Raw genomic sequence first — 40,991 nt, forward strand, 5'->3', positions numbered from 1 at the left:
AGACGGCAAGACGGCACATGAGATTTTCGAGCGCACCGTGCTTTCGGGCCATGTGGGCACCAGGGAACGCTCGGCCATCCAGATCACGACGGCGGCGGGCATCCTGACGGTGCTCGACATGCTGGCGGCGGGCGATCTGGCGCAACAGGGGTTCGTGGCGCAGGAAGAGATCGAGCTTGATGCGTTTCTGGGCAACCGGTTCGGGCGGGCGTTTGGTGCGGATCAGGCGGCGCGCAAGGTGGCGGAGATCAGGCGTAGCACACCCAGCCGCGGAAGCTCAGGCCGGCGTAGAACAGGGTAATATCGGTAAATCCGGCCTCTTTGAGCATCGCTTCTTCCTCCTCGGGGGCGAGGATGGTGAGGTTTGTGGCGATGGCGGTGCGGGCGGCCTGGTTTTGTGGATCGCCGCCGCCGAAGGCGATGTGGCGGGCGATCGATTGGCTGCGTTCGGGCTCGGTCTGGGCAAAGCTGATATGGGCGAGGACAAAGGGCGCGCCGGGGGCAAGGCGGCGGCGGATGTGGCGGAGCGTTTCGAGCCGGTGTTCGCGCGCGATGAAATGGAACGTCAAAAGGCACACCGCGCCATCGAAGGGGCCATCGGGGGCGTCCGCGATATATCCGTGATGGAGGCGGATGCGGGCGGCGTGGGGGCCGATGGTCTCTTTGGCCGCCGCGAGCATATCGGCTGAGGGATCGACGCCGTCAAAAGTCCAGCCGGGATGTTTTTCGGCCAGCGATTTGAGCTCGAGTCCGCCACCGGCCCCAAGCACCAGGATTTTCCCATTCCCCCGCACGCGCTCGGCCAGAAGCTGGGACGTCATGGCGTGCAGACCATCGAATCCGGGCACCTTGCGCGGCGTACCGGCGGCATAAGTGCTGGCGTGGCCGGCGCCGAAAGCGGAGGCTGTGGGGTTGGGGGTTTTCATGTAACTTTATGTGTGGCGGTTTGGTGGGGGTGTCAAAGTGGGCAGGCGATTCCGACATGACCAGCGGCTTGGCGTGAACTTGCGACCCCATTTCGGTCGTTACAACGTTCATCACCGTTGCCTGAAAGCAGACGCACTGTTGCGCCAACCTATTGACAGGTTGGCGCGTCGATCTAGACCATGCGACGTGTGATCATCGCGCCCAAAGCCACCGCCTGTTCATACGTTCTTTGATCCGTTTTAGTCCCTCTGGGGCCAGCGCTTGCGTCTTTCCTTCTCGCGGTTCTTTTATCGCTACGCTCGGAGCGAATGATTGCACTTATGAATTAGTAACCGTCTACCGCTTTACGCCCAATTTGCCGAGAGACGATATCGGAACCAGTTGACACGGGAATATTTCTGCTATTTACGTACGTTCAGGCGAAGCGGGCTTAACGTCCCAGCGTGAAGTGGGCCTATCTCTGATAAGAGCCCTTTCCGAGAGTACGCTGGTACGGGACGCCTTTACTGTAGTTCTTGTTTCGAATGGTACCAAAGATTCAAGGATGAAAGCGCACAGAAGCCACGCTTCTGATATCGCCATTTAAACGCTCTCATATGAATGCCCAGAAGGCCTCTCTGCGAAAACGCGGGAGGCCTTCTATCATTCCTACCTGATGCAATCGTCCACTAGCATGTTGATGCGCTCGCTCTTGGGCTGGAATTGGCCTCGTTGGCGGCATGTGATCGTTACGTCTGAAAGCTTCTTCCCGTTGCCTTCTCTGGTGAGATCGAAATGAAAGTCGTCAGCATAGGGACAGCCCAGCCGATAGAACCTAGTCAATGCTATGGCGGGGTCAGAATATGCATCTGAACTACCATGCCTGCCGCCTGACGCCTCCGCAGGCTGAAAACGTAAGCCCTTCGGCGAAATGTAAGCATTACGGGAGCGTGAGAAGTTCGTGCGCTTAAACTGGGTAACGTCGCCTTTATTGAACTCAGTGGCGGCGTTTCTGAGAAGGTCCATCAGCGGCCGCGCATTGTAGTTGATAGGCGGCAGAAAAAGCGGGGACCGATACGAGCTCATTGTCTCACGCAAAATTCCAAGAGAAAGCCGTGCATCTTCAATCTTCGCAAGAATTTCTGCGACCGTTTTATTCCTATTGTTATAGGTGGATATCGATAGTCCCATAGCCAGTGCGGAGTGGTGAAAGCGATTCAGAAGATCACTGACACACTGACCATTTTGGTGGATTAGTATTAGAAAATCAGGCTTGGTTAAGGTGCACGAGTGGCCGTTGGTTTTGCGACAGCTCACCCCCTTTCCATGAGCTAAACCGCACCCACGGGAAGCGTTCTGGCAAAAACCATTGGGCCGTTTAGTCGTACCAAATACGGCATCTAACGCCGCGTTCAGAGCATCATCAACATCCGATCGGCGGTAAAGCATGCCCTTGGATGATCTAAGACGAGCACCGGTGCCTCTAAATACGTAATTATCAGGATATCGCTTCCTGAGATCTGCAAGCACTCCATTTACGATTGTTCCTGGAATGCCAGCCAATACGATCGCGTACCGCATCTACCACCTTCTACGACAAAAGGCGCCCTAGTAGGTCGAGCGGTAACGAATATCCGTGTCGCTCGTTCGCTGGTATCTCGTCTATGAGATTCCGCAGAGCTCTGATGCCGGAACTATCTTTGCCGGAAGGGGCCCCCGCCTTTCGGCTACCGGCCTCGCTGCGCGCAAAATCGATCGGCTTTAGTCCATTCTCGATACACCACTGGTTGATCGAATTCGATATCTCTTCATCTCGAATATTTTTGGGGAGATGCGAGTCGGGAACAAATGCAGGCTCAATCTCAATTCCCTTCGAGGTTTCCTGCTGCTCGCCTTGAACATCTACGAAGTTATAAGGGCTATCCGTTTGTATGAACCGTCTGAAGCCTTCACGAATGGGTTTGGAGAAGGCTGTCCAAAACACTTTATCGAACCGAATAGCTTGTGGCTTGGACAGTTCAATGCTGTTGAGCCCGACCGCTAGAGTTGCTCCGCTTCCCGTAAAGGTAACCTGCTCCGCGAGGTGCTCTCGGATGATCTCGCTGAGACGCTTTCCCTCTGTTATCTCCTTGACCGGTTCACCCAGCTTGCGAGCTAGCTTCCCGCCAATTTGAGAGAGATAAATTGGCGCGCCGTCAGCTTCACGTAGAATCTCCACAATAGCATCGGTGAGCGACGAAGAATCCCACACCGGTGAGTCCCCTTTCTTCTTTCCAGCCATTTACTTCCCCCAAATGCTCACTTCAGCATCCTGCCGTTTGACTAACGCACATAGGCGAGCCAAGCCCGAAGTGAGCATACAACGACCATTCTTCATATTGCTCATGACATTTCAGCGCCGCCAGTTCAAGCCGTAAACCCGGCCATGCATAGTCGGACTTAAATTGACACGCGCAGTAGTTGCGGGCTGGGAGCTCACGAGTATTGAGCGAACGACGAGAGATCGGGCTTGTCGAAGGGCAGCGACCACTTGAATGGCCGCTTTTCCAACTCCGCCGCCGTTCCGCTGGTCACCTGATATTGGCGCGACCGGGTACTGGTTCCGGACTCGGGGCCAGGATCACGATCGGGAAGCGCTGCTCCCACCCCCACAGTTGCCACGGCCGGGCGGATAGGCTAGATCGGCGCCCCTTTTTGTTTTTGCCTCGGCGGCGCGGGTTTGCGGGCGGGGGTGGTTTGGGTCGGGTTTTCTCATGGCATCGCTTTATTGTGGGGTCGATTTCGGCACCACCAATTCCACCATCGGGGTCGTGGGCCCCGATGGCGCGCCGGTGTTGATTCCGGTCGAGGGGGACGCGGTGACGTTGCCTTCGGCGCTGTTTTTCAGTTTCGAGGATCAGAGCACCCATTTCGGGCGGTCGGCGGTGCATGAATATATGGACGGGGCCGAGGGGCGGTTCATGCGGGCGCTCAAATCGGTGCTGGGGACGGCCCTGATGGAGGAGACGACCCAGATCGGGCGCGAGCGGATCGGGTTTGAGGGGTTGATCGGGCGGTTTTTGAGCCATTTGCGCGACAGGCTGACCGCGCACACCGGGGCGATGCCCGAGCATGTGGTTTTGGGGCGGCCGGTTTATTTCGTCGACGGGGACCAAGGCGCCGACAGGACGGCGCAAAACCAGCTGGAAGCGGCGGCGCGCAGCGTTGGATTTTCCCATGTCGAATTTCAGTTCGAGCCGGTGGCGGCGGCGCTGCATTTCGAGCGCACGCTGGAGGCCGAAGCGCTGGCGCTGGTTGTCGATATCGGGGGCGGCACATCGGATTTTTCGGTGCTGAAACTTTCGCCGCAACGCCGGGCCAGCACCGACCGGCGGCGCGACATTTTGAGCACGACGGGCGTGCATGTGGGCGGGACCGATTTCGACCGGCAGCTCAACATTTTCAAGGTGATGCCCGAAATGGGGCTGGGCACCTTAACGCGCGATGGCAAGCGGGAGATGCCGCGCTGGTATTTTCACGATATGGCGACCTGGCACAGGATCAACCAGCTCTATCGCCCCGAAATCTTGCGCGACATGCGCGAATTGCAGCGCGAGGCGGCCGAACCGGACAAGCTCGAGCGGTTTCGGCACCTTCTCGCCCACCGCTCGGGACACCGGCTGGCCGGGCAGGTGGAGGCGGCAAAGATCGCTTTGACCGATACGCCGATGGTCGCCATCACGCTCGAAGAGCCGGGGCTGTCGCTGGCCATTCCCACAACGCGGGCCGAGTTCGAGGCGGCGAGCGCGGGGCTGACCGGCAAGATCGGGGCGGCGCTCGACGATGCGCTGGCTGCAGCGGGGGTGAGCGCTTCGGCGATCGAAACGGTGATCCTGACCGGGGGCGGCGCGCAGGTGCGGCAGGTGCGGGCGCTGGTCGATGCGCGCTTTGCCCATGCGCGGATCGCCCAATCGGACCGGTTCGGGGCCGTGGGGCTGGGGCTGGCGGTGGACGCGGCGCGGCGGTTTGCGTGAGCGGTGCTGAGCGGGGTCAGCTCGCCAGCTTTTTGACCCTTTCGATCAGCGCCATGGCGGCGGCGGGGTTTTTTTCCTTAAAACCGGAAATGACGAAGGCGAAGACGTCGCGGGGGGTTTCGGCGGGGGCGGGGGCAAAGCTGGGGAGATCGGCAGGGACGCCGCCTTTGGCGTAGGTCACGATGCGGTCGGCCCAGGCGTCGAGGTCTTTTTCCGAATAGCCTTTTTCGTTGTCCTCGGAGGTGCCCTGGAGGCGCAGATAGACGAAATCGGCGGTGGGGTCGGCGATGACGGAATATTGGGCGTCGGCGCCGGTAATCAGCGCCACGCCGTTCTCGCGGGCCAGGGCGACGGCTTCGGCGTTGGCAAAGCTTTCATGGCGGGCTTCGAGGGCGTGGCGGAGGGTTTTGTTGTCCTGGGTGGCGGGGAGGAGTTTGAGGAAGGCCGCGAAATCGGCGGGATCGAATTTCTTGGTGGCGGCGAGCTGCCAGTTGATGGGGCCGAGCTTGTCTTTGAGTTCAACGATGCCCGAGGAAGTGAAGCGGAGAACCGATTCGGAGGCGTCGGCCAGCACCTTCTTGTTGGTGGCGTAGCGGGTGCCCTTCAATGTGAACATGAAATCGGCCGGCACTTCGTCGTGCCATTTTCTGAAGCTTTCGGGCTTTTGGGAGCCGTAGAAGGTGCCGTTGACCTCGACCCCGGTCATGGTTGTGCCCATGTGTTCGAGCTCGCGCTTTTGCGTGAGTTTTTGCGGGTAATAGGTGCCGCGCCAGGGCTCGAAGGTCCAGCCGCCCACGCCGATGAAAATCCTGCCCATTGCCATTATCGCCTCCATCCGGTGTTGGCGGCGACATTATCATTGCGCCGGTTTGGCGACAGCCCGGATTTGCCCACGGGAGGAAAAAATCTGCGCCCGGGGGCAACCGAATGGGCGGCGGGGGGTTCAATCGGAGCGCCAAGGCGGGTAGCCTGCGGCGCATATTTCATCAGCCCATCTGCAGGTCCATGCCGCTTTCCATCCTCTCCCGCCTTTTTCAGTTTTTCGCCATACTCGTTGTTTGCGCCGGGCTGGCCGTGCCAGCCATGGCGCAATCGGAAAGCGGCGATGCCGCGAGCGAAGACCCGCAACAGGCGCTGAGCCAGTTGATCGAGGTGCTGCGCGACGATGCGGCGCGCGATGCGTTGATCGCCGAGCTTGAAGCGGGGCTTGAGGGCAGCGCGCAGACCGAGGGCACGGCCGAGGAACCGGCGGCAAGCGGCGAGGGCGATGAGTTGCGCTCGATCGGCGCGCAGATTTCGGAGGTGACGCGGTCGGCGGTGGACAGTACAATGGCCTCGCTGGGCCAGCTGGGGCGGCAACTGGCCGCGACGCCGGAAATCTTTTCGGCGCTCTCGATCTCCGAGCTCAACGCGCTGGGCGCCATTCTGGCCAATGTCGCCATTCTGGTGGTTGTGACCTATGGCGGGCTGTTTTTGATGCGGCGCATCGTGCGCGTTCCGCGCGAGCGGTTGCGGGCGGTGTTCGATTCAGGGGGCTGGGTCGCCAAGCCGGTGGCGCTGGTGCTCGAATTCATTCTCGACGTGCTGGCCGCGGCCATTCCCTATGCGGTGGGCTATGGCATCGCGGCGGCCCTTCTGGGCGAGGCCGGGGTGATCCAGCTCGAGCACGCGCTCTATCTCAACGCGTTCGTGATGGTCGAGATCGTCATGGCGATCATCTTGAGTATCGTGTCGCCAAACCTGCCCGAGCAGCGGCTTGTGCATTTGTCCGACAGCGAAGCGAAATCGGTGATGGGGTGGTCGCGTTTCATCATCTCGCTGTTTGTCTTCGGGCAGATGATGGTGCTGCCGCTGATCACCGCAAGCGTTTCGTTTGCGGCGGGGCGGGCCATCTCGGTCGTTCTCCTGCTGCTGACGCTGATTGCCATGGCGGTGGCCGTGCTGGTGGCGCGCCAGCCGGTCAAGCAAAAGCTGATGGCGATGATCGAGACCAGGGAGGCGCAGCGCGGGCTGGGCCTGCCGATCCGCAACTGGCACGTCTTTGCGCTGATCTACCTCGCCGTTCTGGCGGTGATCGCTCTCACGCGCACCAGCGTCCAGTTTCAGGCCTATGTGTGGGACAATGTGCAGGTGGTGATCGCCATCATGATCGGGGTGGTGATCCTCAATCTCATCAAGCGCAGCGCCCGCAACGGGTTCAACCTGCCCGAACGCCTGCGCCAGCGCTCGCCCGAGTTGCAGCGCCAGTTGCACAAGATCGTGCCCGCCGTGCTCAAGGTGGTGCGGTTCATCGTGATTGGCGCCATACTGGTGTTCTGCCTGCACAAACTGGGGTTCTTCAACTTCGTCGATTTCGTCGAAAGCGAGTTCGGGGCGCGGGTGGCCGGATCGGCGGTGACGATCCTTGTCATCCTCGGCGTTGCGATCCTTGCCTGGGTGGGGCTCAACACCTGGATGGACAGCCAGGTCAATCCGGACCTCGCTCCGGGCGCCACGGCGCGCAAGCGGACGCTGTTCGCGCTGTTGCGCAATGCGCTGACCATCGCGCTGATCGTCATCACGCTGATGTTCGTGCTGTCTGAAATCGGCATCAATATCGCCCCGCTGCTGGCCTCGGCCGGTGTTCTGGGCCTGGCCATCGGGTTCGGGGCGCAAAAACTTGTCCAGGACATCATCACCGGCATCTTCATCCAGCTCGAAGGGGCGATCGATGTGGGGGACGTGGTGTCGTTGGCCGGGATTTCGGGGGTGGTCGAGCGGCTGACCATCCGCTCGGTCTCGCTGCGCGACCTCGAGGGCTCCTTTCACATCATCCCGTTTTCCTCGGTCGATACGGTCACCAATTTCATGCGCGGCTTTTCCTATGCCGTCATCGACATGGGGGTGGGCTATCGCGAAAATGTCGAGGAGGCCCGGCAGGCCATGCTCGAGGCGTTCGAGCAATTGCGGGCCGATCCCGAACACCAGAGCGCGATCATCGACGATTTCGAATGGATGGGCGTCAATGCGTTCGGGGCGAGCGAAGTGGTGCTGCGGGCCCGCATCAAGACGCTGCCCGGCAAGCAATGGGGCATCAAGCGGGCCTACAATGCCATCGTCAAACGCATTTTCGACGAGCGCGACATCGAAATCCCCTTCCCCCACCAGACGCTCTATTTCGGGGTGGGCAAGGACGGCAAGGCCCCGCCCATGCATATGGTGCGCGAGGACGACGCTGCGGGCGGGGACACCCCGGACGCGCCGACTCGAACGCTGGAGGCCAAGCCCAGGCGCCGGCGGCAACGCAAGGGCGAAACCGAAATCGCGGGCAAGGACATGCCCGATGTGGACGAAGGGCCCGAAGACGAGACCTGAGGGCACAAGGAGACCATGATGACTACTTTTATCGCCGTGATGATCGTGTTAGGGGGCTATGCTTTCGGAAAGAAGCCAAAAGCCTGACATGTCCCCACTCGCCCATCCCTTCGACGCCGTCATTTTCGATATGGACGGAACGCTGCTCGATACCGAAGCGGTGTTCAAGGTCATCGTCTATGAAGTGTGCACGGAGATGGGGTTTGAAATGACCGATCTCGTACATGGACGGATGGTCGGCTCGTCGCACGAAGCGACCGCGGCGCTGCTGGTGGACAGTTTCGGCACCCATTTCCCCTATGAAATGTTCGACGACAAATGCCGGGCCTCCATGAAGATCCGCATGGCCGATGCCGTGCCGGTCAAGCCGGGCGCCGTGGAACTGGTCACGGCGCTGCGCGAACTCGATATTCCGCTGGCGGTGGCGACATCCTCGCGGGCCAATCACGCGCTGGGCCATCTCGAAGCGGCGGGTGTTATCGGGTTTTTCGATACCATCGTCACCCGCGACGACGTCATCAATCCAAAACCCCATCCCGAGCCGTATCTGACGGCGGCGCGGCGGCTGAACGTCGATCCGGTCCATTGCGTGGCGTTCGAGGATTCGGTTTCCGGGGTCAGGGCGGCCCATGCGGCAGGAATGCGCACCGTGATGGTGCCCGATCTGGTTGCGCCGTCCGACGATATCGCGGCGCTGTGCGTGGCGGTGCTCGAAAGCATGGCCCATGCTCATGAGCATCTGGTCTCCGCACCGCGGTCTGCAAATGGGTTGCAAGAGCATTTGCAAGTAAAATCAAGGGGATAGACACGACGCTCAGGTTGAGCTAGAGCCGTTCAGGATTTGATTGAATCAAATCCTTGGCTCTAAGCCCTTGTTTGTCGCGTGTCCGAACCGCAAAACCGGTTCCACTTTTGCCGGACACGCGCCAGGGGCATTGCCAACCGCGCTCCCCACCACCCGGATGTCCGCCATGACCCAGGTCCTCAAACTCGCCATCGGCAGTATCATTGTCGCTCTCGGCGTTCTGGCGCTGAAATTGTGGGCGGCGCAGATTACCGGATCGGTGGCTCTGCTCTCGGATGCCCTGGAATCGATCGTCAATCTGGCGACGGCGGTGGCGGCGCTGATCGCCGTGCAACTGGCGGCCCGGCCCGCCGATTCCAAGATGCCGTTCGGCTATTACAAGGCCGAGTATTTTTCGGCGGTGCTGGAGGGCGTATTCATCGTCGTTGCGGCGCTCTTGATCTTTTATCAGGCCTGGCAGGGGTTTTCGGCCCCCTCCCCGCTCGACGCGCCGTTCGAGGGCATTGCCATTTCCATGGTGGCGACGGCGATCAACTGGGTGTGGAGCGTGGTCCTGGTGCGCCAGGGGCGCAGATTGCAATCTCCGGCGCTCGAAGCGGACGGGCATCATCTGTGGACGGACGTGTTTTCCTCGCTGGGCGTGGCCGCGGGGCTGGTGCTTGTGGTCGTAACCGGTCAGCCCATGCTCGATGCGGCGCTGGCCGTGCTTGTCGGGCTCAACATCTTGTGGTCGGGATCAAGGCTTCTGGCGGCCAGCGTGGGCGGGCTGATGGATATTTCGGTGGGAACAGAGCGGCTCGACGCCATTCGCCAGACCATCGCCGACAATGCCGAGGGGGCCATCGAGGCCCATGACGTGCGGGCGCGCGAGGCGGGCAAGGCGGTGTTCATCGACTTCCATCTGGTGGTGCCGGCCGCCATGAGCGTCAAGGACGCGCACGACATCTGCGACAGGATCGAAATGGCGCTGCAGGATCGCGATTCCGGCGCCATCATCACCATCCACGTCGAGCCCGAGCACAAGGCCAAGCATTCGGGAATAGTCGTGTTGTGATTCAGGTGAGAGCTGGCTGCAAACGGGAGGAAGCTGCGCTTCCGGCCACGCCTTGCTGACCGATCCCCTGTCACCCCGGCCCCCGAGCCGGGGTCTGGTACACTCGGCGCTTGAGACAGTACCGCCAGCGCCGCCGGTTACTGGATCCCGGGTCTTCGCCCGGGATGACGGCGGTTAATATGAGGACCACGATCCTCCAATGCCGCTTCAGGCCAGGGCGGTCTCCGGGAAAAGCGGTGACGTTCGGCCAAGCGAATTTGCCTAAAATCCAACGGGCTTGAAGCACTCCCCGTTCAGTCCCCTTGTTTAGGGCTCTTTGCAATACGAGCCAAACACGATACAAATTAACCATTGATTAAGCTTAACATCGCGTTAATGGCTGGATCGGGTTAAAGGTCAGGGCAACGAGATAACGGCATCACTGTGAGGTGCCGAACCGGACAAGGGGACACATGGCGGGGCATTTGGCGCGGGGCAGACACGCCATCTTGAAGTGGGTGACAGGGGCCGTTCTCGGTCTCGTGAGCCTTTTTCCGGCGTATGGGCAAGAGGCGGTTCTGACCGCCGATCTGCTCAGCGACTACGTTTCCGAAGGCTATGTGAGCACCGCCGAGCGCAAGCAGGTCGCCGCCTCGGAAATTCACTGCCTTGCCCAGGCCATCTATCATGAATCGCGCGGCGAACCCGACCGGGGACAATGGGCCGTGGCCTCGGTGATCCTCAATCGCGTCGACAGCCGCACCTATCCCGACACCGTATGCGGCGTGGTGTTCCAGAACGCGCATATGGTCAATCGCTGCCAGTTTTCCTTTGCCTGCGACGGGCGCCCCGACGATGGCGGGCATGGCAACATCATCGACCGGGAAAGCTGGGTTCAGTCCAACATCATGGCGATGATCGCCTATCGCAAATCGCTTGAAGGCGGGCGCCCCGAGGATGGGCTGACCACCGCCATGCATTTCCACACAACCACGGTTTCGCCCTCCTGGGCCTCGGCCTATACGCAGGTCGCCGCGATCGGGAACCACATCTTTTACTGATTGATGGCGAGGTGCGGGCGCGCGCTGACGCTGGTATCCCAACTCCGCGTCATCCCGGGCGAAGACCCGGGATCCAGTAGCCGGCAGCGCCGGCGATTCTGTCTCACGCGCTGAGTGTACTGGACCGCGGCTCAAGGCCGGGGTGACAGGGTGGAGACTTTGGCACGTATAGAGCTTGCACAAAAGAAAACCCGCACCGGACGTATCCGGCGCGGGCCTTCCTCACTGTGAGACTGCGGGTGTCTTGAAGCCTTATTCGGCAGCCACCGCGAGGCGGGGGCCGGCTTCGGCGATCTGGGCGTCGGCGGCGGCAAATTTTTCGAAATTGGCTTCGAACAACCCGACAAGCCTGGCCGACTGGCGGTCATAGGCGGCCTTGTCCTGCCAGGTTTCGCGCGGGGTGAGCAGCTTTGAATCCACACCCTCGACGGCAAGGGGTACGGCAAAGCCGAACACCGGATCGATGCGGGCGGGCACATTGATCAATTCGCCCGAGAGCGCCGCGTTGAGCAGGCGGCGGGTGTCCTTGATGGAAATGCGCTTGCCAACGCCAAAAGCGCCGCCGGTCCAGCCGGTGTTGATCAGCCAGCATTCGGCAAGGCTCTCACGGATGCGCTTTTTGAGCATGCGGCCATAGACCGTTGGGTGCAGGCTCATGAACGGGGCGCCGAAACAGGCCGAGAACGTGGCCTGGGGTTCGGTGACGCCGCGCTCGGTGCCGGCCACCTTGGCGGTGTAGCCCGAGAGGAAATGATAGATGGCCTGTTCGGGCGAAAGCCTTGCAATGGGGGGCAGGACGCCGAAGGCATCGGCGGTCAAAAGCACGACATTGGTCGGCGTGGGGCCGGTGCCGGTGCGCGAGACATTGTCGAGCACATAAAGCGGGTACGCGGCGCGGGTGTTTTCGGTTTTCGAGCCGTCGTCGAAATCGGGCTCGCGGCTGTTTTCGTCGAGCACGACGTTTTCGAGCACGGTGCCGAAGCGCTTTGTGGCGGCAAAGATTTCCGGCTCGGCCCTGGGCGAGAGATTGATGGTTTTGGCGTAGCACCCGCCTTCGAGATTGAAGACGCCATCGTTGGACCAGCCATGCTCGTCATCGCCGATCAGGATGCGTTCGGGATCGGTCGAGAGCGTGGTCTTGCCGGTGCCCGAGAGACCGAAGAACAGGGCCGTATCGCCCCCTTTGCCGGTGTTGGCCGAGCAGTGCATGGGCAGAACGCCATCCGAGGGCGCATGGAAATTGAACAGCGAAAACACCGATTTCTTGATTTCGCCGGCATAGGCCGTGCCGCCGATCACGACGATGTTGCGCTTGAGATCGAGCGCGATCACCGTTTCGGAGCGGGTGCCGTGGCGGGCCGGATCGGCCTTGAAGGCGGGATTGTGCAGGATGGTCACATCGGGCGCGAACCCATCGAGCCCGGCGCGGGCCGGCCGGATCAAGAGATTGCGGATGAAGAGCGCATGCCAGACCGAAGGGGTGAGCACCTCGACATTGAGCTGGTGCTTGAGATCGGCGCCGGCGAAAAGCTGCTGGCCGAACAGATCGGCGCCCTTAAGCGATGCGGTGAAATCGGCGAGCAGGGTTTCGAACTGGGCCGGATCGAGCGCCGCGGTGTTGTCCCACCACACAAGATTGTCGGTCAAATCGTCGCGCACGATGAATTTGTCGGACGGGGAACGGCCGGTGAACCTGCCCGTATCGGCGACAAAGGCGCCGTCGGCGCTGAGCCGCCCCTGCCTGTTGGCAATGGCGGTTTCAACAAGGATCGGTGCGGTGTCGTTGAACCGGACCGAAGCGGCGTTTGCGGCGACGGATCTGGCAAGGCTCTGGCACGTCGTGGTCATCTGGGGCACTCATTAATGCTATGATATATCGAGCGCTACCTTAGGGCCGCACCCGTCCCCGCTTCCATCTGGCAATGGGTCGTAAGACGTTCGTCTAGAGGGGCTTTGCGTCCCTGGCCCGCGCGGCCCTTTGCGTGTTGGGGCGGCGCAATGAGGGCCGGCGGCGGCGGGACAAAGCCGCGCAGGGCGGAACCGGTGCGCGCGGCAGGCGTTGGTCTTGCCATAATTTACGCGTATTGTGCACGGCAAAAGTCAGCATAAAGAGTTCATTCAGGCGACATTGCAAAGTGCCGGGGGCCTTCTTACCTGCCGGGCGCTCGCAACAGATAAAGGGAAATTCATGCCCAAGATCGCTCTTGTCGATGACGACCGCAATATTTTGACGTCGGTCTCGATGACGCTGGAAGCCGAAGGTTATCAGGTCGCCACCTATACCGATGGCGCGTCAGGACTTGACGGGTTGACCTCGGAGCGGCCCGATCTCGCCATTCTCGACATCAAGATGCCGCGCATGGATGGCATGGAACTGTTGCGCAGGCTGCGGCAGAAATCGGACGTGCCGGTGATCTTTCTCACCTCCAAGGACGAGGAGATCGACGAATTGTTCGGGCTCAAGATGGGCGCCGACGATTTCATCACCAAGCCGTTTTCCCAGCGCCTTCTGGTCGAGCGCGTCAAGGCCGTGCTGCGCCGCGCCGCCGCGCCCAAGGAAGCGGGATCGACGGTGATCAATGGCGAGGAGGGCGCGCCCAAGACCTCGCTCGAACGCGGCTCGCTGGTCATGGACCAGGAGCGCCATACCTGCACCTGGAAGGGTCAGCGGGTGACGCTGACGGTGACCGAGTTTCTGATCCTTCTGGCGCTGGCCCAGCGGCCGGGCGTGGTCAAGAGCCGCAATGCGCTCATGGACGCGGCCTATGACGACCAGGTCTATGTCGACGACCGGACCATCGACAGCCACATCAAGCGGCTGCGCAAGAAGTTCAAGAGCACCGACGACAGTTTTGACATGATCGAAACGCTCTATGGGGTGGGCTACCGCTTCAAGGAGCAATAAAACAATGCCTTGGGCATTTGTTTGAAGGCGCTCCAGTTGGACGCAGGCGAGACCATTTCAGGATCGGCTCCCCCTTCGAAGGGAGAGGAAAAGGCCAAGGCCGCCCGGGAACGCCAGGCGGCCCGCCAGCCGTTCATGCGCCCGCTGTTCGCATTTTTCCGCGGATTGGGGCATCTGATCAACTTCACGTTCTTTTCCTCCCTCACCCGGCGGATCGTGATCCTCAACCTTGCAGCGCTGGCCGTTCTGGTGGCGGGGATCATGTATCTCAACACCTTCCGGGCCGGGCTGATCGACGTGCGCGTTTCCGCGCTGCGGGTGCAGGGGGAGATCATTTCGGCGGCGGTCGCGGCGTCGGCCACCGCGGATTCCGATTCCATCACCGTCAATCCCGACCGGCTGCTCGAGCTCTACATGGGGGATTTCCCCTCCTCCTACACACTGTTCGATCCGGCACTGGAATTTCCCATCAGTCCCGAGCGGGTCGCCCCGCTTTTGCGCAACCTCGTGACCCCAACCCGCACGCGGGCCCGGATCTACGACCGGGACGGGCTGATGATCCTCGATTCGAACAATATCTATGCCAGCGGGGAAATCCTGCGCTCTTCGAGCACGGAGGAGAGCGCACAGTCCCAGCCGTTCTTTTTTGCCGTCTGGAACTGGTTCAGCCGGCTTTTGCGCGGTGGAGACTATCCGGTCTATCAGGATTATCCGGCCCATGAGGGGCTGCGCTACCCCGAAGTGGCTTCGGCGCTCAGCGGTTCGCCCGCCGATATCGTGCGGGTCGATGAGCGCGGGCAGTTGGTGGTGTCGGTTGCGGTGCCCGTACAGCGCCAGCGCTCGGTGGTGGGCGCGTTGCTTTTGTCGACGAGCCCCGGGGAAATCGACGCCATCGTGGCCCAGGAGCGCTGGTCGATCCTGCGGCTGGCGCTGGTGGCGGCGCTGGTGACGGGCACGCTTTCGGCGCTGATGGCGGGCACGATCGCCGGGCCGATGCGGCGGCTTTCGGCGGCGGCCGAGCGGGTGCAAAGCTCGATGAAGGCGCGGGCGGAAATACCCGATTATACCGACCGGTCCGACGAAATCGGGCACCTTTCGGGGTCGCTGCGGGCCATGACCAACGCGCTTTACAACCGCATAGAAGCCATCGAGCGGTTCGCGGCCGATGTGGCCCATGAGCTCAAAAACCCGCTGACCTCGTTGCGCAGCGCCGTGGAAACCCTGCCGCTGGCCAGGACCGAAAAGGACCGCAAGCGGCTCGCCGACATCATCCAGCACGACGTGCGCCGTCTCGACCGGCTGATTTCCGACATCTCCAACGCCAGCCGCGTCGATGCGGAACTGGCGCGCGAAAACACCGAAATCGTCAATCTGGGCGAACTGGCAGAAGCCATCGTTTCGATCCAGGCCGATCTGGCGGCCAGCCGCGATGTGTCGGTGGTGCTCGAAATCGAGGACAGCAAATATGGGCCGCTGGTCAAGGGTCACGATACGCGGCTGGCGCAGGTCTTTACCAATCTGATCGACAACGCCGTCTCGTTTTCGCCCGACGGGGGCACGGTGACGGTGAGGATTTCGACCAGGGCCGAGAGCGTGATTGCCCGGGTGGAGGACCAGGGGCCGGGGCTGGGCGACACGGAAAAAGTGTTCCAGCGCTTTTACACCGACCGGCCCGAAGCCGAGAGCTTTGGCGACCATTCGGGGCTGGGGCTGTCGATTTCCCGCCAGATCGCGCAGGCCCATCAGGGCACGCTTGACGCAGGCAACCAAAGCAATGCAACTGGAGCGGTGTTTACCCTCACCCTACCCAGAGCGAAAACTTGAGCGCACAAAAGCACAACGCCCACGGCACCGGCATCCTGATCGGCCATCACGGCATCCTTCTCACCGGAGTTTCGGGGGCCGGCAAATCGCTTCTGGCGCTCGATCTGCTCGAACAGGCACGGCTACGGGGGGAAACGGCGCTGCTGATTTCCGATGACCGGGTGGTGCTGTCGAGCGATGAGGACGGGCTGATCATGGAAGCGCCCGAGACCATCGAGGGCATGATCGAATTGCGCGGGCGCGGTATCATCACGCTGCCTTTTGCCAAGAAGGCCCATGTCCATCTGGTCGTCGACCTTGTCGAAGACGAAGAGCGCCTGCTCGAGGAATCGGCGCTGACCACCAAAATCGAAGGCATCTGGGTGCCGCGCTGCCCGGTTCCGCGGCGCGGGCGGATCGACGGGCTGCACCAGCGGTTTTTAGTTCATGCTGCATTAAGAGCGCTTGGCGCCATATAGGCATGTCGGGTCCGATTTCGCGGGATGGCGGGCCGAAAAGACTTGAAACCTTTACCGTCCCGATCAAGACTCCGCCCCGGTTGCGCGGACAGAAAAAGGTAGCGAAGCGATCATGATGGGCTTGGTCCTCGTGACCCATGGCAGGCTTGCCGAGGAATTCCGATCGGCACTCGAACACGTCGTGGGGCCCCAAGACGGCATCGCTTCGGTCTCCATCGGTCCGGAAGACGATATGGAAGGCCGGCGGCAGGACATCATTGCCGCGGTGGAATCGGTCGATAGCGGGGATGGGGTTGTGATCCTGACCGACATGTTCGGCGGCACGCCCTCCAACCTGGCCATTTCGGTGATGCAGGATCGCGATATCGAGGTGCTCGCGGGGCTGAACCTGCCCATGCTGGTCAAGCTGGCGCGTATCCGGCCTGAAATGGCAATGCGCGACGCGGTGCGCCTTGCAGCGGAGGCCGGGCGTAAATACATTAACGTCGCCAACGACGTCTTAGGAAAATGAGCACAACCGTTACCGAGCCGGGCAAAGCCGTCTGCCAGCGGCTGACCATCTGCAACAAGCGCGGCCTGCATGCGCGCGCTTCGGCGCGTTTCGTGCGCACGGCCGATCATTTCGACGCGCAGGTCAGTGTGACCCGCGATGGCGTGACCGTGGGCGGGACCTCGATCATGGGGCTCATGATGCTTGCGGCGGGGCCGGGATCGACGATTTTGGTCCAGGCGACGGGCAATCAGGCTCGCGAGGCCGTCGAAGCGCTGACCGAGTTGGTCAGTTGCGGGTTCGACGAGGACCAGGACGGCGAACCGGGGGCCTGAGGGTACTTTCAGCGCCGGCGAAAGGACGCCCCAAAAGATGCTCAAGCGCATTGTCTGCCTGATCGGTGCCGCGCTCGGCGGCATAACACTGTCCCAAGCCCCGGAATATTCCCAGCAATACACCCAGCGCCTTGCCGGTGCCGTCGATGAATTGACGGCGATCATCGCGCAGTTCGATGCCGACGCCGCCCGGTTCGGGCTCACCCGGCAAGAGGGGCTGGAGCGCTATCAGGCCAGCGCCGACGGGTTTCTGACCGAACGCGGGATTTCCATGGAAACGGTGTTCAACCGCCACGAACGGCTTTCCACCCAATTGGCCGATCTGCGCCAGGCGCCGGCCGGAACCCAGCTTTTCGAGATCGCGCAGTATTTCGACACCGAAGTGGGCGCAGCCGCACTCGAGGATTTCGAGCCGGCCGTGCCGCTGACGATTGCGGGGCTGGCCTATGTGATTTTCGGGCTGGCTTTGGGGTTCGTGGTTTTCTGGGTGCTGGCCAGCCTGCTCGGCGCACCGTTCCGCAGGCGGCGGAGCCGGGTCAGGATCAGCCGGGCCGAGCGGATGTAGTGGCCCCACCCTCCATAGCAACATTGCTCAGTCTACCAGAAAGCCCTTTGGAGGAAGCATTTCAGCAGCGAGAAGCGCCCCGCGCTCGATCTCCGCGTCAGACAACTCAGGAGAAAGACTCGCTTCTATTGACGTAATCTCATCGAGCAGCCGAATAACGGTTTCATCATCAAACTGCGCCGCGGATGTACCCTCTTTCTCTTCAATCGCCTTGATTAGCTGCAGGGTCATTTCATGCACCAGAGCGGACGGGAGGTTGTGCTCCTCGTCCTCGAAGATATCTTTCTCATATCTATCAAAATTCTCCGCCTGCTTAATATAACGTGCTGTATAATAGAGGCAGGACCTAGCATCTTCCCGAGATTTTCCCTCGATTGCCTTCGCAATGATCATTTCTATCCGATCCTTATTACGTCAAACGCCGATTGCGGTAGGTCGGCCACGATATATTCATGAGACAGAGGATTAGCGCGATCCTTGACCTCGACTTTTTGATAATAAGGAACAGCTTCAACCCTTGAGATTACACATAGCAAGGGCCGGAACTGTTGAGGAGGGGCCATTTTGCAGATCGTATGAATTTCGCGCTTCTGATCATCAGTGATCTGTCCACGACTTGCCATTATATCTGCGCCCCGCCGAATTCCCATTTTATTAAGTTTAATCTTGGTGCCGTGTAAGTCGGCCCCATCAATCTCCTTCTTTATCGTCTGATATATTTCTAAAGGCGACGAGCTCGGCGGAACAGTAAAATGCGGGGACAAGAAGTCAGACCCAAAATAAGGCGTGCACCACATATAGTGGCGACCGCTATAATATTTCATATTAACATTGTAAGCGAGCGTCGTCATCGCGGAGTACAAGATAGGATGGGTAATCGTATTTAGACTCATTCCGTCTCGTATCCTGCAAATGTTCATTTCTTTCCGTAGATTATGTCGCGCTTTTCAACCTCGCAAGCATATATCAGCGCCTCAGTGAGCGTCTGAGGTAGATCTCGATGAGACCAAGGGTCTCCTTCGAGGGATATAAAACTTTCTTTATATCCCGGTTGCGGGAGCGGCCCTCTGTCTTGTATAAGCGGCCCACGCTTTTTTCAGTTATCAGACGTGGAGATCGGGCCGATGAGCGCCGCATCCAATTACGCCGTCAAGGACATCTCGCTGGCCCCCTATGGCCGCAAGGAAATCGAGATGGCCGAGATCGAAATGCCGGGCCTGATGGCCATAAGGGCCGAATATGCCGCCAGCCAGCCCCTAAAGGGGGCGCGCATTGCCGGATCGCTCCATATGACCATCCAGACAGCGGTGCTGATCGAAACGCTCGTCGCCCTGGGCGCAGACGTGCGCTGGGCGTCGTGCAACATCTTTTCGACCCAGGACCATGCGGCCGCCGCGATTGCCGAGGCGGGCATTCCGGTGTTTGCCCACAAGGGCGAAACGCTGGCCGAATACTGGGACTTTGCCGACCGCATTCTCGATTGGGGCAATGGCGAGGTCGCCAACATGATCCTCGACGATGGCGGGGACGCAACCATGCTGGTGCTAATCGGCGCGCGCGCCGAGACCGATCCTTCGGTTCTGGCCAATCCTTCCAACGAGGAAGAAGAAGAGCTTTTCCGGGTCATCAAGGCGCGGCTGGCGAAAGAGCCGGGCTTTTATTCCAAATGCCGCGCATCGATCAAAGGCGTTTCCGAAGAAACCACGACCGGCGTGATGCGGCTTTACCAGCTGCAGGAAAAGGGCGACCTGCCCTTCCCGGCCATCAACGTCAACGACAGCGTGACGAAATCGAAATTCGACAACAAATATGGCTGCCGGGAATCCCTTGTGGACGCCATCCGCCGGGGCACCGACGTGATGATGGCGGGCAAGGTGGCGATTGTTTGCGGTTATGGCGATGTGGGCAAGGGTTCGGCCGAATCCCTGCGCGGCGCCGGGGCGCGCGTGCTGGTGACCGAAGTGGACCCGATCTGCGCGCTGCAGGCGGCCATGGACGGCTATGAGGTGGTGACGCTCGAAGACGCGATTGAACGCGCCGATATCGTTGTGACCGCGACCGGCAACAAGGATGTTCTGACCATCGAGCATATGCGCCGGGTCAAGAACATGGCGATCGTTTGCAATATCGGGCATTTCGACAACGAGATCCAGGTTGCCGCGTTGCGCAACCTGAAATGGACCAACGTCAAGCCGCAGGTCGATATCGTCGAGTTTCCCGGCGACAAGAAGATGATCCTTTTGTCCGAAGGGCGGCTGGTGAATCTGGGCAATGCGACCGGGCACCCCTCGTTTGTGATGAGCGCATCGTTTTCCAACCAGACGCTGGCCCAGATCGAATTGTGGACCAAGGGCGAGGACTACGAAAACCAGGTCTATGTGCTGCCCAAGCATCTCGACGAGAAGGTCGCGAGCCTGCATCTGGCAAAGCTGGGGGCCAAGCTGACGACGCTGTCGGCGGCGCAGGCCGATTATATCGGGGTGCCGGCAACCGGGCCGTTCAAGGCCGATCACTACCGCTATTGAGGCACTGCAGCCGAAACCCTTGACGCTGCCGGTTACTAGATCCCGGCTCAGGGCCGGGATGACGGCAGAGGGTTTGAGGGCCGGCGCGTTAACCTTTATGAACGGATCTGGGGCGCTTCGGCGCCCCTTTTGTTAACCTTTTGAGGAACAAATCAGGATCAGAAAGGCTGCTCGGGACTGTGCAAGCCCTAAGTTATCCACGGGCCGTCAGTTTGACTCTTTTTCGCGATTCGCGGCGCGGTTATGGTTAACTGATTCGGGGGGCTTTCCGGCCACCTCAGGGGCAGTCAAGGCAAATCATTGAGCAAGAGGGCATCAGGAATGCAGCCGGCAGGATTCCGGAAATTTACGGGATTCATGGCCATTGGCGTTGCGGGCGCAGCTCTTTTTGCCGCCTCCCCGGCCCTTGCCGCTCCCTTTGCAGCCACCGCCATATCGGGCGCCGCCCCCTACACGATGGCGCTGGGCGCCGCCGGGTTCGGGCTGGTCGCAACGCTTTTGGCGCTCAAATGGCGGCGCGAGGCGGAAGTGGCACAGCTCGATGCCAGCGAAAAGCTGGGCGCGATGCGCGCCGCGCTCGATGAATTCGAGGGGCTTTTGGCCGGGATGCCCGAAGTCACCATCATCTGGCGCGACACGGGGATCGAGCCTTCGGTGATCGGGCCGATCACGGCGCTCTTGCCGGGGGAAAACCGGCCCCATGCGGTGCTCGAATTCCGCTCATGGCTCGAAGACGAAGCGGCGCGTGCGCTGGCGGGACGGCTGACCGATCTGCGGATCGAGGGGCGGGTTTTCGAAACATCGGTGACCGCGCGCGACGGGCGGATCATCCGGGCCACAGGGCGACTGGTGGGCGGCGCGGCGGTCGTGCGGCTGCGGCCCTCGGGCGCCAATGTGGAACCCCCGCTCAAGGGTGCGGATCTGACCCGCCTGCCCTCTCCGGGCGAAGCGCAGGCGATCCTTGCGAACCTGACCATCCCGGCCTGGTTGCGCGACAAGGACGGGCTGCTGATCTACACAAATGCGGCCTATCTTCATTTTACCCGCACGCTGGGGCTCAAGGGCGAGCGCGGCACGGCGCCCGACATTTTCGACGTGGCAACACGCGAGCGGCATTTGAAGGCCATCGAGGATGCGGCCGATACGATTGCCTTTACCGAGGAGCACGCCATTGCCGGGGGGCTCGAACTTGTGCTGTTTCCGCTTTCGGGCGGCAGCGCGGGCTATTGCTACTTGCCCGTGGCGCGGGCCAAGCCGGCCGAGACCGAGGATCCCGAGCCCGATCTGGGGCATCTGACCACGGTGATCGATGCGTTGGCGACGCCCATTGCCGTGTTCGACAAGCGCCAGCAACTGACCCATTACAACACCGCTTACGCCAATTTCTGGGGACTGGACACGGGCTGGCTCAACACAGAACCCAATGAAAAGGCGATCCTGGACAAATTGCGCACGCAAGGGGCGCTGCCGGCGGAGACCGATTATCGCGACTGGCGCGGCAAGCATTTGATGAGCTATGCGCTGACCGCGCCGCGCGAGGTGCCCTGGTATCTGCCCGACGGGCGCTGCGCCAATGTGATCGCCGCCCCCGCGACAGGCACGGGCGGGGTGATCTATGTCTTTGAAGACATGACCGAACGGCTGGCGCTGGAAACACGGCACAATGCGCTGATGCATGTGCAGCGCGAAACGCTCAATGCGCTGACCGAGGGCGTTGCGGTGTTTGGCACCAACGGGCGGCTCAAACTGCACAACCCGCGGCTCTCGATGCTGTGGAAGCTGCCCATGAACACGCTGGGCAACCATCCCCATATCGACGAGGTCGCAAGGGTCTGCGCCGAAGCGTTCCCCGAGGACGGGCGGCGCATCTGGGGGGATTTGAAACAGCGGATCATCGATCTCAACCCGACCCGATCCGACACCAAGGGGCGGATCACCCGCGCCGACGGGCGGTTGCTCGATTATGCGGTGGTGCGGCTGCCCGACGGGCAGACCATGATGACCTTCGTCGATGTTTCGGAAAGCGCCAATTACGAGCGGGTGCTCAAGGAACGCAACGAGGCGCTGATCGCGGCGGATCGGTTGAAAGATACCTTCGTTCAGAACGTTTCCTACGAGTTGCGCTCGCCGCTGACCAATATCATCGGCTTTGCCGATCTTCTGGCCTCGGGCGAAGTGGGGCCGCTGACCGACAGGCAGCGCGCCTATACCGATTATATCCGGTCTTCGAGCGCCAATCTGGGGCTGCTGATCGACAACATTCTGGACCTGGCGACCGTGGATGCGGGAATTGCCCAGCTCAATCCCGAAATGCTCGACATTTCCACGCTGATCGAAAAGGCGCGGGCCGGGCTCGATGCGACGTTTTCGGGCGGGGACGAAAAAGTCGATCTGGCGGTCGAGATCGAGGACGATCTGCCGACATTCGTCGCCGATGGCACGCGGATCGTGCAGGTGCTTTACAATCTCTTGTCCAACGCGGCGCGGTTTTCCGATCCCGGGTCGCAGGTGCGGCTCAAGGTCTCGGCGCGGGGACATGAGCGGATCGCCTTTGCGGTCGAGGACGACGGGGTGGGCATACCCGAGGATGTGCGCAACGCGATGTTCCAGCGCTTCGAGGGGCAATCGGTCGAGGGGCGCCAGCGGGGCGCCGGGCTGGGACTGGCGATCGTCAAGACCTTCGTCAATCTGCATGGCGGCTCGGTTCTGATCGAGGGCCGCCAGCCGCGCGGCACGCGGGTGACGGTGATCATCCCGTCCAACACCGCGCTGGCCCAGAACGCGGGCGAATAGGGTCATGATCGCGCTGTTCGCGCCCGATGCGGCAGCAACCGACGCCATCGGGGCGGCGATTGCCGGCCATCTTCGCGCGGGCGATATCGTAACGCTCGAGGGCGATCTGGGGGCGGGGAAGACGGCGCTGGCGCGGGCCATCATCAGGGCGCGGCTCAATGAACCCAACCTCGAAGTCCCCTCGCCCACTTTCGCCATCGTCCAACCTTATCGTGGCATCGTCCATGCCGATCTTTACCGGCTGGCCGATGAATCGGAAATCGACGAGTTGGGGTTGATCGAGGACGAGAACGACATCGTGCTTGTCGAATGGCCCGAGCGCGCGCCCTCGCTTATGCGGCGGCCGGGGCTGGGGATTGCCATCGGCATGGGGGCTGCGGGCAACGGGCGCGTGTTGAGCGTTATCGCAAGAGGCCGCGAACCTAAGGGGCTGGCCGATGCGCTTGCGCCGTGGCGGGTCGAGGAGACACAATAGGTCATGAGCGATTCCTTTCCCGTGCCACCCATTTCCGTGCCCGACGTGATGCTGCTTGCCGCAGGGCTGGGCACGCGCATGCGGCCCCTGACCTTCGAGCGGCCCAAGGCGCTGATCGAGGTGGCGGGCAAGCCGCTGATCGATCACGCGATCGATGCGGCGCTGGCCGAGGGGTGCATGCGGTTCGTGGTCAATGCCCATCACAAGGCGGAAATGATCGCCACCCATTTTGCGCGGCTCGAAAGCGCCCTGCCCGATCTGGGATTTGCGGTGAGCCATGAAAAAGAGAGGCTGCTCGATACGGGCGGCGGGCTGCGCAAGGGGCTTGAGCTTTTGAGGTCCGATCCGGTGCTGGCGCTCAACACCGATACGTTCTGGCTGGCTGGCAGCGACACCCCGATTGCGCGGATGCAGGCATGTTTCGAGGCGGGCGAGGCCGATATCGTGCTGTTGTGCGTGGCGCCCGACAAGGCTTCAGGGTTTCGCAAGGGCGCCGATTATCTGATGGACGCAGACGGGCGGTTGAGCAAGACCCATGGGCGGCCGATGGTCTATGCGGGCGCAGCGCTGATTTCGCGGGCGCTGGCCGCGACGGGACCGGATGTGCCGTTTTCGCTTTATCGGCATTTTGAAACCGCGCGCGAGGCGGGGCGGCTCCGGGGCGTTGAAATCGGCGCTCCATGGTTTCATGTCGGCGACCGGCAGGCGCTCAAGCGCACCGAGCAGGATATCGGCGCGCTGGTGTGATGGCGCGCTCGGGCACCATTTTTTCCATCGCGCCGCACGCGCCGTTTCTCCCTACGCTGGCGGACGCGATCATCGAGGGGCGGGTTGCGCCGGGCTGGCGGCGCGACGGGCCGTTCTGGCTCTCTGACTTCACGATCTATCTGCCGACGCGCAGGGCGGCCAACACGCTGTCGCGCATCCTTGCCGACCGGCTGGGCGACACCCCGATGCTGCTCCCCGACATACGGCCGCTGGGCGGGGACGATCCGAGCCAGGAACCGTTCATTCCGCCCTATGAGCCGGTGGAGTTGCCCGGTGCGATCAACAGGTTCAAGCGGCGGCTGCTGCTGGCTGAAATCATCGAGCGCTGGCTGGCGGTGACGGGCGAGGGTGCGTTTTCGGCGCCGGGTTTAGGCGGGGTTTCAGGGGCGCCCAATGGGGCGGAAATTTTCGCGCTGGCCGATTCGCTGGGCACGCTGATCGACGATTTCACCATTGCGCGGCGCGATCCGCGTTCGCTGAAAAGCATCGAGAGCGATCAATTGCCCGCCCAATGGCAAGAGCACCTCGATTTCGTGACCTTCGTTCTGGACGCCTGGCCGCAGATCCTGGCCGGTGAAGGTGAAATGGAGGCGGCCGAACGCACCAATATCCTGCTTGAGCGCAAGGCGGCATCACTTGCGCTGGTGCATGGGGACAGACCCGTGGTGGTGGCCGGTTCGACCGGGTCGATCCCGGCGACGGCGGACCTGATCGCTTCGGTGGCAAAGCTGGCCAATGGGGCCGTGGTTCTGGCCGGGCTCGATACGCGGATCGATGGAGGCACCCTTGCCGCACTGGACGATCCGAAGCGCAATCCGCATGGGCATCCGCAATACGGGCTGGCGCGTCTGCTCAAGCGGGTCGGCACGCTGCCCGAGGCGGTGACCGAGCTGGCGCCTGAGGAGGCGCCGCGCACCAAAATTTTGAATGCGGCGCTGGGGCTGCCGGACGCCACCGCGCAATGGCAGACGGTTGCGCAGGATCTGGGCGCAGAGCTGCAGGCAGGCACACAAGGGCTGTCGCTGGTCGTGGCGCGCACGCCGGAGGAAGAAGCCCGGGCCATTGCCGTGTGCGTGCATGACGCGCTGGAATACGGCAAATCGGTGGCGATCATTGCGCCCGACCAGACGCTGGCGCGGCGGATTTGCGCGGAACTGGCGCGGTTTGGCGTGCCGCTCGACGATGCGGCGGGGACGCCATTGCTGCTCTCGCGCGCCGGGCGGCTGGTGCGGCAAGCGGTGAGCGTTCTGGCCAATGGGCTGAACGCCGTCGATATCATGGCGCTGCTGCGCAACCGGCATGTGGCGCTGGGACTGGGGCGGGGGGCGGTGGCGCCGGCGAGCGAATGGCTCGATCTGGGGATCCTGCGCGGACAAAGGCCCCTGCCCGGCTTTGACGGTTTGCGGCGCGCCGTCAGCGACAATCGCGACGGTATCACCAGGCGTCCGGCGCTCAAGCTCGATGCGGACAAGGCGCAGGCGGTTCTTGGATTGATCGATGCGCTGGAGGCGGGATTGGCGCCATTGGCCGGACTGATGGCGCGGGATGAGTTTGCGGCGAGCGCGGTCGCTGAGGTGATCGGCGAGACAATCGAGCGGTTGAGGGACGTACCGCAAGACGAAAAAATCGCGCCCCTGGAGGGCGAGGACGAACTGGCACGCTGGATCGAGCTGGCGGCTCGGCAGGGCGCGCGGGGGCCAAGACTTTCGGGCGGCGGGCTGGCGTTTGCGCTGGAGGGGCTGATGGCCGGCCAGAGCGTGCGGCCGCGCCAGCCCGATGCCGAGGACGTGCAATTGTTCGGGCGGCTGGAAGCGCGGCTGATGGATGCCGACCGAGTGATTTTGGCCGGGATGATCGAAACGGTGTGGCCGGAAGTGGCCGATCCGGGGCCGTGGATGAGCCGGGGCATGCGGCTGGCGGCCGGGCTGGAGCCGCCCGAAAAGCTGCATGGGCTGGCAGCCCATGATTTTCTGATGGCGGCGGGCGGACCTGAAATCGTGTTTACCCTGCCCGAGCGGGCCGGGACATCGCCGGCCAATCCCTCGCGGCTGATCCAGCGGCTGGAAGCCTTTGTGGGGCCCGAGATCAACAAGAAGATGCAGGAGCGCGGCGCGGTCTGGGTGGAGATGGCCCGGCGGCTCGACGCCACGGGATTGCCGCCGCAACCGGCGGGGCGGCCGGCGCCCAAACCGCCGGCGCATATGCGCCCGCGCAAACTCTCGATCACCGAGGCGGAAACGCTGTTGCGGTCGCCCTACGATCTTTACGCGCGCCACGTTCTGGGGCTGCGGCGCATCGATCCGCTTGGCGCCGACCCCGATCATGCCGAGCGCGGCACGCTGATCCACGATATTTTGGGCGATTTTCTGACCGAAGGGCACGATCCGCAAAGTGCCGGCGCGTTTGACGCGATCATGGCCATCGCCCAGGAACGCTATGGGCGGCTCGATGCCATTCCGGCGCGGCGCGACATCTGGCTGGCGCGGTTTGGCGCGATTGCGCGGGCGTTTCTCGAATTCGAGCGCGACAGGCCCCAGATTGCGGCGCGGATGGCGGAGATTTCCGGCAGCATCGAATTGCCGCTCTCCGATCCGCCTTTCGTTGTTTCGGGGCGGGCCGACCGGATCGACAGGACGCGGAGCGGCGGGCTCGAAATCATCGATTTCAAGACAGGTCAGGCGCCGGCGCCAAAGGAGATGAAGCGGTTCTTTGCACCGCAATTGCCGCTCGAAGCGCATATGGCACGGGTTGGCGGATTTGTGGGGGCCGAGGGCCGGACCGAAAATATGGCGTTCATCAAGCTCTCGCACGGACCCAAGGCGCTTGAGATCACCCAATACGCGGTGCCGGACGGGATGAGTCTTGCCGATGCCATCGATACGAGTTTCACCCTGTTCCAGAACCATGTGGCGGCGATGCTGCTGCGCGACGATTTTCCGATGACGGCGCGGGTTCTGCCCAAGCCCAGCCAGCGGTTCAAGGGCGATTACGACCATCTGGCGCGCACCGAGGAATGGACGCTGCTCGATGGCGGGGAGGAGGGCGAATGAGCCAAGAAATCCTTCGCGTCCCGCCCGATACCAATGCCAAGCAGGCGCGGGTGGCCGAGCCGCGGGCCAATGCCTGGGTTTCGGCCAATGCGGGGTCGGGCAAGACCTATGTGCTCTCGCGCCGGGTACTGCGGCTGTTGCTGGACGGGGCGCAGCCCGAGGCAATCCTGTGCCTGACCTATACCAAGGCGGCGGCGGCCGAAATGCGGCACCGGGTGACGGGGATTCTGGCGGGGTGGGCGCGGGCCGGCGAGGCCGGGCTGGAAGAAGATTTGTTCAAGCTTTTGGATTACCGCCCGTCGGAGGCCGAAAAGCTTAGGGCACGGAGCCTTTTCGCCCATGCGCTCGATACGCCGGGCGGGCTCAAGATCAACACCATCCACGCCTTTTGCGAGGCGGTGTTGCAGCGCTTTCCGCGCGAGGCCGGCGTGCCGGTCAATTTCACGGTCATCGAGGACGCGGACGCCACGGCGCTGTTGCGCGAGGCGCGCGAGGGGGTGATCGCCGAAGGGCTCAAGGCCGAAGGGCCGGTGGGCGCGGCGGTGCGGGCGCTGTTCGATGCGCTCAGCGACAGCCAGATCGAAACCGCGATTGGCCAATGCCTTGCCAACAACCGCAAGCTGGGTCCGATCCTTGCCGATCCCGAGCGGGCGATTGGAGCGATGCGGGCCAGCATGGGGCTGGGCGCGGGCGAGACAATCGAAGCGTTCAATCGCCAGGTTGTGGATGGGATGCTGGTTTCGACGGGCGAATTTCCCGTGATCTGGTCGCTGACACCGCCCGGCGTCGCCAAGCGGGCCGGGTTCGAGGACAAGCTGGGGCGGATCGACCGGGCGGCCCCAACCGCCAGCCAGCTTTTCGCCGCCTATCTCACCGCAGCAGGGACGGCGCCCAAGCGTGGGTTCCCGGCCAAAGCCATTGTCACGGTCATGCCCGAACTGGCCGAGCGGCTGACGGCCGAGGCGGAACGGCTCGAAGGGCTGTTCGAAAAATCCAAGGCCCTGACCATCGCCGAAAACAGCGCGGCGCTGACAAGGGTTCTCGCGGCAATCCTGAAACGCTACGAGACGCAGAAGCGGGCCCGCTCGCTTATGGATTTCGACGATCTGGTGGCGCGCACGGCGGCGTTGCTGGGCGACAGGGGCATGGGCGAATGGGTGCGCTACAAGCTCGATGCGGGGATCGACCATATCCTTGTCGATGAAAGCCAGGACACCAATCCCGAGCAATGGGCGGTAATCGATGCGCTGGTCGACGATTATTTTTCCGGAGCGGGGGCAGCGCAAAGGCCCAAGACGATCTTTGCGGTGGGCGACCCCAAGCAATCGATCTATTCGTTTCAGGGGGCCGAGCCAAAACTGTTTCTGGACAAGGGACGCGCGCTGGCGGCGGCAGCCAGGGCGGCGGGGCGCATCTGGTACGGAGAGACGCTGGAAACAAGTTTTCGCACGCTGGGGGAAATCCTTATCGGTGTGGACAAGGTGTTTGGCCGGCCCGATATCGCAGCATCGCTTCTGGCCGAAACCATCCGGCATGAGCCGGCGCGGACGCGGAAGGGCGGGCGGATCGAAATCTGGCCGGTGATCGAAAATCCCGACAGCCCGGAGATCCCGCAAGCCTGGCCGACCGAGCCGGTGGAAAGCCTTGCGGCGGCGCCAAAACAATTGGCGAACCGGATTGCCGATACGATTGCCGGCTGGATCGAAAGCCGGGCGCCGATCGGGCCGGGGGGGCGGGCGATGCGGCCCGAGGATATTTTGATCCTCGTCCAGAAGCGCAAGGGGATTTTTCCCGAGATCGTGCGGGCGCTCAAACAGCGCAATATCGCCAGCCCAGGCGCCGACCGGTTGCCGGTTTCGGCCCATATCGCCATCGACGATCTGTTGGGGCTTGCCGATTTCCTGCTCAATCCGGCCGACGATCTGACGCTGGCGGCGGTCTTGCGCTCGCCGCTGTTTGCGATTTCCGAGGAGCAATTGTTCACGCTGGCGCATGGGCGGGGGAAGGCGAGCCTTTATGAGCGGCTGGGCGCGAGCGGGATGGAGGCCGCGCAGGCCGCATATGAGCGCTTGAGCGGGCTGCGGCAGCGACTCGATTTTGATCGGCCGTACGAGTTTTTCGCGCATGTGCTGTACGGGCAGGGCGGGCTGAAACAGTTTCACGCACGGCTGGGCGAGGAAGTGGACGAGGTGATCGCCGAGTTTTTAGATCTCGCGCTCGAGCACGAGACGTCAGACCAGCCATCGCTGACCGGGTTCGTCGCTTCGATGCGGGCCTCGGACATTGTGATCAAGCGCGATCTGGTGGCCAGAGCGGGCGGCGTGCGGGTGATGACGGTGCATGGGGCCAAGGGGCTCGAAGCGCCCGTGGTGATCCTTGCCGATGCGGCGACCAAGCCGCGGGCGGTCTCCGATGCCGTATTTTTCGGCACCCGTGATGGCGAGGCGTTTTTGCTCTATTGTCCGAGCAAGGACAGCCATTGCGAGGCGTCACGGCCGCTGCGGGCCGAGGTCGAAGAACGCAATGTCGCTGAATACTGGCGCAATCTTTATGTGGGCATGACGCGGGCCGAGGAGGCGCTCCATATTGCGGGAACGCTCGACAGCCGCACCAAGGTTGAGGAAACCTGGTTCGGCGCCGTTTCGGGCGCTCTGGGCGAGGAGAGCGCTACGGTTTGCGACCATCGGGGGGACGTGTTGCGGTTTCCGGTGGCGGGGGCGGCTGACGGGGCGGGTGGGCAGGCGAGCGATGATGTGCGTGCCTCAACGCAACCGCTGAGGTTGGGGCCGCCGCAAAGGCGCGCGGCGTTGCCGATCATCACCCCGTCGCGGCATGATGAGGTCTGGGCGCCATCGGGGCTGGAAACGGCGGCGGAAAGCCTGCTCGATGCACGCGGGGCGCGGCTGCGGGGCATTGCGCTGCACGCGCTACTGCAGCATTTGAGTGCCGTACCTCAGGAGCGGCGCGAGGCCGTGGCGCTGAGCGCGGCGCAGACGCTCTTGCCCGACGATCCCGAACTTGCCGGGCCGGTGGCCGCGCGGGGGCTGGCGATCCTTTGCGATCCGGCGTTGGCCGGTCTGTTCGGAGCTGACAGCCGCGCCGAGGTGCCGTTCTCGCTTAAAGTGCGGCAGGGCGGGTCCGAGGCGCGGCTTGAGGGGCGGATCGACCGGCTGGTGGTCGGGGAGAGCGTTCTGGTGGTCGATTACAAGTCCGATGCGGGGGTGCCGGGCGGGCCGGAGGCGGTTTCGGTGGGGTATGTGCGCCAGTTGGCGCTATACCGGCTGGCAGCGCAGCGCCTGTTTGCGGGAAAGAGGGTCGAGGCGGCGATCCTGTGGACGGAAAATTCGCGCCTCATGACCATTCCAGCCGGTCTGCTCGATGCGGCTGTGGGCGACGTCACGGTGCTGTGAGAAGGACACCTGACAGGGAGGCTTGAACTGGCTCCCGACTCTGCCTAGCTATAGTGCAACGTAATTCTCAAAGGTCCATATGTGGGGCCTGACAATAAAGGTAGTGCCATGACCGGACACGTTACAGACGCCAATTTCTCCACGGAAGTCCTGGGCTCGAAAGAACCTGTGCTCGTTGATTTCTGGGCGGAATGGTGCGGTCCTTGCCGGGCGATCGCCCCGATCCTCGAAGAGATTTCGGGCGAGATGGCGGGCAAGGTCAAGATCGTAAAGCTCAATGTCGATGAAAATCCCGGTGTTGCCGCGCAGTATGGCGTGCGCTCGATCCCGACCATGATCCTGTTCAAGGGCGGCGAAGCTGCCGACATCAAGATCGGTGCGGGCACGCCCAAGGCCGGTCTCGTCAAATGGCTCGAAGGCCACGCCGCCTAGGGATTGGCGGATGAGGGCTGGCTGCAAACGCGGGTTTTCGCTGACGCGGACCTTCGGTTCGCTCAGCCCTGACCTGTCCTGAGATCCATTAAGGTTTCAAGATTTCTCGCCTCTCCTTTCGTTTGGGCGAGACAGCAGAACGCCTCCAGCCTTCGGGTTGGAGGCGTTTTGTTTATCGGGGCAAACTTGTGAAATCGGGCGATTGCGGGTTCACTGGCGGTGCTGTTTTGACCACTGCATGGGACCGCGCCTTATGTTTTTTTCTTTCCTGCGCGCTGCGCTGTTCGCGATTGTCGCCGTTTCGACCGCGATTGCCACGGGGCCCGCCGGCGCCCAGAGCGACCAAACTCCTGTTCCGTCAGCAGACCAGCCCCTGACCGTGGGCGTTTATGTGCACCCGCCCTTTGTCATGGAAGCCGACGGGCAATTTGACGGCATGGCGATCGAGCTGTGGCGGTGGCTGGCCTCCCAGCTCGATCTCGACAGCGAATATGTCGAGTTCAACACAATCGGCGACCTGGTGGACGCCACGGCGTCCGGGGAGGTGGACGTTGCGGTGACCAACATTACCGTGACGCGGGGACGGGCCGAGCGGATCGATTTCACCCATCCCTGGTTCGACGCCGGCCAGCGCATCATGGTCGACGAATTTTCCGGGGGGAGCTTTTTCGATCTTGTCGCGGGACTCAACGAATCGGGCCATTTGCGCGCCTATGCCTGGATTCTCGTCGTCATGATCGTCGCCACGGTTCTGGTGACGCTGTTCGACCGTCGCTTCGACAAGGATTTTCCCCGCCGCTGGAGGGACGGGCTTGCCGAGGGATTTTACACCGTCATGTCGGTTGCGACTTCGGGCAAACCGCCGGCGCGCAAGAACCTTTTCGGCTGGGCCGGCCGATTCTGGCAGGGGCTCTGGCTGGTCTGCGGCATTGCGGTTCTGGCCTATCTCACCTCATCGGTGACGAGCGTGATGACCACCCTTTCGCTCAACAACCAGATCAATACCGAGGCAGACCTGCCCGGCAGGGTGGTCGGGGTCCAGCCGGGTAGCGTATCGGAGGATTATGCACTCGAGGCCGGGCTCAACATCCGGCCGTTCAGCCATATCGATCAGGCCGTGGAGGCGCTGGTGGCGGGTCGGATCGACGCAATTGTCGGAGATGCGCCGGTGCTCGAATATTACGCGCATACCAACCCGCAACAATCGGTATCCGTTGTCGGCCCGATTTTTGCGCCGGACAAATATGGCTTTGGACTGCCCCAGCGCAGCGAGATGACGCGCCAGCTCTCGGTGGAACTGATCGGCGCACATGAAAGCGGGCTGATCGCTGAGCTTAAGACACGCTATTTCGGAGACGAGTCCTAGAGTCTTGTTTTGTCGCCTGTTCGAACCGCATAGCCGTTTCCACTCTTGCGGGACACGCTCTAAATGGCGCTTGCGGCGAAGCCCGGAATAGAGCCCGGTTTCAAACCGGCGGGGTCCTGTTCTGCCTGAGCACGGCCCCGGCCAGATAGAGCGAGCCGCAGATGACGATGCGGGCGCCTTCGAAATGGGCGGCGCGCTGCAGGGCGGCGGGGATCGAACGGGCGATGGTGGTGTCGATACCCCTGGCTTTGGGGAAACCGGCAAGCGCGCGGGCCGGCAGGGCGCCGGTTTCGCCGGGGATGGGGACGGTAAAGACGTGGCTGGCCATATCGGCCAGAGGCGCAAAGAAATTGGCGGCGTCCTTTGAGGCCATCATGCCGCACACCAGAACCAGCGGGGCGGGGCGCGCCTTGTTCATGTCCTTGAGCGCAGCAGCAAGCACCCCGGCACCGGCCGCGTTGTGGCCGCCATCGAGCCAGAGTTCCTGGCCCTCGGCGAGGTAGGACGACAGCGCGCCGCGCAGCGGCATCAGCCTGGCCGGCCAGACCACCGAGCGCAGCCCTGCGCCGAGCTGATCCTCGTTTCGGACAAGGTGGAAATGGCGCATGGCGGCAAGGGCGAGCGCCGCGTTGTCGACCTGATGGGCACCGGCCAGGGCCGGCAGGGGCAGGTCGAGCAGCCCATCCTCATCCTGATAGACGAGCTTGCCGCGCTGGGCAAAGCCGTCGAAATCGACCCCGGCGGCAAAGGGGACAACGCCAAGTTTTTTCGCTTCGGCATCGATCACTGCCATGGCGTCATCGGGCTGGCGGGCGACGACCAGCGGCGCGCCGCGCTTTATGATGCCGGCCTTGGCCGAAGCGATTTCGGCGATGGTTTCGCCCAGGAACTGGGTGTGATCGGAGGAAATGGGGGTGATGATGGTGCCGTGCGGCTTTTCGATGACGTTGGTCGAATCGAAGCGCCCCCCGAGCCCCACTTCGAGCAGCAGGTAGTCGGCCGGCATGCGCGAGAACAACAGGAAGGCAGCAGCGGTGGTGATCTCGAAAAAGGTGATCGGCCTGCCGCCATTGGCCGCTTCGCATTCTTCGAGCGCGGCGTTGAGCGCCCGGGCGGAAACGAATTTTCCGGCCAACCGGACCCGTTCGCGGAAGGCGACCAGATGGGGGGAGGTATAGACATGGACACGTTTGCCCTGCGCTTCGAGCATGGCGCGCAGGAAGGCTATGGTCGAACCCTTGCCATTGGTGCCGGCCACATGGATGACCGGCGGCAGGCGGTCCTGCGGGCGGCCGATGGCCTCAAGCATGCGCTCGGTGCGCCCAAGCTCGAGATCGATGAGCTTGGGGTGGAGCGTGAGCAGCCGCTTGAGGATCGCGTCGGTGCGGGACACGGCTGACCTATCGATTCAAAGGTTTATTCGGCGTGACCGGCGACGGGGGCATTGGCGAGGAAATCTTCGTCACCATCGCTTTCGGCGGCAAGTGCGGCGTCGCGGGTGGTGACGGTGGCGACCGCGGCCCCGGCAACGGCACGGGCAGCGGGAATGGCCTCGTTGACCGGAGCCCGGGTCAAAAGACCGATCAGCGAACCGATGGTCGAGCGCAGATCATGCCGATGGACGACCATATCGACCATGCCATGATCATAGAGATATTCGGACCGCTGGAAGCCCTTGGGGAGCTTTTCGCGGATGGTCTGCTCGATGACGCGCGGGCCGGCAAAACAGATCAGGGCACCGGGTTCGGCGATCTGGACGTCGCCCAGCATGGCATAGGAGGCCGTGACGCCGCCGGTGGTGGGATTGGTCAACACCACGATATAGGGCAGACCCGCTTCGCGCAGGCGCTGCACGGCAACCGTGGTGCGCGGCATCTGCATGAGCGAGAGAATACCCTCCTGCATGCGGGCACCGCCCGAGGCGGTGAAGATCACGAAGGGGAGCTTTTTTTCCACAGCCAGCTCAAGCCCGGTGATGATGGCGGACCCTGCCGCCATGCCGAGCGAGCCGAGCATGAAATCGCCATCCTGAACGGTGACCACCGCTTCCTGGCCATAGAGTTTGCCGGTGGCGACCACGATCGCATCGTCGCGCCCGGTGGTGTTGCGGGCTTCCTTGAGACGGTCGGTGTAGCGCTTGGTATCGCGGAATTTCAGTGGATCGGCGGCGACCGCGGGCAGGGCGATGGTTGTGTATTGGCCATCGTCAAAAAAGTGACCCAGACGATCGGTTGGCTTGATCTTCATGTGGTAGCCCGAATTGGGCACGACCCACTGATTGGCCTCCAGATCGCGATGGAACACCATTTCCCCGGTTTCGGGGCATTTGACCCACAGATTGTCCTCGACCTCGCGGCGATTGAGGAAGGAGCGAATCTTGGGGCGAACGACGTTGTCGATCCAGTTCATTTTCTCTCGTCTCAGCTTTTCATTCGGGCGGAAAGCGCTGCCCAAGATGTAGGAAGCAATTGTGGCAATACTATCAGCTTCTGGCGCTGCGTGCACCCTGCGCCAACGTGCGAACCAGATTGTGAACAGCCTGTGGAGTGCCCAGGCTGGCGCGGCCGTTTTCGAGCGATTTCTCGATTGCGGAGACCAGTGCGGAACCGACCACGACGCCGTCGGCGTCCTTGCCGATCAGCGCTGCATCCTCGACCGATTTGATGCCGAAGCCCACGGCAACGGGCAGATCGGTGACCGATTTGATGGCCTTGACCGCCGCGCCCACCGCCGCGCGGTTGCTGATTTCGGCGCCGGTGATGCCGGTCATCGAAACATAATAGACAAAGCCCGAGGCGTTGTTGAGCACGGTGGGCAGGCGGTTTGCGTCGGTTGTGGGTGTGGTGAGGCGGACGAAGTTGAGCCCGGCCTTGATCGCGGGGATGCACAATTCGTCATCCTCCTCGGCGGGGAGGTCGACGACGATCAGGCCATCGACGCCCGATTTGACCGCTTCGGCAATGAAATTTTCGACGCCATAGATGTAGATGGGATTGTAGTATCCCATCAAAACGATCGGGGTTTCATCGTCCTTTTCCCGGAAACGGGCGACCATCCGGAGGGTTTTTTCAAGGCTCATGCCGGCGGCAAGGGCACGCTGGCCGGCGAGCTGGATGGCGACCCCATCGGCCATGGGATCGGAGAAGGGCATGCCCAGCTCGATCACATCGGCGCCGGCCTCGGGGAGCCCGGCGAGAATGGCGTCGGCGGTTTCGGGATCGGGATCGCCCGCCATGATGAAGGAGACGAAGGCGGGGCGGTTTTCGGCCCGCGTCTTTTCAAACCGCTTGTCGATGCGCGAGGCGCCCATGAAATCTCCCGGTAGAAATGCCAGTTGTCGCGCGGATAAAGGACAGGTTGGGGGGTCAAGTCAACTCCGGCAACACAAAAGGCACCCGGCGTAAGCGGGGTGCCTTTTTGATGTCGGTCGCGAAAGCGGAAAATTACTTGGAGTTGAACGCGGTATCGAAAGCGTGGCGAGCCAGATCGGACCGGTTCAGACCGCGCGAGCGCAGCGCGTCGTCGGACATGCTGGACAGATCGGAATAAAGGTTCGAAGCATTGCGGGCGCGGCCCACGTCACCGAAAAAACCCGATATGGAAGCGAAAACGCCGTTGCGTGCCATTGTTCAAATCTCCTGAAAGGTGCTTGATTTCTTTAGATTTAAATGCGCTCACCAGGGGCAATAAACAAGAGCTCAATGGGTATTCCAGCCATGCGCAGAACGGAGGGCTGACGGCCAGGGACGCCCGAGCCGTCAGCCCCGGTATGCTAGGCCTTGCCCTCGGCCAGCAGCTTTTCGAGGTTGGCCAGGTTTTCCTGCCAGCCCCATTTGGCGCCGCCGATGGCTTGTTTCTGGTTGGGGTTAAAGCCGGTCTGCTCCATGCGCAGACGGGTGCCCGTGGCAGTGGGGGTGAGGGTGAAGACCACGACGCTTTCGAGCGCGTAGGCGGGATCGGAGTGCGGGTGGTTCCAGGTGTAGGACAGGGTCTTTTCGGGCTCTATGGCCAGAACCTCACATTCCACGCCGCCCCAATCGCCGCGCAGGGTGAAATTGTGCCCGATCTCGGGCTTGAAGTCGGTCTTCATCAGCCATTCCTCCATCAGGTGGGGCTGGGTGAGGGCGCGCCAGATCTTTTCGGGCGGGAAGGGGATTTCGCGTTCGACGGTGACGGTGACGGGCTGGGTCATGGCGGTTAATCCTTGGCGGGCTTTTTGGACCGGGCCGGCTTCTTGACGGCGTTGAGCGCGGCGGCGGCAGAGATCAGGGCCTTGACGGCATCCTCATCGATTTCTGCGCCTTCATGGATATCGATGGCGCGGCGCATGTTGCCCTCAAGGCTCGAATTGAACAGGCCCTTGGGGTCATTGAGCGAGGCGCCCTTGGCGAAGGTGAGCTTGACGTAGGTCTTGTAGGTTTCGCCGGTGCAGATGATGCCGGCATGAGACCAGACCGGGGTGCCACGCCATTTCCATTCCTCGAGAACTTCGGGAACGGCCTCGTGGATCAGCGCGCGGACACGGGCGAGGGTTTTTCCACGCCAATCGCCAAGATCGGCGATGCGGGCATCGATCAGGCGCGTCGCATCGGCCTGGGTGTTTTCACTGGTTTGAGGCGATTTTTTCATAAGGCGTACCGTTCAGAGTTTTTCGCCGGGCAGCTTGCTGGCCTGTTCGATCCATGCGGCGAACCGGTCCTCATCGAACCCTTTGTCCTCATAGATATCGAGATAGCGCACTGCCGGATATTTCGAGGTGCCGGGCGGGGGCGGATCGAGATCGCTGCCCCTAAAGAAGGTCACCTTCACGTATTTCGTCATGCAGTGGTAGGAGGTGAACCAATAGTCCTTTTCGACCCCGTAAAAGGGCGAGTTCCATTTCACTGCCTTTTCGAGGTTGGGCACCACGCGCTCAATGATGGCATCGAGGCGGCGCCCGATATCGCCCTTCCAGCCCGGCATGGCGTCGAGGTAGGCGGCGACCGGGCCATTGCCATAGCCCTTGGGAATCTGGGGATTTCCGCCGGACAACAGCACCGGCTTGTCTTTGGATTTGCTCATGGGGTCATGCCCTTTCGCCAATGCGCCGCCCGCCGCGCCATTTGACGGCATAGGGTAGCACGAACAGATAGAGCCCCGTAAAGAGCAACAGAAACAAGGGAATGAGGGCGAGCAGATAGACCCAGAAGGCGGGCTCTTCGCCACCGCCCAGAGCAATGAAATTGACGATGACGCCAAGCGTGAAGGCGATAGCGAGCCAGCGGTGAGCCCGGCGAAACCAAGCGTTGATTTTCATTGATCCATTCTCCTCAACAAATCTTCGAGATCGTCGAACCGGCTGTTCCAGAAGCCGGCCATTTGCCGGGTCCAGTCGGCCAGGGGGGCCAAAGCATCGATGCGGGCGCTGTAATGGGTGTGGCGGCCCTCGTGGCGGTCGCTGACCAGCCCGGCCTGCCGCAGCACGCCGAGATGCTTTGAGACCACCGGCTGGGACACACCAGCGCCCTCGGTCAACGCGCCGACCGTAAGCTCGCCGTTTTTGCACAGGCGCTCGAACAGGGCCCGGCGGGTCGGGTCGGCGAGAGTGCGAAACAGAACATCGGGGGTGGCGGACATCGATGACATATATCCCGTTGGCTATGGGTCGACGTATAGCTAGATAGGTATGTGTTTGTCAAGCTCCTTGGGCGGTAACGATATGAAGAGTTAGGTAGCGCGATAAACGCATACCATTTGGGGCATGTGTTTGGAGCGACGCTGAAAGATGGACGGCGAGAATTGACCCCGGGCCGACAGGGGGCGGTGAGGCGTTTGGGCAAGCGTCGCAAGCGCTGGGGGTACTGGGTCCCGGGTCTTCGCCCGGGATGACGGTGGGGAGGGAGGGGAAGGCGACGTGACACTGCCGGCGCTCAAGGCCCCCTCACCGGCATGCCGGCCTTCTCGCCTAAGGTGAGGGTAAATAATGCTTGCAGCGTTTGAGACAGGCACGGTGGATCGTCGCGGGTTTCCGGGTTCATCCCGAACCGGCCCCTCCTACCTAGGTCATCCCGGGCGAAGACCCGGGATCCAGTAAGCGGCAGGCTTGCGGTTCTGTCTCGGTGCCGAGCATACTGGGCCCCGGCTCAGGGCCGGGGTGACAGCGAGGTGGTTTTGGCAGGCAGGAGCCTTTGCCCCCGAAATGTCGATTGGCCCTAAAGCGCCATGCCCAGATGCTTGCCGACGGATTCGACGTCCTTGTCGCCGCGGCCGGAGAGGCAGAGGACGATGATGTCGTCCTTGGCCATTGTGGGGGCGAGTTTAATCACGTGGGCGAGGCCGTGGGCGCTTTCGAGCGCAGGGATGATGCCTTCGAACTTGGTGCAGGCCATGAAGGCGTCGAGCGCCTCTTTGTCGGTTATGGGCACGTAGCTGACCCGGCCGCTGTCGCGCAGGAAGGCGTGTTCGGGGCCGACACCGGGATAGTCCAGACCGGCGGAAATCGAATGGCCCTCGGTGATCTGGCCGTCGGCATCCTGGAGGAGATAGGTGCGGTTGCCATGCAGCACGCCGGGGCGACCGCCGGTCATCGAGGCGGCGTGGCCGTCTTCCACGTCGAGGCCGTGTCCGCCTGCTTCGGTGCCGAAGATTTTCACATTCGGCTCATCGAGAAAATCGTGGAAGGTGCCGATGGCGTTCGAACCGCCGCCGATACAGGCGACCAGCGCATCGGGGAGCCGGCCTTCGGCTTCCAGAATCTGGGTGCGGATTTCCTCGCCGATCACCTTTTGAAAGTCACGCACCATTTCAGGGTAAGGATGCGGGCCGGCCGCCGTGCCGATCAGATAGTAGGTGGTGCCGACATTGGTCACCCAGTCGCGCAGCGCCTCGTTCATGGCATCCTTGAGCGTGCCGGCACCGGCGGTGACCGGACGGACCTCGGCGCCGAGCATTTTCATGCGCAAAACGTTGGGCATCTGGCGCTCCACGTCGGTGGCGCCCATGAAGATGGTGCAGGGCAGGCCGAACCGGGCGCAGACCGTGGCCGTGGCCACGCCGTGCTGGCCGGCCCCGGTTTCGGCGATGATCCGGGTCTTGCCCATGCGCTTGGCCAAAAGGATCTGGCCGATGCAGTTGTTGAGCTTGTGGGAGCCCGTGTGGTTGAGGTCTTCGCGCTTGAAATAGATTTTCGCGCCGCCAAGCTCATTTGTCATGCGCTCGGCGAAATAGAGCGGGGAGGGACGGCCGGCGAAATGGGTGCGCAGATCGTCCATTTCAGCTAGGAATTCTTCATCGGCCTGGGCGGCGCGATAGGCCTTTTCCAGATCGAGGATCAAGGGCATCAGGGTCTCGGCCACGAAGCGCCCACCATAAATGCCGAACTTGCCGTTTTCGTCGGGTCCCTGACGCAGGGAATTGGCGCTTTGCTGGCTCATAGTCGTAAAACCTTACTGTGCCGCCGCCCGGGCGCTGGCGATGAACCGGGAAATCAGCCCGGCGTCCTTTACGCCCTTTTCGCGCTCGACGCCCGAAGAAACGTCGAGGCCGAAGGGCTTTAGGGTTTTGACGGCGCGGGCCACATTGTCGCCGTCAAGACCAGCGGAAAGCATGAAGCGGACCGCAGGGTCAAGACTTTCGAGCAGCGACCAATCGAACACCATGCCCAGACCGCCTGGACGGGTGGCATTTTTTGGCGGCCGCGCATCGAGGATCAGCCGGTCGGAGACGGGGCGATAAAAGGGGACCTGACGCACGTCGTTTTTATCGCCGATGGGCAGGGCCTTGATGATTTTCAGCCCCGAGCGCTCACGAATATCGGCCACGCGGCCCTTGGGCTCAGACCCATGAAGCTGGAGCCATTGGGCGCCGGTTTCGACAGCGGCGGCGACGGTGTCGTTGTCGGGATCGACAAGCAGGATGACCGTTTCGATGCGGTCACCGGCCTGGGCGACAAGCCCTGCAATCGTATCGAAGGGGATATGGCGCGGGCTTTTTTCGAAATGAACGAACCCTATCATGTCGGCGCCTTGCGCGATGACATGATCGAGGATGTCGGGGGTTTTGACCCCGCAGATCTTGATGATGGGCTGGTCCATCAGACCAATTCGTCCGTGGCGAGCAGCGCGGCATCGGGCTCACGCGCCGGGGCGCGGCGGGAGCGCTCGAGATCGGCCTTGAGCTTTTCATTTTCGCGGCGCAGGCGGCGTTCGTGCTTGCGGTGCTGGCCTTGCGTGAACCAGACAGCCAGGCCGCCGAGCGAAATGCCGATGAACAGCACGGCATAGATCACCAGAAACAGCGGCACGCCGAAGCCGGGTGCGGCCTCGTCGGCGGCAACAAGAGGATTGAAATTGACGGCGACCGTGTGCCGGTTGGCCAGGGCAAACACCAGGACCAAAAGGCAAAGGGGCACGAGAACGAGCCAGCCGACGATGCGTTTGCGCATA

At 62.2% G+C, this 40,991-nt stretch carries 37 protein-coding genes and 1 pseudogene; 20 read left to right on the forward strand and 18 right to left on the reverse strand.

Translation table 11 applies throughout. The annotated features are described in order from the left end of the window. Nucleotides 1–301 (forward strand): annotated as a pseudogene (locus AACZ55_RS04855) (hypothetical protein); the annotation flags it as partial. Here the strand turns inward: AACZ55_RS04855 and AACZ55_RS04860 are convergent. The 3 genes from AACZ55_RS04860 to AACZ55_RS04870 form a co-directional block, all read right to left on the reverse strand. After that, nucleotides 249–926, reverse strand: a complete 678-nt coding sequence (locus tag AACZ55_RS04860) for a class I SAM-dependent methyltransferase (protein ID WP_339643706.1) — start codon at nt 924–926, stop codon at nt 249–251. The pseudogene AACZ55_RS04855 and the gene AACZ55_RS04860 sit on opposite strands and share 53 nt — an antisense overlap. A 649-nt stretch (nt 927–1,575) precedes the next feature. Beyond that, nucleotides 1,576–2,487, reverse strand: a complete 912-nt coding sequence (locus AACZ55_RS04865; protein WP_339643709.1) for a hypothetical protein — start codon at nt 2,485–2,487, stop codon at nt 1,576–1,578. A 10-nt stretch (nt 2,488–2,497) separates the two neighbouring features. Then, nucleotides 2,498–3,187, reverse strand: coding sequence for a hypothetical protein (locus AACZ55_RS04870; protein ID WP_339643712.1), 690 nt, complete (start codon nt 3,185–3,187; stop codon nt 2,498–2,500). Nucleotides 3,188–3,659: 472 nt separating this feature from the next. Between AACZ55_RS04870 and AACZ55_RS04875 the strand changes: the two genes are divergently transcribed. After that, on the forward strand, nt 3,660–4,919 hold the full coding sequence (locus tag AACZ55_RS04875) for an Hsp70 family protein (RefSeq protein ID WP_339643715.1): 1,260 nt from the start codon (nt 3,660–3,662) through the stop codon (nt 4,917–4,919). Between the two features lie 16 nt (nt 4,920–4,935). Here AACZ55_RS04875 and AACZ55_RS04880 read toward each other — a convergent pair whose 3' ends face one another. Further along, nucleotides 4,936–5,742: a DUF72 domain-containing protein gene (locus tag AACZ55_RS04880; RefSeq protein WP_339643718.1), complete on the reverse strand. Its 807-nt coding sequence runs from the start codon at nt 5,740–5,742 to the stop codon at nt 4,936–4,938. A 182-nt stretch (nt 5,743–5,924) separates the two neighbouring features. On the opposite strand from AACZ55_RS04880, the gene AACZ55_RS04885 reads away from it, so the two are divergent. The 4 genes from AACZ55_RS04885 to AACZ55_RS04900 all read left to right on the forward strand — a co-directional run bounded on the left by AACZ55_RS04885 (nt 5,925) and on the right by AACZ55_RS04900 (nt 11,172). After that, the gene (locus AACZ55_RS04885) at nt 5,925–8,273 is read left to right on the forward strand and encodes a mechanosensitive ion channel domain-containing protein (RefSeq protein WP_339643721.1); all 2,349 of its coding nucleotides are present in this window, start codon (nt 5,925–5,927) and stop codon (nt 8,271–8,273) included. 88 nt (nt 8,274–8,361) lie between these two features. Continuing rightward, nucleotides 8,362–9,078 (forward strand): HAD family phosphatase, encoded by a 717-nt coding sequence (locus tag AACZ55_RS04890; protein WP_339643724.1) that lies wholly within the window; start codon nt 8,362–8,364, stop codon nt 9,076–9,078. A gap of 166 nt (nt 9,079–9,244) precedes the next feature. Further along, the gene (locus AACZ55_RS04895; RefSeq protein WP_339643727.1) at nt 9,245–10,132 is read left to right on the forward strand and encodes a cation diffusion facilitator family transporter; all 888 of its coding nucleotides are present in this window, start codon (nt 9,245–9,247) and stop codon (nt 10,130–10,132) included. Between the two features lie 497 nt (nt 10,133–10,629). Further along, nucleotides 10,630–11,172 (forward strand): cell wall hydrolase, encoded by a 543-nt coding sequence (locus AACZ55_RS04900; protein WP_338610763.1) that lies wholly within the window; start codon nt 10,630–10,632, stop codon nt 11,170–11,172. 252 nt (nt 11,173–11,424) lie between these two features. Here the strand turns inward: AACZ55_RS04900 and AACZ55_RS04905 are convergent, their stop codons facing one another. Continuing rightward, the gene (locus AACZ55_RS04905) at nt 11,425–13,020 is read right to left on the reverse strand and encodes a phosphoenolpyruvate carboxykinase (RefSeq protein WP_339643730.1); all 1,596 of its coding nucleotides are present in this window, start codon (nt 13,018–13,020) and stop codon (nt 11,425–11,427) included. A 340-nt stretch (nt 13,021–13,360) separates the two neighbouring features. Here AACZ55_RS04905 and AACZ55_RS04910 point away from each other — a divergent pair, with 340 nt between their 5' ends. The 6 genes from AACZ55_RS04910 to AACZ55_RS04935 all read left to right on the forward strand — a co-directional run bounded on the left by AACZ55_RS04910 (nt 13,361) and on the right by AACZ55_RS04935 (nt 17,749). Beyond that, nucleotides 13,361–14,077, forward strand: a complete 717-nt coding sequence (locus AACZ55_RS04910; RefSeq protein WP_338608236.1) for a response regulator transcription factor — start codon at nt 13,361–13,363, stop codon at nt 14,075–14,077. 36 nt (nt 14,078–14,113) lie between these two features. Then, nucleotides 14,114–15,901 carry a sensor histidine kinase gene (locus AACZ55_RS04915; protein WP_338608237.1) on the forward strand — a complete coding sequence of 596 codons (1,788 nt, stop codon included), beginning with the start codon at nt 14,114–14,116 and terminating at the stop codon, nt 15,899–15,901. Next, nucleotides 15,898–16,359 carry a hypothetical protein gene (locus AACZ55_RS04920; protein ID WP_338608238.1) on the forward strand — a complete coding sequence of 154 codons (462 nt, stop codon included), beginning with the start codon at nt 15,898–15,900 and terminating at the stop codon, nt 16,357–16,359. Before AACZ55_RS04915 ends, AACZ55_RS04920 begins: the two co-directional genes overlap by 4 nt. 112 nt (nt 16,360–16,471) lie before the next feature. After that, the gene (locus AACZ55_RS04925) at nt 16,472–16,870 is read left to right on the forward strand and encodes a PTS sugar transporter subunit IIA (protein WP_338608239.1); all 399 of its coding nucleotides are present in this window, start codon (nt 16,472–16,474) and stop codon (nt 16,868–16,870) included. Further along, nucleotides 16,867–17,184, forward strand: a complete 318-nt coding sequence (locus AACZ55_RS04930) for an HPr family phosphocarrier protein (protein ID WP_014132637.1) — start codon at nt 16,867–16,869, stop codon at nt 17,182–17,184. The genes AACZ55_RS04925 and AACZ55_RS04930 overlap by 4 nt, the downstream gene beginning before the upstream one ends. A gap of 37 nt (nt 17,185–17,221) precedes the next feature. Continuing rightward, entirely contained in the window at nt 17,222–17,749 is a 528-nt protein-coding gene (locus AACZ55_RS04935; RefSeq protein ID WP_339643735.1) for a DUF2937 family protein, read from the forward strand. A 27-nt stretch (nt 17,750–17,776) separates the two neighbouring features. Here the strand turns inward: AACZ55_RS04935 and AACZ55_RS04940 are convergent, their stop codons facing one another. Continuing rightward, the gene (locus tag AACZ55_RS04940; RefSeq protein WP_339643738.1) at nt 17,777–18,142 is read right to left on the reverse strand and encodes a hypothetical protein; all 366 of its coding nucleotides are present in this window, start codon (nt 18,140–18,142) and stop codon (nt 17,777–17,779) included. A 731-nt stretch (nt 18,143–18,873) separates the two neighbouring features. On the opposite strand from AACZ55_RS04940, the gene ahcY reads away from it, so the two are divergent. From ahcY to AACZ55_RS04980, 8 genes are all read left to right on the forward strand, one after another. Beyond that, nucleotides 18,874–20,274: an adenosylhomocysteinase gene (gene ahcY / locus AACZ55_RS04945; protein WP_338608241.1), complete on the forward strand. Its 1,401-nt coding sequence runs from the start codon at nt 18,874–18,876 to the stop codon at nt 20,272–20,274. Nucleotides 20,275–20,631: 357 nt separating this feature from the next. Further along, entirely contained in the window at nt 20,632–23,067 is a 2,436-nt protein-coding gene (locus tag AACZ55_RS04950; RefSeq protein ID WP_339643741.1) for a HAMP domain-containing sensor histidine kinase, read from the forward strand. A gap of 4 nt (nt 23,068–23,071) precedes the next feature. Then, nucleotides 23,072–23,542: a tRNA (adenosine(37)-N6)-threonylcarbamoyltransferase complex ATPase subunit type 1 TsaE gene (gene tsaE, locus AACZ55_RS04955; RefSeq protein WP_339643744.1), complete on the forward strand. Its 471-nt coding sequence runs from the start codon at nt 23,072–23,074 to the stop codon at nt 23,540–23,542. Between the two features lie 3 nt (nt 23,543–23,545). Further along, nucleotides 23,546–24,289, forward strand: coding sequence for a nucleotidyltransferase family protein (locus AACZ55_RS04960; protein WP_339643747.1), 744 nt, complete (start codon nt 23,546–23,548; stop codon nt 24,287–24,289). Further along, complete coding sequence (addB, locus tag AACZ55_RS04965) at nt 24,289–27,360, forward strand: double-strand break repair protein AddB (protein WP_339643781.1); 3,072 nt, start codon at nt 24,289–24,291, stop codon at nt 27,358–27,360. The genes AACZ55_RS04960 and addB overlap by 1 nt, the downstream gene beginning before the upstream one ends. Continuing rightward, a complete protein-coding gene (gene addA / locus AACZ55_RS04970; protein WP_339643749.1) occupies nt 27,357–30,770 on the forward strand; it encodes a double-strand break repair helicase AddA in 3,414 nt (1,137 codons plus the stop codon). The genes addB and addA overlap by 4 nt, the downstream gene beginning before the upstream one ends. A gap of 108 nt (nt 30,771–30,878) precedes the next feature. After that, nucleotides 30,879–31,202, forward strand: a complete 324-nt coding sequence (trxA, locus tag AACZ55_RS04975; protein ID WP_338608246.1) for a thioredoxin — start codon at nt 30,879–30,881, stop codon at nt 31,200–31,202. Between the two features lie 253 nt (nt 31,203–31,455). Beyond that, nucleotides 31,456–32,568 (forward strand): transporter substrate-binding domain-containing protein, encoded by a 1,113-nt coding sequence (locus AACZ55_RS04980; RefSeq protein ID WP_339643751.1) that lies wholly within the window; start codon nt 31,456–31,458, stop codon nt 32,566–32,568. 100 nt (nt 32,569–32,668) lie between these two features. Here the strand turns inward: AACZ55_RS04980 and AACZ55_RS04985 are convergent, their stop codons facing one another. From AACZ55_RS04985 to AACZ55_RS05040, 12 genes are all read right to left on the reverse strand, one after another. Continuing rightward, nucleotides 32,669–33,961, reverse strand: coding sequence for a folylpolyglutamate synthase/dihydrofolate synthase family protein (locus AACZ55_RS04985; RefSeq protein WP_339643754.1), 1,293 nt, complete (start codon nt 33,959–33,961; stop codon nt 32,669–32,671). Nucleotides 33,962–33,984: 23 nt separating this feature from the next. Continuing rightward, nucleotides 33,985–34,977 carry an acetyl-CoA carboxylase, carboxyltransferase subunit beta gene (accD, locus tag AACZ55_RS04990; RefSeq protein ID WP_338608249.1) on the reverse strand — a complete coding sequence of 331 codons (993 nt, stop codon included), beginning with the start codon at nt 34,975–34,977 and terminating at the stop codon, nt 33,985–33,987. Between the two features lie 73 nt (nt 34,978–35,050). After that, entirely contained in the window at nt 35,051–35,878 is an 828-nt protein-coding gene (gene trpA, locus AACZ55_RS04995) for a tryptophan synthase subunit alpha (protein WP_338608250.1), read from the reverse strand. Between the two features lie 133 nt (nt 35,879–36,011). Continuing rightward, nucleotides 36,012–36,194 carry a hypothetical protein gene (locus AACZ55_RS05000; protein WP_338608251.1) on the reverse strand — a complete coding sequence of 61 codons (183 nt, stop codon included), beginning with the start codon at nt 36,192–36,194 and terminating at the stop codon, nt 36,012–36,014. 146 nt (nt 36,195–36,340) lie between these two features. Further along, a complete protein-coding gene (locus AACZ55_RS05005) occupies nt 36,341–36,760 on the reverse strand; it encodes an SRPBCC domain-containing protein (protein ID WP_338608252.1) in 420 nt (139 codons plus the stop codon). 5 nt (nt 36,761–36,765) lie between these two features. After that, entirely contained in the window at nt 36,766–37,197 is a 432-nt protein-coding gene (locus AACZ55_RS05010) for a DUF1801 domain-containing protein (protein WP_339643759.1), read from the reverse strand. 12 nt (nt 37,198–37,209) lie between these two features. Continuing rightward, entirely contained in the window at nt 37,210–37,629 is a 420-nt protein-coding gene (locus AACZ55_RS05015; protein WP_339643762.1) for a DUF1801 domain-containing protein, read from the reverse strand. A 4-nt stretch (nt 37,630–37,633) separates the two neighbouring features. After that, complete coding sequence (locus tag AACZ55_RS05020; protein WP_339643765.1) at nt 37,634–37,864, reverse strand: hypothetical protein; 231 nt, start codon at nt 37,862–37,864, stop codon at nt 37,634–37,636. After that, nucleotides 37,861–38,184 (reverse strand): metalloregulator ArsR/SmtB family transcription factor, encoded by a 324-nt coding sequence (locus AACZ55_RS05025; protein ID WP_339643768.1) that lies wholly within the window; start codon nt 38,182–38,184, stop codon nt 37,861–37,863. Before AACZ55_RS05025 ends, AACZ55_RS05020 begins: the two co-directional genes overlap by 4 nt. A gap of 575 nt (nt 38,185–38,759) precedes the next feature. Continuing rightward, entirely contained in the window at nt 38,760–39,980 is a 1,221-nt protein-coding gene (gene trpB / locus AACZ55_RS05030; protein WP_339643771.1) for a tryptophan synthase subunit beta, read from the reverse strand. A 12-nt stretch (nt 39,981–39,992) separates the two neighbouring features. Next, nucleotides 39,993–40,640, reverse strand: coding sequence for a phosphoribosylanthranilate isomerase (locus AACZ55_RS05035; protein ID WP_339643774.1), 648 nt, complete (start codon nt 40,638–40,640; stop codon nt 39,993–39,995). Continuing rightward, nucleotides 40,640–40,991: LapA family protein (locus AACZ55_RS05040; protein WP_339643777.1), on the reverse strand; the 352-nt coding region annotated here is incomplete at its 5' end. The genes AACZ55_RS05040 and AACZ55_RS05035, both read right to left, overlap by 1 nt.

The organism is uncultured Pelagibacterium sp., assembly GCF_963972885.1.
Taxonomy (GTDB): Bacteria; Pseudomonadota; Alphaproteobacteria; order Rhizobiales; family Devosiaceae; genus Pelagibacterium; species Pelagibacterium nitratireducens.

What these genes read in the sequence shown, in the direction of transcription:
- AACZ55_RS04860 (WP_339643706.1), bottom strand. Translation starts at nt 926, where the DNA reads ATGAAAACCCCCAACCCCACAGCCTCCGCTTTCGGCGCCGGCCACGCC.
- AACZ55_RS04865 (WP_339643709.1), bottom strand. Translation starts at nt 2,487, where the DNA reads ATGCGGTACGCGATCGTATTGGCTGGCATTCCAGGAACAATCGTAAAT.
- AACZ55_RS04870 (WP_339643712.1), bottom strand. Translation starts at nt 3,187, where the DNA reads ATGGCTGGAAAGAAGAAAGGGGACTCACCGGTGTGGGATTCTTCGTCG.
- AACZ55_RS04875 (WP_339643715.1), top strand. Translation starts at nt 3,660, where the DNA reads ATGGCATCGCTTTATTGTGGGGTCGATTTCGGCACCACCAATTCCACC.
- AACZ55_RS04880 (WP_339643718.1), bottom strand. Translation starts at nt 5,742, where the DNA reads ATGGCAATGGGCAGGATTTTCATCGGCGTGGGCGGCTGGACCTTCGAG.
- AACZ55_RS04885 (WP_339643721.1), top strand. Translation starts at nt 5,925, where the DNA reads ATGCCGCTTTCCATCCTCTCCCGCCTTTTTCAGTTTTTCGCCATACTC.
- AACZ55_RS04890 (WP_339643724.1), top strand. Translation starts at nt 8,362, where the DNA reads ATGTCCCCACTCGCCCATCCCTTCGACGCCGTCATTTTCGATATGGAC.
- AACZ55_RS04895 (WP_339643727.1), top strand. Translation starts at nt 9,245, where the DNA reads ATGACCCAGGTCCTCAAACTCGCCATCGGCAGTATCATTGTCGCTCTC.
- AACZ55_RS04905 (WP_339643730.1), bottom strand. Translation starts at nt 13,020, where the DNA reads ATGACCACGACGTGCCAGAGCCTTGCCAGATCCGTCGCCGCAAACGCC.
- AACZ55_RS04910 (WP_338608236.1), top strand. Translation starts at nt 13,361, where the DNA reads ATGCCCAAGATCGCTCTTGTCGATGACGACCGCAATATTTTGACGTCG.
- AACZ55_RS04925 (WP_338608239.1), top strand. Translation starts at nt 16,472, where the DNA reads ATGATGGGCTTGGTCCTCGTGACCCATGGCAGGCTTGCCGAGGAATTC.
- AACZ55_RS04930 (WP_014132637.1), top strand. Translation starts at nt 16,867, where the DNA reads ATGAGCACAACCGTTACCGAGCCGGGCAAAGCCGTCTGCCAGCGGCTG.
- AACZ55_RS04935 (WP_339643735.1), top strand. Translation starts at nt 17,222, where the DNA reads ATGCTCAAGCGCATTGTCTGCCTGATCGGTGCCGCGCTCGGCGGCATA.
- AACZ55_RS04940 (WP_339643738.1), bottom strand. Translation starts at nt 18,142, where the DNA reads ATGATCATTGCGAAGGCAATCGAGGGAAAATCTCGGGAAGATGCTAGG.
- ahcY (WP_338608241.1), top strand. Translation starts at nt 18,874, where the DNA reads ATGAGCGCCGCATCCAATTACGCCGTCAAGGACATCTCGCTGGCCCCC.
- AACZ55_RS04950 (WP_339643741.1), top strand. Translation starts at nt 20,632, where the DNA reads ATGGCCATTGGCGTTGCGGGCGCAGCTCTTTTTGCCGCCTCCCCGGCC.
- tsaE (WP_339643744.1), top strand. Translation starts at nt 23,072, where the DNA reads ATGATCGCGCTGTTCGCGCCCGATGCGGCAGCAACCGACGCCATCGGG.
- AACZ55_RS04960 (WP_339643747.1), top strand. Translation starts at nt 23,546, where the DNA reads ATGAGCGATTCCTTTCCCGTGCCACCCATTTCCGTGCCCGACGTGATG.
- addB (WP_339643781.1), top strand. Translation starts at nt 24,289, where the DNA reads ATGGCGCGCTCGGGCACCATTTTTTCCATCGCGCCGCACGCGCCGTTT.
- addA (WP_339643749.1), top strand. Translation starts at nt 27,357, where the DNA reads ATGAGCCAAGAAATCCTTCGCGTCCCGCCCGATACCAATGCCAAGCAG.
- trxA (WP_338608246.1), top strand. Translation starts at nt 30,879, where the DNA reads ATGACCGGACACGTTACAGACGCCAATTTCTCCACGGAAGTCCTGGGC.
- AACZ55_RS04980 (WP_339643751.1), top strand. Translation starts at nt 31,456, where the DNA reads ATGTTTTTTTCTTTCCTGCGCGCTGCGCTGTTCGCGATTGTCGCCGTT.
- accD (WP_338608249.1), bottom strand. Translation starts at nt 34,977, where the DNA reads ATGAACTGGATCGACAACGTCGTTCGCCCCAAGATTCGCTCCTTCCTC.
- trpA (WP_338608250.1), bottom strand. Translation starts at nt 35,878, where the DNA reads ATGGGCGCCTCGCGCATCGACAAGCGGTTTGAAAAGACGCGGGCCGAA.
- AACZ55_RS05000 (WP_338608251.1), bottom strand. Translation starts at nt 36,194, where the DNA reads ATGGCACGCAACGGCGTTTTCGCTTCCATATCGGGTTTTTTCGGTGAC.
- AACZ55_RS05005 (WP_338608252.1), bottom strand. Translation starts at nt 36,760, where the DNA reads ATGACCCAGCCCGTCACCGTCACCGTCGAACGCGAAATCCCCTTCCCG.
- AACZ55_RS05010 (WP_339643759.1), bottom strand. Translation starts at nt 37,197, where the DNA reads ATGAAAAAATCGCCTCAAACCAGTGAAAACACCCAGGCCGATGCGACG.
- AACZ55_RS05015 (WP_339643762.1), bottom strand. Translation starts at nt 37,629, where the DNA reads ATGAGCAAATCCAAAGACAAGCCGGTGCTGTTGTCCGGCGGAAATCCC.
- AACZ55_RS05020 (WP_339643765.1), bottom strand. Translation starts at nt 37,864, where the DNA reads ATGAAAATCAACGCTTGGTTTCGCCGGGCTCACCGCTGGCTCGCTATC.
- AACZ55_RS05025 (WP_339643768.1), bottom strand. Translation starts at nt 38,184, where the DNA reads ATGTCCGCCACCCCCGATGTTCTGTTTCGCACTCTCGCCGACCCGACC.
- trpB (WP_339643771.1), bottom strand. Translation starts at nt 39,980, where the DNA reads ATGAGCCAGCAAAGCGCCAATTCCCTGCGTCAGGGACCCGACGAAAAC.
- AACZ55_RS05035 (WP_339643774.1), bottom strand. Translation starts at nt 40,640, where the DNA reads ATGGACCAGCCCATCATCAAGATCTGCGGGGTCAAAACCCCCGACATC.